47 protein-coding genes (2 of these 47 cut by a window edge) are annotated in these 57,671 nt (G+C 67.4%); 25 read left to right on the top strand and 22 right to left on the bottom strand.

Annotated elements, in window-relative coordinates; all coding sequences use genetic code 11:
• From FBZ90_RS24640 to FBZ90_RS24655, 4 genes are all read right to left on the bottom strand, one after another.
• Positions 1–1,444, bottom strand: partial view of an ABC transporter permease gene (locus FBZ90_RS24640; RefSeq protein ID WP_145735850.1) — the 5' portion only. The gene continues 944 nt to the left of window position 1, outside the view; only the first 1,444 of its 2,388 coding nucleotides appear in the window; the start codon lies at positions 1,442–1,444; the stop codon falls past the left edge of the window.
• On the bottom strand, positions 1,441–2,124 hold the full coding sequence (locus FBZ90_RS24645; RefSeq protein ID WP_211102300.1) for an ABC transporter ATP-binding protein: 684 nt from the start codon (positions 2,122–2,124) through the stop codon (positions 1,441–1,443). The genes FBZ90_RS24640 and FBZ90_RS24645 overlap by 4 nt, the downstream gene beginning before the upstream one ends.
• A gap of 68 nt (positions 2,125–2,192) precedes the next feature.
• Positions 2,193–3,503 (bottom strand): sensor histidine kinase, encoded by a 1,311-nt coding sequence (locus tag FBZ90_RS24650; RefSeq protein WP_145735852.1) that lies wholly within the window; start codon positions 3,501–3,503, stop codon positions 2,193–2,195.
• Positions 3,500–4,210, bottom strand: a complete 711-nt coding sequence (locus FBZ90_RS24655) for a response regulator (RefSeq protein ID WP_145735854.1) — start codon at positions 4,208–4,210, stop codon at positions 3,500–3,502. The genes FBZ90_RS24650 and FBZ90_RS24655 overlap by 4 nt, the downstream gene beginning before the upstream one ends.
• 203 nt (positions 4,211–4,413) lie before the next feature.
• Between FBZ90_RS24655 and sodC the strand changes: the two genes are divergently transcribed.
• On the top strand, positions 4,414–4,971 hold the full coding sequence (sodC, locus tag FBZ90_RS24660; RefSeq protein WP_276509116.1) for a superoxide dismutase [Cu-Zn] SodC: 558 nt from the start codon (positions 4,414–4,416) through the stop codon (positions 4,969–4,971).
• 205 nt (positions 4,972–5,176) lie between these two features.
• The gene (locus FBZ90_RS24665) at positions 5,177–6,421 is read left to right on the top strand and encodes an aspartyl/asparaginyl beta-hydroxylase domain-containing protein (RefSeq protein WP_145735857.1); all 1,245 of its coding nucleotides are present in this window, start codon (positions 5,177–5,179) and stop codon (positions 6,419–6,421) included.
• 16 nt (positions 6,422–6,437) lie between these two features.
• Here FBZ90_RS24665 and FBZ90_RS24670 read toward each other — a convergent pair whose 3' ends face one another.
• Positions 6,438–6,695 (bottom strand): DUF6356 family protein, encoded by a 258-nt coding sequence (locus tag FBZ90_RS24670; RefSeq protein WP_145735858.1) that lies wholly within the window; start codon positions 6,693–6,695, stop codon positions 6,438–6,440.
• Positions 6,696–6,837: 142 nt separating this feature from the next.
• On the opposite strand from FBZ90_RS24670, the gene FBZ90_RS24675 reads away from it, so the two are divergent.
• The 3 genes from FBZ90_RS24675 (at position 6,838) to FBZ90_RS24685 (ending at position 12,470) form a co-directional block, all read left to right on the top strand.
• Positions 6,838–7,311, top strand: a complete 474-nt coding sequence (locus FBZ90_RS24675; RefSeq protein WP_145735860.1) for an Lrp/AsnC family transcriptional regulator — start codon at positions 6,838–6,840, stop codon at positions 7,309–7,311.
• Positions 7,312–7,512: 201 nt separating this feature from the next.
• The gene (locus FBZ90_RS24680; RefSeq protein WP_246130859.1) at positions 7,513–8,772 is read left to right on the top strand and encodes a sensor histidine kinase; all 1,260 of its coding nucleotides are present in this window, start codon (positions 7,513–7,515) and stop codon (positions 8,770–8,772) included.
• Between the two features lie 146 nt (positions 8,773–8,918).
• Positions 8,919–12,470: a response regulator gene (locus FBZ90_RS24685; protein ID WP_145735864.1), complete on the top strand. Its 3,552-nt coding sequence runs from the start codon at positions 8,919–8,921 to the stop codon at positions 12,468–12,470.
• Positions 12,471–12,480: 10 nt separating this feature from the next.
• Here FBZ90_RS24685 and FBZ90_RS24690 read toward each other — a convergent pair whose 3' ends face one another.
• The 6 genes from FBZ90_RS24690 to FBZ90_RS24715 all read right to left on the bottom strand — a co-directional run bounded on the left by FBZ90_RS24690 (position 12,481) and on the right by FBZ90_RS24715 (position 19,619).
• Entirely contained in the window at positions 12,481–13,236 is a 756-nt protein-coding gene (locus FBZ90_RS24690) for a proteasome-type protease (protein WP_145735866.1), read from the bottom strand.
• Positions 13,237–13,467: 231 nt separating this feature from the next.
• Entirely contained in the window at positions 13,468–14,418 is a 951-nt protein-coding gene (locus FBZ90_RS24695) for an alpha-E domain-containing protein (RefSeq protein WP_145735868.1), read from the bottom strand.
• Between the two features lie 6 nt (positions 14,419–14,424).
• Complete coding sequence (locus FBZ90_RS24700) at positions 14,425–15,816, bottom strand: circularly permuted type 2 ATP-grasp protein (RefSeq protein ID WP_145735933.1); 1,392 nt, start codon at positions 15,814–15,816, stop codon at positions 14,425–14,427.
• A 418-nt stretch (positions 15,817–16,234) separates the two neighbouring features.
• Positions 16,235–17,206 carry a LysR family transcriptional regulator gene (locus FBZ90_RS24705; RefSeq protein WP_338121759.1) on the bottom strand — a complete coding sequence of 324 codons (972 nt, stop codon included), beginning with the start codon at positions 17,204–17,206 and terminating at the stop codon, positions 16,235–16,237.
• A 112-nt stretch (positions 17,207–17,318) separates the two neighbouring features.
• The gene (locus FBZ90_RS24710) at positions 17,319–18,344 is read right to left on the bottom strand and encodes a YeiH family protein (RefSeq protein ID WP_145735870.1); all 1,026 of its coding nucleotides are present in this window, start codon (positions 18,342–18,344) and stop codon (positions 17,319–17,321) included.
• Positions 18,345–18,467: 123 nt separating this feature from the next.
• Positions 18,468–19,619 carry a D-alanyl-D-alanine carboxypeptidase family protein gene (locus FBZ90_RS24715; protein WP_211102304.1) on the bottom strand — a complete coding sequence of 384 codons (1,152 nt, stop codon included), beginning with the start codon at positions 19,617–19,619 and terminating at the stop codon, positions 18,468–18,470.
• A gap of 300 nt (positions 19,620–19,919) precedes the next feature.
• On the opposite strand from FBZ90_RS24715, the gene FBZ90_RS24720 reads away from it, so the two are divergent.
• The 3 genes from FBZ90_RS24720 (at position 19,920) to FBZ90_RS24730 (ending at position 22,441) form a co-directional block, all read left to right on the top strand.
• Positions 19,920–20,528 carry an AraC family transcriptional regulator gene (locus tag FBZ90_RS24720; RefSeq protein WP_186456027.1) on the top strand — a complete coding sequence of 203 codons (609 nt, stop codon included), beginning with the start codon at positions 19,920–19,922 and terminating at the stop codon, positions 20,526–20,528.
• Between the two features lie 77 nt (positions 20,529–20,605).
• Positions 20,606–21,058 (top strand): DMT family transporter, encoded by a 453-nt coding sequence (locus FBZ90_RS24725; protein ID WP_145735874.1) that lies wholly within the window; start codon positions 20,606–20,608, stop codon positions 21,056–21,058.
• A gap of 180 nt (positions 21,059–21,238) precedes the next feature.
• Entirely contained in the window at positions 21,239–22,441 is a 1,203-nt protein-coding gene (locus tag FBZ90_RS24730) for an MFS transporter (RefSeq protein WP_145735876.1), read from the top strand.
• A gap of 57 nt (positions 22,442–22,498) precedes the next feature.
• Here FBZ90_RS24730 and FBZ90_RS24735 read toward each other — a convergent pair whose 3' ends face one another.
• Positions 22,499–23,647, bottom strand: coding sequence for an NAD(P)/FAD-dependent oxidoreductase (locus tag FBZ90_RS24735; protein WP_246130857.1), 1,149 nt, complete (start codon positions 23,645–23,647; stop codon positions 22,499–22,501).
• A 271-nt stretch (positions 23,648–23,918) separates the two neighbouring features.
• Between FBZ90_RS24735 and FBZ90_RS24740 the strand changes: the two genes are divergently transcribed.
• Complete coding sequence (locus FBZ90_RS24740) at positions 23,919–25,508, top strand: hypothetical protein (RefSeq protein WP_145735877.1); 1,590 nt, start codon at positions 23,919–23,921, stop codon at positions 25,506–25,508.
• Positions 25,509–25,544: 36 nt separating this feature from the next.
• On the opposite strand, the gene FBZ90_RS24745 is transcribed toward FBZ90_RS24740, so the two are convergent.
• From FBZ90_RS24745 to FBZ90_RS24760, 4 genes are all read right to left on the bottom strand, one after another.
• Positions 25,545–26,192: a substrate-binding periplasmic protein gene (locus FBZ90_RS24745; RefSeq protein WP_145735879.1), complete on the bottom strand. Its 648-nt coding sequence runs from the start codon at positions 26,190–26,192 to the stop codon at positions 25,545–25,547.
• Positions 26,193–26,497: 305 nt separating this feature from the next.
• The gene (locus FBZ90_RS24750) at positions 26,498–28,678 is read right to left on the bottom strand and encodes a formylglycine-generating enzyme family protein (RefSeq protein ID WP_145735881.1); all 2,181 of its coding nucleotides are present in this window, start codon (positions 28,676–28,678) and stop codon (positions 26,498–26,500) included.
• A 12-nt stretch (positions 28,679–28,690) separates the two neighbouring features.
• Positions 28,691–29,680, bottom strand: coding sequence for a nucleoside hydrolase (locus FBZ90_RS24755; RefSeq protein ID WP_145735882.1), 990 nt, complete (start codon positions 29,678–29,680; stop codon positions 28,691–28,693).
• A 153-nt stretch (positions 29,681–29,833) separates the two neighbouring features.
• Positions 29,834–32,041 (bottom strand): TonB-dependent receptor, encoded by a 2,208-nt coding sequence (locus tag FBZ90_RS24760; RefSeq protein WP_145735884.1) that lies wholly within the window; start codon positions 32,039–32,041, stop codon positions 29,834–29,836.
• 820 nt (positions 32,042–32,861) lie between these two features.
• On the opposite strand from FBZ90_RS24760, the gene FBZ90_RS24765 reads away from it, so the two are divergent.
• The 5 genes from FBZ90_RS24765 (at position 32,862) to FBZ90_RS24785 (ending at position 37,469) form a co-directional block, all read left to right on the top strand.
• A complete protein-coding gene (locus FBZ90_RS24765) occupies positions 32,862–33,716 on the top strand; it encodes an ABC transporter permease (protein WP_186456028.1) in 855 nt (284 codons plus the stop codon).
• Between the two features lie 3 nt (positions 33,717–33,719).
• A complete protein-coding gene (locus tag FBZ90_RS24770) occupies positions 33,720–34,475 on the top strand; it encodes an ABC transporter ATP-binding protein (protein WP_145735888.1) in 756 nt (251 codons plus the stop codon).
• 63 nt (positions 34,476–34,538) lie between these two features.
• Positions 34,539–35,423 carry a hypothetical protein gene (locus tag FBZ90_RS24775; protein ID WP_145735889.1) on the top strand — a complete coding sequence of 295 codons (885 nt, stop codon included), beginning with the start codon at positions 34,539–34,541 and terminating at the stop codon, positions 35,421–35,423.
• 19 nt (positions 35,424–35,442) lie between these two features.
• Positions 35,443–36,204, top strand: a complete 762-nt coding sequence (locus tag FBZ90_RS24780) for a hypothetical protein (protein ID WP_145735891.1) — start codon at positions 35,443–35,445, stop codon at positions 36,202–36,204.
• Between the two features lie 59 nt (positions 36,205–36,263).
• A complete protein-coding gene (locus FBZ90_RS24785; RefSeq protein WP_145735893.1) occupies positions 36,264–37,469 on the top strand; it encodes an AGE family epimerase/isomerase in 1,206 nt (401 codons plus the stop codon).
• On the opposite strand, the gene FBZ90_RS24790 is transcribed toward FBZ90_RS24785, so the two are convergent.
• The 3 genes from FBZ90_RS24790 to FBZ90_RS24800 form a co-directional block, all read right to left on the bottom strand.
• On the bottom strand, positions 37,450–39,258 hold the full coding sequence (locus tag FBZ90_RS24790) for an HAD family hydrolase (RefSeq protein ID WP_145735895.1): 1,809 nt from the start codon (positions 39,256–39,258) through the stop codon (positions 37,450–37,452). The genes FBZ90_RS24785 and FBZ90_RS24790 overlap by 20 nt on opposite strands.
• 8 nt (positions 39,259–39,266) lie before the next feature.
• Complete coding sequence (locus FBZ90_RS24795) at positions 39,267–41,405, bottom strand: glycosyltransferase family 2 protein (RefSeq protein ID WP_145735897.1); 2,139 nt, start codon at positions 41,403–41,405, stop codon at positions 39,267–39,269.
• A 137-nt stretch (positions 41,406–41,542) separates the two neighbouring features.
• Entirely contained in the window at positions 41,543–44,233 is a 2,691-nt protein-coding gene (locus tag FBZ90_RS24800) for a response regulator (protein ID WP_186456030.1), read from the bottom strand.
• Between the two features lie 270 nt (positions 44,234–44,503).
• On the opposite strand from FBZ90_RS24800, the gene FBZ90_RS24805 reads away from it, so the two are divergent.
• Entirely contained in the window at positions 44,504–46,567 is a 2,064-nt protein-coding gene (locus FBZ90_RS24805) for a methyl-accepting chemotaxis protein (RefSeq protein ID WP_145735901.1), read from the top strand.
• 57 nt (positions 46,568–46,624) lie between these two features.
• Positions 46,625–47,098, top strand: coding sequence for a GNAT family N-acetyltransferase (locus FBZ90_RS24810; RefSeq protein WP_145735903.1), 474 nt, complete (start codon positions 46,625–46,627; stop codon positions 47,096–47,098).
• On the opposite strand, the gene FBZ90_RS24815 is transcribed toward FBZ90_RS24810, so the two are convergent.
• Positions 47,095–47,517 carry a rhodanese-like domain-containing protein gene (locus FBZ90_RS24815; RefSeq protein ID WP_145735904.1) on the bottom strand — a complete coding sequence of 141 codons (423 nt, stop codon included), beginning with the start codon at positions 47,515–47,517 and terminating at the stop codon, positions 47,095–47,097. The genes FBZ90_RS24810 and FBZ90_RS24815 overlap by 4 nt on opposite strands.
• Positions 47,518–47,709: 192 nt before the next feature.
• Here FBZ90_RS24815 and FBZ90_RS24820 point away from each other — a divergent pair, with 192 nt between their 5' ends.
• The 4 genes from FBZ90_RS24820 (at position 47,710) to ftrA (ending at position 49,973) form a co-directional block, all read left to right on the top strand.
• Positions 47,710–48,057: a VOC family protein gene (locus tag FBZ90_RS24820; RefSeq protein WP_145735906.1), complete on the top strand. Its 348-nt coding sequence runs from the start codon at positions 47,710–47,712 to the stop codon at positions 48,055–48,057.
• 126 nt (positions 48,058–48,183) lie between these two features.
• A complete protein-coding gene (locus FBZ90_RS24825; protein WP_145735908.1) occupies positions 48,184–48,546 on the top strand; it encodes a hypothetical protein in 363 nt (120 codons plus the stop codon).
• Positions 48,543–48,896, top strand: a complete 354-nt coding sequence (locus FBZ90_RS24830) for a hypothetical protein (protein WP_145735909.1) — start codon at positions 48,543–48,545, stop codon at positions 48,894–48,896. The genes FBZ90_RS24825 and FBZ90_RS24830 overlap by 4 nt, the downstream gene beginning before the upstream one ends.
• 75 nt (positions 48,897–48,971) lie before the next feature.
• A complete protein-coding gene (ftrA, locus tag FBZ90_RS24835) occupies positions 48,972–49,973 on the top strand; it encodes a transcriptional regulator FtrA (RefSeq protein WP_338121760.1) in 1,002 nt (333 codons plus the stop codon).
• Between the two features lie 38 nt (positions 49,974–50,011).
• Here ftrA and FBZ90_RS24840 read toward each other — a convergent pair whose 3' ends face one another.
• A complete protein-coding gene (locus tag FBZ90_RS24840) occupies positions 50,012–50,383 on the bottom strand; it encodes a hypothetical protein (RefSeq protein ID WP_145735911.1) in 372 nt (123 codons plus the stop codon).
• Positions 50,384–50,611: 228 nt separating this feature from the next.
• Here FBZ90_RS24840 and FBZ90_RS24845 point away from each other — a divergent pair, with 228 nt between their 5' ends.
• Complete coding sequence (locus FBZ90_RS24845) at positions 50,612–52,918, top strand: beta-glucosidase family protein (protein ID WP_186456031.1); 2,307 nt, start codon at positions 50,612–50,614, stop codon at positions 52,916–52,918.
• Between the two features lie 110 nt (positions 52,919–53,028).
• The gene (locus tag FBZ90_RS24850) at positions 53,029–54,651 is read left to right on the top strand and encodes a GMC family oxidoreductase (protein ID WP_145735912.1); all 1,623 of its coding nucleotides are present in this window, start codon (positions 53,029–53,031) and stop codon (positions 54,649–54,651) included.
• A gap of 15 nt (positions 54,652–54,666) precedes the next feature.
• Here FBZ90_RS24850 and FBZ90_RS24855 read toward each other — a convergent pair whose 3' ends face one another.
• Positions 54,667–54,996 carry an ArsR/SmtB family transcription factor gene (locus tag FBZ90_RS24855; RefSeq protein WP_145735914.1) on the bottom strand — a complete coding sequence of 110 codons (330 nt, stop codon included), beginning with the start codon at positions 54,994–54,996 and terminating at the stop codon, positions 54,667–54,669.
• A gap of 123 nt (positions 54,997–55,119) precedes the next feature.
• Here FBZ90_RS24855 and FBZ90_RS24860 point away from each other — a divergent pair, with 123 nt between their 5' ends.
• The 3 genes from FBZ90_RS24860 to FBZ90_RS24870 all read left to right on the top strand — a co-directional run.
• Entirely contained in the window at positions 55,120–55,866 is a 747-nt protein-coding gene (locus FBZ90_RS24860; protein WP_145735916.1) for a glucose 1-dehydrogenase, read from the top strand.
• Positions 55,867–56,247: 381 nt separating this feature from the next.
• Complete coding sequence (locus tag FBZ90_RS24865) at positions 56,248–57,453, top strand: ABC-three component system protein (RefSeq protein ID WP_145735917.1); 1,206 nt, start codon at positions 56,248–56,250, stop codon at positions 57,451–57,453.
• Positions 57,450–57,671, top strand: the beginning of a protein-coding gene (locus tag FBZ90_RS24870) for an ABC-three component system middle component 5 (protein ID WP_145735919.1). Its footprint extends 279 nt past the window's final position; the window shows 222 of its 501 coding nt (coding positions 1–222); it begins with the start codon at positions 57,450–57,452; the stop codon falls past the right edge of the window. The genes FBZ90_RS24865 and FBZ90_RS24870 overlap by 4 nt, the downstream gene beginning before the upstream one ends.

Genomic DNA, 57,671 nt, shown 5'->3' on the forward strand with positions numbered 1-57,671 from the left:
GCAGGCGGTCCGCTGAATGAGGCTGGCGTAGCAACAATTGCACGTCATAAGGCTTGGTCCGGGCCACGGCCGCCGCCGTGCCTTGCATGGAGGCGCGGACGTTCAGCGCCGTCAGGAAAAAGGCCAGACCGATGGCCAAAACCAGGGCGCTGAGCACGGCGGGGCGGGGCCGGCGCAGCACCGCACCCACCGCCAGGCGGGGCAGCAGGGGCAGGATCGTGGCGCGACCCAACATCTCCACCCGCACGCCGCCACCCTGTCCACCGGATCGCATCAAGGCCAAGCGCACAGGCAGGCGCACCATCCGCCCCACCCGCCAGGCGGTCACCGTCAGGGGCGTGCCGGCGCCAAAGATCAGGATGATAGCCGCCACCCACAGGGGCGGCCGGGGCGTCACCAGGTCGAAATTGTTGCCGGCGGCCACAAAGCGGGCCGTGACCATCCCCATGGCGACGGCGGGCCAGAGGCTGGTCAAGGCCGCCGCCAGGCCCAAGGCGCCGGTGCCCAGCAGATAATCGCGCAGCACCTGCCCCGGCGCAGCACCCAGGGCCCGCATCACCCCCACCACCCGTCGTTCCCGGGTCATCATCCCGTCGATGAGGTTGACCACCAGCACCGTGCCCATGACCAGGGTGGTCAGGGCCAGGCCGGCCATCAGCACCAGCAGCGCGTCCAACTGGTTCTGGTGGCCATAGACCGGCACATCCTGGATATCCAGGCGGCGCACTGCCACACCCGCCGCCACCAACGTGGACTCCACTACCGGAGCCAGCGCGCTGGCGCTCTCCGGGCCACCGGAGGCGCGCGTGGTCAACAGCAGGCGGGTGCCGTCCAGCGCCTGGCCCCAGGCGGCCAGGGTGGCGCGGGTGACATAGCCGTACAGCACCATCTCCATGCGCGAGGGGTGCTGACCGGGATCAAAGACATAACCGCTGAAGGTGCCGCTGGCCGTTCCGCCATCGGCGAAGCGCAGGTGCAAGGCCGCACCGGGCCCGCCCTCCATGAAATAGCGCCCGTCGCGTTCCAACAGCAGGCCGCCGGTCGGCGGCGGCCAAGCCCCCTCAGGCAGGCCGGCATCGGGAGCGAACGTGGCCACCCGCAGGTCGCGGAAGTCGTCCACCACCGCGAGTTCCAGGGGCCACCAGTGGCCCGGCTCGGTCTGCACCCCCGCCCTCACCAGGGGGCGTTCCTCCAGCGCCGCCACACCGGGCAGGGCCGCCAACCGGCGCAGCACTTCCGGCGGCACGGCATCGGTACGCAGCACCAGGTTGGGGGGGGTGGTGCGGCGATAGCCAGCGTCCAGGTCCGTGCGCAGCAGGGAATAGGCGGCCACCACTGCGCCGGCGACGAACAGGCCGATGGTCAGGCCTGTGAAAGCCATCAGGGTGCGGCCCCAGCGCACGCCGAAGTCGCGCGCCACCTTCTTCAGCCGAACGGAGATCATCCCCTGCCCTCCGTTATCTGACCATCCTCGACCCGCAAAACGCGGTGATAGCGGTCCAACCCGCCGCGTTCGTGGGTGGCGACGATGACCGTGCGCCCATCGGCCACGCAGCGGTCGAACAGCGCGGCCACGCGTTCGCCATTGGCGCGGTCCAGATTGCCGGTGGGTTCATCCGCGACCAGGATGGGCGGGTCGTTGGCCAGGGCGCGGGCAATGGCCACGCGCTGCTGCTCCCCACCCGATAGGCGGCCAGGTGGGCGCAAGGCTTGGCCGTCCAGGCCCACGTCGCCCAGCAGGGCCAGGGCCCGCGCCCGGCGTGCCCTGGTCGGCACCACGCCCACCAAATCCATGGCCAGCACGACATTGTCCAGGGCGGTCAGGGTGGGGATCAGCTCGAAGAACTGGAAGACGATGCCGATATGGGTCCCCCGGAAGCGGGCCAAAGCCCCCTCCCCCAAAGTCTCCAGCGCCGTGCCTTTGACGCGGACGGAGCCCTGACTGGCCCGGTCCACCCCGGTGATGAGGTTCAGCAGCGTGGACTTGCCGGAGCCGGACGCCCCCGTCACCGCCACATACTGCCCCCGGTCGATGGTGACGGTGGCAGGCCGCAAGGCGGCGTACTCGTCCGGCCCCTGGCGGAACGTCCGCCCGGCGGCCAGCAATTGAATGACAGGCGACACCCGAACCCCCTTTCGGTTGAGAGACGGGCAGCATGGCGGATCGATGTCGGGCGTCGTTGGCGCGATTGTCAGGAAAGTGTGGGGAAAACCATGGTGGCCGTGGTGCCAACCCCCACCGTGCTGTCCAGGGTCAGCCGACCACCCTGGGCGGCCACCAGGGCGCGGGCGATACTGAGCCCAAGGCCGGCGCCGCCAATACCTCCGCCCCGGTGCTGGTCGACACGGTAGAAGCGATCGAAGACATGGGGCAGGTCGGCCGCCGGAATGCCTCGGCCATTGTCAGCCACCGCCACGCGCCAGCCGGTTTCGTCAGCCCGCAGGCTGAGGGCGATGCGGGCGTCCGGCCGGCCCTGGCTAGCGACCACGGCGTTATCCACCAGGTTGCCCAGGGCCTGGAACAGGCGTTCGGCGTCGATATCGACCGTGCGGTCCGCGTCCACGCTCACGTCCACCGCGACGCCGGCGCCCTGGACACGCGGTGAAATCCGGGCAAAGGCATCGCGCGCCCAATCGGCCAGGGGCACCGCCTGCCGCACCAGGGGCACGGCGCCCCCCTCAACCCGCGTCGTCTCAAGGATATCGCCGATCAAGCGGTCCATCAGGGCGATCTCGGCATCCATCTGCGCCAGATGGGGGGCCGCCCGCTCTGGCCTGCGGGCGATGGTCTCCCCCAGCGCCCGCAGGCGGCCAAGAGGGGAACGCAGGTCATGCGACACGTCGGCCAGCAGCCGTTGTTGCCGCAGCTCGGCATCGCGCAACGCCCGGGACATATCGTTGAAGGAACGAACCAAGCCCGCCAGTTCACGCTGGCGCGGCGGATCGAGCGTCTCCCCGAAATGCCCCCCGGCCACGCGGGCCGCCAAGGTGGACAGACGGCGAAAGGCCGCTGTCAGGTCACGTACTGGCGGCCAGACCAGCAGAGCGGCCAGTCCAACGAAGACCAGCACCACGGGCACGAATTCCACATGCAAAGGGATTGCCGGCTGGCCCGCGCGGCTCAGGACCAGGGTGCCGCCGCCGGGCAGCGGGGCGGCACCCACCAGCACCTCCATATCCTGGTGTGCCGCACCGATCAGTTCAGGACCCAAAGGGGGCCGGTCAGGACGGCTGTCGGCCACCACCTGACCATCAGCCGCCAGCCAAGTCAGGCGCACCCGGCCGTGCGCCGCCCCCCAGGCCTGGGCGACGGTGGCCGGGTTCTGGTCCATCGGCCAGTGACCGGCGTGCCAGCGCGCCTCGTCCTGCAGGTCGCGCTGCCAGTCACCGTAGAGAAAGCGCGCCTGGAAGTGGGTGGACAGCGTCACCAGGATTCCCAGGCAGACGGCCACCAGCAACAGCGCCCGCCAGAACATCAGACGGAACAGGCCCGGCCCTCTCATGACGGATGGAACCGGTAACCGATACCCCACACCGTGCGTATGAAGGTCGGGGTTTTGGGATCGTCGCCGATCTTGCGACGCAGGTTGCTGATATGGGTGTCGACGGCCCGGTCGAAAGCATCCGTCTCCCCACCCCGCACGCATTCCAGCAACATATCGCGGCTGAACACCCGGCCGGAATCGCCCGCCAACCGGGCCAGCAGGTCGAATTCCGTACGGGTCAGGTCCAGGGCCTGCCCGTGCAGGGTGGCGGTACGGCGGCTCGCATCAATCTGAAAGGGTCCGGCTTGCCGGATGGTAGGAGCGGGCTGCGCCGAGCCTGCGCGAACACAGCGCCTCAACACCGCCTTGGCCCGCGCCTCCAATTCCCACAAGCTATAGGGCTTGGGAAGGTAGTCGTCGGCCCCCAGGTCCAGGCCCCGGATGCGGTCGGCTTCCTGACCCCGGGCGGTGACCATGATGATGCCGATATCGTGGTCACGGCGGATACGGCGGCAGAGGGACAAGCCATCCTCCCCCGGCAGCATGATATCCAGCACCGCCAGATCCACAGCGTGCGCCCGCAAGTGCGCGTCCGCCGCCGCCGCGTCCGCCGCCCAGTCGACCTGAAAGCCGCTGTCGGCCAAGTGGCGCACCACCAGAGGCGCCAGACGGTCGTCATCTTCCACCAGCAGGATTCGGGCGGCGTCGGGCGGAGGCAGGGCCATGCCAAAACCTTGGATTTAAAGATCATGCACGCCTGACGATAGCGTGAAACACCCGCACCGCGACATAGTCGTGTCCGTACGGTCTACGCAGGGTGTCGCGCTGGTGGGGCCGGGTCGTCTGCCTTATCATTCGGCGCCTTAACAAGCTTGCCCATAAGCCCGTGGCCCGTCCTGGACCTCGCGGGCCCATCCGGAGGGAAACCATGACCAAGTCCATTTTGCGTGCCGCGCTGGTGTCGGCCGCGATGGTGACCGCCGTCGGCGCGCCGTTCGCGGCCCTGGCGGCGGCCGCCCCGGTCACCACCACCATTCACCTGATCACCGCCACCGGCGTGGGCCCGGCCATTGGCACCATCACGGCCACCGAGGGCAGCGGCGGTCTGGTGCTGACGCCCAAGCTGACGGGCCTGGCGCCGGGTGTGCACGGTTTCCACCTGCATGCCAACGCGTCCTGCCAGCCGGGGGAAAAGGATGGCAAACCCGGCGCCGGCCTGGCCGCCGGCGGCCATTTCGATCCCGCCAGCACCGGCAAGCACCTGGGCCCGACCGGGGACGGCCACAAGGGCGACCTGCCGCCGCTGACGGTGACGGCCGATGGCAGCACGGCACCCGATCCGCTGACCGCGCCGCACCTGACACTGGCCGACATCGCCGGCCACGCCTTCATCATCCACACGGGTGGCGACAACTTCTCCGACACGCCGGAGCCCCTGGGCGGCGGGGGTGGCCGCGTCGCCTGCGGTGTGGTGGGCGAGAAGTAGCCGGAGCCGGTTCCGGACTTGTAACAAATCCTGATACGGCTCTTGTTCCCCAGCACACGCCCTGCCTATAGTCATAGGCATAAAGGCGGGTCGGCAGCGATACCGCCCATGACAAAACCGGGAGGGTGCTGGCGGGGGGACAAGGGCCGACACGGCCGTCGCATCCCAGAATCCGTTCCGGCACCCCCAGGGAAAACGCGGGGGCATGATGGCGGAGCGGGCGGAGAGCGGGACAACCCGGACGGACGTGGAAGATCAGGCGCGCGGCCTGAACGCGGCGGCCGTCCGCGCCATGGCGGCGGGCCAGCCCGCGCGGGCGCTAGCCCTGCTGGAAGAGGCGCTGTCCTTCTCGCCGACCCAGGTGCCGCTATGGCTGAACCTGGCGGCGGCCCATCGCGCCCTGGGCGAACCCCTGGCCGCGCTGGCGGCGTTGGACCGGGCGCTGGCGCTGGAGCCCCGCGCCTTCATGGCCTTGCTGATGCGCGCGTCGCTGCTGGACGGCATGGGCCACGCCCGCCAGGCGGGGGCGGCGTATGGTACCGCCCTTCAACTGGCGCCGCCGGAAACGGCGCTGGACGCGCCCACCGCCCGCGCGGTGGCCCGCGCCCGCGAGCGGCACGCCCAGTACCTTTCCGAACTGGACGGTTTCCTGAAAGGGGAGATCGACGGTGACTTGCGCCGTTGCCAGAGCGGCGAGGCGCGGCGCATGGCCCGTTTCGTCGATATGGCGCTGGGCCGGGCCAAACCCTATCACCAACAGCCCGCGCAGTTCTTTTACCCCGGCCTGCCGGCCGCGATCGAGTTCTTCGACCGCGCGGAGTTCCCCTGGCTGGCGGAGTTGGAGGCCGGGACCGACGCCGTGCGGGCGGAGCTGTCCGCCGTCCTGCGGGACGAGGACGACCCGAGCCAGTTCGTGCCCTATATCGCCTATCCCGACGGGTTGCCGCTGGACCAGTGGGCGGAGCTGAACCATTCGCCGCGGTGGAGCGCCTTCCATTTCATGCATTACGGCCGGCCGCACGCCGAGAACCGCGCCCGCTGCCCCCGGACGGCAGCCTTGCTGGACGCCATGCCGCAGCCGCAGGTGCCGGGCAAATCCCCCGCCGCCATGTTTTCCGTGTTGAAGCCCCGCACGCGCATCCCGGCCCACACCGGCGTGTCCAACACGCGACTGGTGGTGCACCTGCCCCTGGTGGTGCCGTCCGGCTGCGGCTTCCGCGTGGGCAACGAGACGCGGGCATGGAAGGTGGGCGAGGCGTGGGTATTCGATGACACCATCGAGCATGAGGCCTGGAACGACAGTGACCAGACCCGCGTCATCCTGCTGTTCGATATCTGGCATCCCTGCCTGAGCGCAGCGGAACGCGAGATGATCACCCAGGTCATGACCGGAATCGACCGCTTCAACGGCGACCTGCCGCCGGAGGATGGGGCCGGCGGCGGCCTGTAACGAAGGCGCCGCCTTTTTAACCCACGGTGTCGGCGGCGGAGGCGCCGGTGGGGACCCGGGGCGCCTTGCGGTTGCGGTTCACCACCATCTCATCATGCAGCACGGTGATGATCCCGCTGCCGGTACGCACGAACAGGCCGGGCACGATGGCATGCACCAGGCACGCCATACCCCCCAGAAGCATCCGCACGCCAAAGGAGGTCGCCACCAGAGCGTGCTCACCATAGCTTTCCTGGACCGAACTCGGATGGTCGATGAACAGCTTGCGCAACATGGTCCCTGCTTCCCTCATCCAGTGCCGGCCGCTCACGGGCCGCCTGCCGCCAAGAATAACGCAGACTGGCTTGAGAAAAATCCCAAACTGTCCCACAGTACCCGGGCACTTTGTTGATTTTATCCCAATATGCCGGCGAATTATGGAACACCTTGATAAAACGGACATCCGCCTGCTGCAATTGCTGCAGGAGGACGCGTCGCTGTCCATCGCCCAGTTGGCGGAGACGGTGGCGCTTTCGACCAATGCCTGCTGGCGCCGGGTGAAACAGCTGGAGGAGGCGGGCATCATCCGCCGCCGCGTCGCCCTGCTGGACGCCGATCTGCTGGGCTGTGGCATCACCGTGTTCGTGGCCATCCGCACCAACCAGCATAATGAGGAATGGCTGGAGACCTTCGCCCGGGGCGTGGCCGAGATTCCCGAGATCGTGGAATTCTATCGCATGAGCGGCGACGTGGATTACATGCTGAAGGTGCTGGTGGCCGACATCCCCCATTATGACCGGGTCTACAAACGCCTGATCAAGGTGACACGCCTGACCGACGTCAGTTCCAGCTTCGCCATGGAACGCATCAAGTCCACCACCGCCATCCCCCTGCCCCCACCCAGGCCTTGAGCCCCGGCGGGCGTGCCCCCGCCTGTCGCTACCAGAGTGGGCATACGCCTAAGGCAAGATCGCCAAGGCGGCGTAACTGCGGCATGTTCCGCTTTTCACCAAGCCCGTCCGCGTGTGTAGCGCGGAGGGCTTTTTCATGAGCGGTCGGCGCGCCATTTTGGGTACAGGCGCGCATCGGGGTGAGGGGCGCGGGCCGTGGAAATGCTGCTGCGACAGCGGGTGCGACTGGCGGGGCTGGCGGCCCTGGGCGGGATCGTCGCCCTGCTGTTGATCATGCAATCCATCTTCGCGGAGGTGGTGAGCAGCGAAAAGTGGGTCAACCACAGCCACCAGGTCCGCACCACCGCGGTCCTGGCGTTGAACCACATCCTGTCGGCGGAATCGTCCCAGCGGCTGTACCTGCTGGTCCGGGGACCGGAGGCGCGGGACCACTTCCAGGGGTACCGCGACGATGCCACCAACCAGTTGCTGGCGTTGAGCACCCTGGTCAGCGACAACCCGGACCAGACCCGCCGGGTGTCGACGCTGACGGCGCTGGCCAATGCGCGGTTGGACGCCCTGCAGGTGCTGATGCAGACGCCGGCCGGAACCCCGCCCGACAGCATCACGGTGGAACGGGGCGAGTCCCTGATGGCCGAGGTGCGCGAACAGGTGGCCGTCATAGATGGGACGGAGCAGGCGCTGCTGGTGCAGCGGCAGGGCCGGGTCGCCACCCTGCGCCTGCTGTTCGTGGCCGGCAGCGTGGTCATCTGCCTGGTCGCCGGCGGGCTGGTATGGCGCCTGTCCAGCGGCGCCATGACCGAGGCCGACCGGGAAAGCCGCATGCGCCAGCAGCTGCAGGAGATGCTGGACGAGAAAGGCCGCCTGCTGCGAGAGATCAACCACCGGGTGGGCAACGGCCTGTCCATGATCGGCACCCTGCTGCAATTGCAGACGCACGACACCAAGGACCCCCAGGCGGAGCGCGCCCTGGCGGAGGCCCGCACCCGCGTGCTGGCCATCAACGAGGTCCACAAGCGCATGCTGCAGGCCGAAACGGTGGATGAGGTGGAGTTCGGCGCCCTGCTTCCCGCCTTCTGCCGGGAAGTGGCTGCGGAGTACGGCGCCTTGGACCGGGTTCAGGTCACCAGCACGCCCGTATTGCTGCCGGTGGAAACGGGGGTGGCGCTGGCCCTGATCCTGAATGAGATGCTGACGCCCACCCTGCGGCGGTCCGACCAGTTGTCCAGCCCGGTGACCCTGGGCCTGACGGTCGTGGACAACCGCCTGTCCTGCGTCATCGACGACCCCAGCGGCCAGTTGCCGGCCGACATGGGGGCCGCCCGCCTGGCCGGTATCGGCATGACCGTGGTGCAGGCGCTGTGCCGGCAGATCGGGGCGGAAATGGCCTTCGACAAGGCGGGCACACAATTCTACATTTCAGTCACCGTGCCCAAGGCCCGCAAGGTGCGGGCGGCCTGACGCGGCGCCGCGGCGACGGAGTTACCCCGCTAATCATTTGAGAAATCGGATCCGCAACGATCCGCTATACCTCTGCGCCTGTATTTTCCGGCGGCTTTCGCTATGATGGCGGCGCCCTGAGGACTGGCCGGGAAAGGTACGACGGCTTGCCACCCCACTACCTGAAGCTGCACGCCAGAGGCTTGCGGGCGCGGCTGCAAATCCTGTTGCTGGTGGTGGTGGCGCCCCTGACGGCCCTGTCCATCGCCGACTATGGCGCCCGACGGTCGGAGGCCGTGGCCGCCGCCCAGGCCCAGGCCCTGAGCCTGGCGCACGCCATCGCCGGGCAACAGGCCTTGCTGGTCACCCAGGCCCGGAACATCGCCGACACCCTGCTGAGCGAAAGCGCCCATCTGCCGTTGGACCAATGTATCCAGGATGCGCGGCTGATGAAGCAGGCGCATCCCTGGATCAACAACGTCAACCTGATGAGCCCGGACGGCCAGGTCTTCTGCTCGTCCGCCGAACGGCCCTTCCAGAATTTCGGCGACCGTGACTATTTCCAGGAACTGCTGGAAACCGGCCAGCCCACGATCAGCGACTTCCTGATCGGTCGAACCAACGGCAAGCCCATCATGGTGGTGACGCGGATACGGGCCACGCCCGGCGGTGGCGTCGCCCTGGTGGCCGGCACCGCCATCAATCTGCAATGGCTGGAGGATATGGGCCGCCAGATGGTGGCGCGGCGCCACGCCGTTTTCCTGGCCGTCGACCGCCATGGGCACATCCTGGCTCGCTATCCCGAGCAGGACACGGCCCTGGGCGCAGGCGGCGCGCGGCTGCCCCTGATCGGCACCATCCTGGCCACACCGGACGGCACGGCCGACATGGCCGACCTGCGGGGTGAGAAGCAGCTCTTCGGCTTCGCCAGCGTGGGCGACACGGGGGCCCGGGTGGCCGTGGGCCTGTCCAAGGCCGAGGTGCTGGCCAACGCCAACATCGACTTCCGCCGCAATCTGGTGGCGGTTCTGGCCATCACCCTGCTGGCCTTCGCGCTGGGGGTCGCGGGGCTGGAATTGTCGGTGCTGCGCTGGCTGCAGACCTTGGGCGACGCGGCCCAGCGCATCGCCGCCGGCGACCGTGCCATTCATCTCGACAGCCCCGGCAGCGGACCGGAACTGGAAGCGGTTGCCCAGGCCTTCAACGCCATGGCCGACGCCGTGGCCCGGCAAGAGCAGGAACTGATCGCGCGCGAGGAACGGTTCCGCGACCTGACGGAAGTGTCGACGGACTGGTACTGGGAAACGGACGAAACCCACCGCTTCACCTACATTTCGGACGGGATCCGGTTCGTCGGCATGGATATGGGCCAATTGCTGGGCCGTACCCGGCGTGAGCTGTCCGCCGATGCCGACGCCACCCATTGGGCGGTTTATGAGAGCTTCCTGAACAACCGCGTTCCCTTCCGCGACTTCAGCTATTCCGTGCGCGGTCCCGATGGCGGGGTGCTGCACCTGGAAATCTCGGGCCGGCCCTACTACGGGTCGGATGGGCAGTTCCGCGGCTTCCGCGGAATCGGCCGCAACATCACGCCGCTGGTGGAGGCGCGCCAGCGCCTGCAGGATCGCGACCGGCTGCTGACCGCCATCCTGGAATCCATAGACCAGGGCATCGTCGCCTTCGATGCGCAGTTGCGCCTGTCCATCCGCAACCACCAATTCCTGGACCTCATGGACATGAAGCCGCAGGACTGCCTACCGGGCATGCCCCTGACGGAGGTGGAGGCGCTGTTGACGGATCACGCCGCCGCTCCCCTGGTCGGCATGCATCCGCAGGGCCCCGTGGCCGCCAAAGAACCAACCCCTGATCCCGCGACGCCGGACGGCATGACGCCGGCAACCTACGAACTGACCCGACCCGACGGCAGCACCCTGGAGGCGCAGGCCATCCCCATGGCGGGCAGCGGCTTCGTTGTCAGCTACCGAGACATGACGGTGCAGCGGCGGCAGGTGAGCGACCTGATCGACGCCCGTGACCGGCTGGCGGCCCAGGCGCGGGAGCTGCGCACCCTGGCGGAGGAGCTGGACGCGGCCCGGCGGGCGGCGGAGGCGGCGAACGCGGCCAAGTCCGACTTCCTGGCCAATATGAGCCATGAGATCCGCACCCCCATGAACGGCGTGATGGGCATGGTGCAGTTGCTGCAGGAAAGCCCGCTGACCCCCGACCAGGCGGCCTACACCGCCGTCATCCGCGACAGCGCCGACGCCTTGCTGTCCATCATCAACGACATCCTGGACATCTCGAAGCTGGAAGCCGGCCGCGTGGAACTGGAGGAGGTGCCGTTCGCCCTGGCCGACGTCACCGCCGGGGTGATGGCCATCCTGGGCCCCCGCGCGAGGGACAAGGGCATCCGGCTGGAAACGGTGGCGACCGGGGCTTCCCCGGGCCACTATCGGGGGGATCCCCTGCGCCTGCGCCAGGTGCTGCTGAACCTTGTGGGCAACGCCGTGAAGTTCACGGAAAAGGGATCGGTCGTGCTGGAGGTCGAAGTGGGCATCGCCCAGGATGACAGGGCGCCGCTGCATTTCGCCGTGCGCGACACCGGCATCGGCATCAGCGCCACGGCCCAAGCGCAATTATTCCGCAAGTTCGGCCAGGCCGACACGTCCATCTCGCGCCGTTTCGGCGGGTCCGGCCTGGGCCTGGCCATTTCCCAGCGCCTGGTGGCACTGATGGGCGGCGCCATCCATCTGGAAAGCGCCCTGAACCAGGGCAGCACCTTTTCCTTCACCATCACGCTACCGCTCGTTCCGGCCAAGGACATGCCCAAAACCAGCCCGACCCCAGCCGCGCCCCAGGCCCCGCCACCCCGCGCCGGACGCAGCCCGAAAACCACGCGCCACGGCCTGCCCGGCGGGGATGGCGCCCACCTGCTGGTGGTGGACGACAACGGCATCAACCAGACCGTGGCCAAAACCATGCTGGAACGGCTGGGCTATCACGTCACCCTGGCCAGTGACGCGCGAACGGCGCTGGACCTGTATGAACGGAACACCTTCCAGGCCGTGCTGATGGACATCCAGATGCCGGAGATGGACGGCGTGCAGGCCACCCAGCGCATGCGCGCCATCCAGCAGGCGACGGGCGCCCCCCGCACCCCCGTCATCGCCATGACGGCCAACGCCATGGCCGGCATGCGGGAGGAGTATCTGGCCGCCGGCATGGACGACTACATCGCCAAGCCCTTCGCCCTTCCCACCCTGGCGAACACCGTGGCGCGTTGGGTGGGGGCGGCCACCCCTGTCGCCGCTCCGCCGGCGCCAGCAGCGCCAGCGCCCGTCCACGAACCGCCGGTGCTGGACCCGGCGCCGTTGCGACAGTTGGCGGAGCTGTTGGACACCGATACCCTGGCGGACCTGGTCATGTCCTCCGTGGCGGAGTGTGAGGCGCGGGTGGCCACGCTGGAGACGCTGGCCGCCACCAACGACACCGACGCCATGGCCAAGGCCGCCCATACCCTGATCGCCACCGCCGGCGATATCGGCCTGCGGCAGATGCAGGCCCAGGCCACGCGCATTCAAACGGCGGCGCGCGCCGGCAAGGCGGATGCGTGCCGCCCCGATATCGCCGCCCTGGCCAGCACCCTGCCCGCCGGAATGGCCGCCGTGGCCGCTGTGCTGAAACCGCTGCTGAAAAAGGGACGGGACGGAACGGCTTGACCGAAAGGGATCAGCCCCGCTGCTCCCCCGCCCACCATTCATCCGCCGTGGGCAGGGTGCCGTAGCTTTGGCGCAGCGCGTTGGACCAATGGTCCCGGACATGCTGGAAATAGCTGTCGGTTTCGGTGATGCGGCGATGGATGCGCAGCTGCAGGTCGTCGCGGTGGTAGACCGCGAGGTCGATGGGCATGCCCACCGACAGATTGCTGCGCAGGGTGCTGTCCATGGACACCAGCACCAGCTTCACCCCGTCCTGCACCGGCGTGTCGTAGGAGACGACACGGTCCAGGATGGGCTTGCCGTACTTGTGCTCCCCGATCTGCAGGTACGGCGTCTCGGGCGTGGCCTCGATGAAGTTGCCGGGGGAGTAGATCTGGAACAGGCGCATGCCGCGGCCCTTGATCTGCCCGCCCAAGAGGAAGGAGGCATCGAACCCCACGCCCTGGGCCTTCATGGCCAGGCCGTCGGTATCGTACACGGCGCGAATGGCGGCGCCCACCAGCTGGGCCGCGCGGAACATGGACGGGACGGTGGCCAGCGTTTCCGGCTCCGCGTCGCCGATGGAGACGCCTTCCTGCAAGCGGTTCACCACCGACTGGCTGATGGACAGGTTGCCCGCGGAGAGCAGGACCATGCAGCGGTCGCCCGGCGTTTCGAAGCGGTGCATCTTGCAGAAGGTGGAGATGTTATCGACACCGGCGTTGGTGCGCGTGTCCGACAGCATCACCAGCCCGGCCTTCAGGAACAGGGCGACACAATACGTCATCTCTTGGGCCTCGACATCGCGGTTGCCGGCCCTTGGGCTGGGCGGCGTTTTTCTTCAGATGAGGGACGGGCGGCCCCCCGGACAGGGGCCTATCCCGATGCCCCTCATACCCCGAAACCCCGGGCCGCGACCAGGGGGCGCGCACATTAAGTATTGGCGACGCCCCCGCCGGCGCAAGAAACGGCCGCGCCCCGACCCCTGAAAGGGGCGCGGGGCGGCGGGACGCGGCGATCAGCGGACGTTCAGGTAGAAGCCGCTGATCTCCTGGCCCAGGCGCAGCATGTCGTCGATGAACTGCGTCAGATACTCATGCAGGCCGAACTGGAAGATATCCTCCACCCGGCCATAGCGCAGGCGGGCGTGGATTTCGCCCGCCAGGCGATGGCATTCGCCCCGCTGGCCGCCGTAGCGCACGGCCATCGCCTCCAGCAGGTCCACCACATGCGCCAGGCAGGCGACCAGGGAACGGGGCATCTCCGGCTTCAGGATCAGCAGTTCCGCGATCAGCCAGGGCTTCAGCCGGTCATGGTAGACCCAATGATAGCTGCGCAGCGCCGACACGGCCCGCAGGATGCTTTGCCACTGGTAGTAATCCAGGACCCCGCCCACGCCCTCGTGGTCCGGCAGCAGGACGTGGTACTTGACGTCCAGGATGCGGGCGGTGTTATCCGCCCTCTCCAGCAGCGTGCCCAGATGGGTGAACAGGTAGCTGTCGTTGCGCAGCATGGTGTTGGCGTAGCTGCCGCAGAACAGCAGGGAGCGTTGCACCACCCAGTCCATGAGCCCGGGCAGGCTGTCCGCCGCCAGGCGATCGGCCTTCAGCGCGCGGGTCTGCTGCCACGTCTCGTTCAGCGCCTCCCATGTGTCTACGGTCAGCGCGGTGCGCACGGCGCGGCCGTTGCGGCGGGCGGTTTCGATGCAGGACACGATGCTGGACGGGTTTTCCGGGTCCAGCACCAGATAGTCCAGCACGAGCGAGGGCACGACCTCGCCATGCTTGGCGAGATAGCCGGGTTCCGTGCCCACGGCGATCAGGGTGGACCGCCATTCATTGCCGGGATTGTCCAGGGACAGCGACATGTTGGACATGCGGTTGCCCACCTGAACCAGGCGCGCGACACTGGCCGCCCGCTCCATATAGCGGGCCAGCCAGAACAGTCCGTCTGCGGTACGGCTCAGCATTTCTCGTCAGCGCTCCAGTACCCAGGTGTCTTTGGTGCCGCCGCCCTGGCTGGAATTCACCACCAGGGAGCCCTCGCGCAGGGCGACACGGGTGAGGCCGCCGGGCACCACCCGGATCTCCCGCCCGTTCAGCACGAAGGGTCGCAGGTCGACATGGCGGGGGGCGATGCCCTGCTCCACGAAGGTGGGGCAGGTGGACAGGGCCAGCGTCGGCTGGGCGATGTAGTCGGCCGGCCGCGCCTTGATGCGGTCGGCGAACACCGCCCGGTCGGCGGCGGTGGATTGCGGGCCGATCAGCATGCCGTAGCCGCCCGAGCCGCGCGTTTCCTTCACCACCAGTTCGTGCAGGTGCTCCAGCACATACTTGCGATCGTCATCGCGTTCGCAAAGGTAGGTGGGAACGTTCAGCAGGATGGGCTCTTCCCCAAGGTAGAAGCGGATCATTTCGGGGACGAAAGGATAAATCGCCTTGTCGTCGGCGATGCCGGTGCCCACCGCGTTGGCCAGGGTGACCCGGCCGGCGCGATAGGCCGCGAACAGACCGGGCACGCCCAGCGCGCTGTCGGGACGGAAGGTCAGCGGGTCCAGGTAATCATCGTCGATGCGGCGGTACAGCACGTCCACCCGCTTCGGTCCCTGGGTGGTGCGCATGTAGACGAAGCCCTCGTCCACGAACAGGTCACCGCCCTCCACCAGTTCCACGCCCATCTCATCGGCCAGGAAGGAGTGCTCGTAATAGGCGCTGTTGTAGGAACCCGGCGTCAGCACGGCCACGGTGGGCGCGTCCCGGCAGGCCGGCGGCGCCACCGACTTCAGCGTGTCCAGCAGGTCTTCCGGATAATGCGACACCGGCGCCAGCTTGTGCATGCCGCAGAGATCGGGCAGCAGGCGCAGCATGGCCTCGCGGTTCTCCAGCATGTAGGAGACGCCGGAGGGCGTGCGGCAGTTATCCTCCAGCACATAGAAATTGTCCGGGTCGAGGCGGACGATGTCGATGCCGGCGACATGGGTGTAGGCGCCCGCCGGCGGCAGGAAACCCTGCATCTCCGGCCGGAAGCTTTCATTCCCCAGCACCATGCGCTCCGGCACCTTGCCCGCCCGCAGGATGTGGCGTTCGCCATAGACGTCGGCCAGGAAGGCGTTCAGCGCCTTGACCCGCTGCTGCAACCCCAGCGACAGCCGGTCCCATTCGGCGCGTGCCAGCACCCGCGGAATGATGTCGAAGGGAATCAGCCGTTCGGGATCGCCGCCCTCGGTATACACCGCGAAGGTGATGCCCACGCGCCGGAACAATGTCTCCGCCTCGCGGCGCTTCAGTTCCAGTTTGTCGGACGGCATCTCGCGCAGCCATCGTTCGATGTCCGCATACGGGCCGCGCACCTCATCCGACATGCCCATTTCATTGAATGGACCGTCTGCTTTCGCCATAAAACCCTTCCCCATCGGTAGGCCCGACTGTGTGATTGAGCAAGAGCCACGCCAACTTGGCCTAGCCAAGGAATTGCCCAGGAAACGGGCGCGGGACCAGGGATCGCAACGCCCCGACGCCCAATCCGCAGGCAATGCCTGGCTCGTCATCGCCCATAAATTGTGCAGCAACCATATCGGACAGCCCATGGGCCGTCACTCGCGCCCCGGATGGCGGCATCTCCACGCGCACTCCCTCCTCAACGCGCGCCCGGCCGGTGGCACAAAGGCGCGCTTATCCTTGGCAGCCTTCAATCGGATAGGCCCTGCGCCAGGTCAAGCCCCTGGCGGGACAGTCAAAAGAAGTTCATTTCGCCCGCCCTGGTTTTCAAGCGGCGGATGCTATCGCTTAAGCGAGGTCGGGGCGGCCCATTTCGTCTAGAAACGCGCTAGCCGCGCGGCTTAGCCCCCGTCCCGCATGGCGGACGAGGGTGAAGGCGCGGGGCGCCAAGGCCAAGCGCACGGGGTGCAACAGCCCCACCTCGATGCTGCCGCTGGCGACGGACGCCGACAGGGCCGCCGCCCCGCCGCCCGCCTCAACCGCCGCGCGAACCGCCTCGTTGGAGGGCAGTTCCAAGGCGATGCGCAAGGCGCCGGTGTCGACGCCCAGGTCCGCCAGCGAGGCCAGGAAGGCGGAGCGCGTGCCCGACCCGGGCTCCCGCATGATCCAGGGCGTTTCATGCAGCGCCGCCGCCGGCACCGCCTCCCGGAAAGCCCAGGGATGATGGGGGGCGACCACCACGACCAACTGGTCCTGCGCCACCTGGTGGGCCGACAGGTCCGGGCTGTCCACAGCCCCCTCGACAAAGCCGAGGTCGGCGGTGCCGTCCAGCACCGCGGCGGCCACCTGGGCGGTGTTGCCGATGGCAAGATCCAGGTCCACGCCCGGATGCCGCTCGCGGAAGGCGACCAGGTGACGGGGCAGCCAATAGCTGGCGATGGTCTGGCTGGCCTGCACCCGCAATCGCCCCCGCTGCAGGCCCGACAGCTCGGCCAGCGCCCGTTCCGCCCTGTCGGCCTGCGCCAGCACGGCCTTGGCCTCCGCCAGGAACAGGCGCCCGGCCTCCGTCAGTGTGATACCGCGCCCGATGCGATGGAACAACGCCGTCTGGTAGCGATCCTCCAGCGCCGCGACCGCGGCACTGGCCGCCGACTGCGCCAGGTTCAGCGCTCGGGCCGCCTGGGTCACGTGCTGCCGTTCCGCCACGGCCACGAAGATGCGCAACTGTTCCAGCGTCAAGGATGAGGCCCCGTTGGTGAGGAAGCCGCCGGAAGCGGCGGCTTCAGCGCCACTGTAGCGCAGGCGCACCGGAGGCGGCACGATTGTCCGGAAGCGGGCAAGCTGCGGTGCCGGACACTCTTCTTCGCGAAGGTATGCAGATCGGTACGGGCGCTACGCTATGAGTCACGTCAGGTCGGGGTGACAGGGCGTGTCACGCCCACACCGTCACGATCAGCACCAGGCTGAGACCGGCGATGAACAGGCTGGCCAGGGCGCCCAGGGCCAGGGGGGCGAAGCCCTTGGCGGCCATGCGGCCGACGTGGGTGTGCAGGCCCATGGCGGCCAGGGCCAGGGTCAGCAGGCTGGTGGTGACGCCGGGGGCCCAGTCCTTCACCACGGCGGGCACGGCGTGCAGGCTGTTCAGGGCGACCAGGGCGACGAAGCCCAGGATGAACCACGGCATGGGCATGGGCTTGCCGCCCGTGCCTTCGCGGCGGCGGCGCAGGGCGCTCAGGGACAGCACCAGGGGGGCCAGCATGGCGACACGGGTCAGCTTGGCCACCGTGCCGAACTCGCCCGCCTGCTGGCCGGACTGGAAGGCGGCGGCGACCACCTGGGCGATCTCATGGATGGAGGCGCCGGCCCACAGGCCGATGGCCCGGGGCGCCAGGTGCAGGGCCGCTCCCAGGGCCGGATAGCTCAGCATGGCGATACTGCCGAAGACGGTGACGCAGGCGACGGCATAGGCCGCATCCTCATCATCCGCCTGGGTGACCGTGTTGGCCGCGACCACGGCCGAGGCGCCACAGATGGAGGTGCCGGCGGCGATCAGTTCCGCCAGGGGGGCTGGCACGCCCAGCCAGCGTCCCACCGTCTTGGTGAAGACAAAGGTCGCCACCAGGCTGAAGGCGATGATGGCCACGCCCGTGGGACCCACCGCCGCGACCTGGGCGGCCGTCAGCTGCAGGCCCAGCAGGGCCACGGCGATACGCAACAGGCGCTTCAGCACGAACGTCACGCCGGCCTGCGTCGCCCTCGGCAGGCCGACCGCGCTGCGCAGCGCCATGCCCACCACCACGGCCAGGATCATGGGGCTGAACAGCCCCAGGGCCGGCACGCGATGAAGGGCCAAGCCCGCCATCGCCGGGATGAGGCAATAGCCCAGGCCCGGTACCAGGCGGGTGGCGGAGGCCAGGGCGGGCCAGCGGGGGGCGGCGATGTCGGCGGTATGGGCCATGATGCGATGCCTTGATGAAGAAAGGGCGCGGGCCCTGTGACTGGACCCGCGCCCCCTGAACATCGCTATTTCACACAAACCATTCCAACAGATAGTTCCGCTGATATTAATCTGATTCTTAGATCATTCGGCAGCAACCTTGCGGTGGTGGTGACCCTTGGCCGCGACCTTGGACTTGCCGGCATGGCCCGCCACCTTGGCCGCCTTGCCGTGGGTATGGCCCTTGGCGGCCACATGCTTGCCGGCATGCTTGCCAGCATGGGCGGAGGCCACGCGACGGTGGGCGGCGGCATGGCCACGCCGCTGCACCGGCGCCACCGACGCATGGGCCACGCGGGCGCGGCCGGCATGGGCGACACGGCCGGTGCCGCGGGCGCGCGCCATCCGGGCCAGGGGACGGCCGGCGGCCAGCGCCACCAGCTTGGGATCGGTGTCACGGTTGGCGAAAGCGTTGTCCAGCAGGGTTTCCATCAGCTTGTCCCGAGCCTTGGCGCTGCTGCCGCCGAACACCACACCGAACAGGCGGCGCCCATCATGCACGGCCGACGACACGAGGTTGGAGCCGGAGGCGTTGGTGAAGCCCGTCTTCATGCCGTCCATGCCCGGGTAACGGTACATGAGGCGGTTATGGCCGGTGAGATGCCGGCCCTCGAAGTCGAACTCCCGCGTGGCGAAGTAGTGGTAGTCCTGGGGGAAATCGTGATGCAGGGCCATGGCCAGGCGCGACATGTCGCGCGCCGTCGTCACCTGCTCCCGATCCGGCAGGCCGGAGGCGTTGCGGAAGACGGTGTTGGTCATGCCCAGCTGACGGGCCTTGTCGGTCATCATGCGGGCGAACACCGACTCGCTGCCGCCGGCCAGCGCCTCGCCCACCACGGTGGCGCCATCGTTGGCGGAAATGACGATCATGCCCAGGACGCAATCCTTGACGCTGATGGTCTGACCCACCTCCAGCCCCAGCTTGGTCGGTTCCTTGTTGGCGGCGTTGCGCGACACCGGCAGCTCATCCTCCCAATGCAGGCGCCCCTGGTGGATGGCCTCGAAGGTCAGGTAGAGCGTCATCATCTTGGTCAGAGACGCGGGATGGTTCGGCTCATCCGGGTTGACGGCGTTCAGCACCGCCCCCGTGCCGCCATCCACCACCAGGGACGCGTAACCCGCCTGCGCCGGGTGCGGCACCGCCAACCCGGCGACAACCGCCCCGATCGTGGCGATGACAGCCCCCAGCCGGCCAAGAACACGCCGTGCCGCCCCTATCGCCCCCTCAAATGCCACCGTGCCGCTCCTCTCGCCCCTTAGGCGGACCTATGCCCCCTTAGCCCAGGGGAAAGCACGCGATCCGCTCGTCCACATCTCATCCAGATAGGGGCCGGGGCCACCCGCGGCCCCGGCTTTTCGAATACTGGCCTAGGGGTAGAAGATTCGGCGGAATCTGTCCAGGTATTGGGGAGGATAAAGATGACGCAACAAGATAAAGCGTGAATCACCGGGCATGGCGAGGCCACCGGTCCCCCACGCCCGCCATTGCGCATCCGGCCCCTTACGGCCATGGTCATGAGCAGGAGGCCCCGACCCATGGATCCGATTCCCATCCCGTCATCGTGCGACCCGTCCGGCCTCTGGCGCTATTGGCGGCCGGGAAGCGACGCCACGGTCCACCCGGCGATGGTCGAGCTGGGCACGGTGCGCGGGCGGGAGGTCGCCCTGGCCACCCATTTCCATGCGGAGGACCAGATAACCCGGGTCCATGCGGGCGTCCGCCGCTTCGTCATCGGGGGCGCGCTGGTGGAGGTCGCCGCCGGCCAGTCCCTACGCATTCCGGCCGGGACGCCGCACCGGTCGCTGCCCAGCCCCGCCGGGGTGGTCTGCACCAATTTCTACCTGATGCCGGGCAGTCCGCCGTTGGCGGAGATGCCGCCGGCCCCCTGGGAAACGATAACCCAGGCGGCCCATCGGACGGGAATGAGCCGCGAGGGGTATTCCCGCCGCTTCAAGAGGCTCCACGGCCTGCCGCCCCAGGAATTCCGCCTGCTGGAACGGCTGAACGCCGCCCGCGGCCTGCTGCGCCAGGGCGAGGCCATCGCCGCCGTGGCGGCGGAGGCGGGGTTCGCCGACCAGAGCCATCTGGGTCGCTGTTTCCGCCGGATGTTCGGCGTGACGCCAGGACGCTATCGCGCGGGCTGAGGTCACACCCGTTCTATAGGGCCACCCCCATCCCCTGCTATCGCTGCGGCATCGTCCCCGAAAGAAGGCCGCCGGCCATGCCCGCCCCCGCCATCCTGCTGTCCTGCCTGTTGGTTATCGCCGCCGGCGCCAGCCTTGCCGTGCAACAGGTGTTGAACGCCAACCTGCGGGCCGCCCTGGGATCGCCGTGGTGGGCGGGCTTCACCAGCTATCTCGTCGGCATGCTGGCCATGCTGACCGTGGCGCTGGCGGCCCCGGGTCCCCGGCCAAGCTTGGCCGCCCTGCGGGGTGCCGGCTGGCCGGCCTGGACCGGCGGGCTGTTCGGCGCCGCCTTCATCGCCACCGCCATCCTAATGATTCCCCGGCTGGGGGCGGCCACGGTGCTGGCCCTGATCGTCGTGGGGCAGATGCTGTGCGGGGTGGCTATCGATCACGTCGGCGCCCTGGGCATAACGCCGCACCCGGCCGGCCCCCTGCGCCTGCTGGGGGCCGGCCTGTTGGTGCTGGGCGTCCTGCTGGTGCGCCGATAAGGCCAGCCGTCGGCGCCGCCGATGCCGAGATATCGCAAAGCCCGATTTTACCGCCCGACCCGTCCCCCACTAGTTTAGGGGCGCCATGGTTCGGAGGCCGGCGGGAAAAGCCCACCCCGGACATGACAGGAGGATAACGGATGGGCGCCCGCGCCCGATCCCCAGGGAGGATGTTTTACCATGGCTTCCGAAAACCGGACGGCCGGCCTCGCGCAAGGGCTGGCGCTGCTGCTGCCCAGCACCATGTCGGTGATGGGTGTCGTCGTGCTGGCGCCGGTGCTGCCCCAGATGCTGGACCATTTCAAGGACATGCCCCAGGCCGACTACTGGGTGCCCATGATCCTGACCACGCCGGCGCTGTGCGTGGCCCTGTTCTCCGCCCCCGCCGGCTGGCTGGCCGACCGCTTCGGCCGGCGCGGGCCGCTGATGTTGTCCATGCTGCTGTACGCGATCTGCGGCGTCGCCCCCCTGGTGCTGGACAATTTCTGGGCCATCCTGGCCAGCCGCGTGGTGGTGGGCGTGACGGAGGCCGCCGTCATGACCCTGACCACCACCCTGATCGGCGACTATTTCAAGGGGCACCAGCGGGAGAAGTGGCTGGCGGCGCAAACCGCCGTGGCCTCCGTCGCCGCCGTGGCGCTGTTCGTCATCGGTGGCGCCCTTGGCAGCATCAGCTGGCGGGCGCCCTTCATCGTCTACGCCAGCAGCCTGCTGCTGCTGGCCGGGATCCGTTTCTTCACCTGGGAGCCGGAGGAGACGGAGGACGTCATCCTGCATCCGGAGGCGCACCGCAACGTGCCCTTCCCCTGGGCCCGCCTGGGCGGCATCTGCGCCATCACCATCTTCGCCGCCGTCCTGTTCTATACCGTGCAGGTGGACCTGTCCCTGGCGCTGACCGGCCGGGGCATCACCGACCCGGCCGCCATCGGCGGCATGACGGCGGCGGCCAGCCTGGCGGTGCCGGTCGGCACCATGGTCTTCCAGCGCCTGTCCGGCCTGCCGGTAGCCGTGCTGCTGTTGATGGCGTTCGCCCTGTGCGGCGCGGGCTTCACCGGCATGGGGCTGGTGACAGGCCATGGCTGGCTGCTGGGTTCCGTGGCCCTGGCGCAGTTCGGCTGCGGCCTGATCCTGCCGACCCTGCTGACCTGGGCCCTGCGCGGACTGGCGTTCGAAATCCGCGGCCGGGCCACGGGGCTGTGGCAGGCGTCGTTCTTCGTCGGCCAGTTCCTGAGCTCCTTCGTCGTCACCACGCTGACGCATCGCTTCGGCGACGTCTTCAGCGCCTTCCTGGGCCTGGCCATCGCCAGCGGCGTGGCGGCGGTCCTGGCGCTGGCCGGCGCGACCCTGGCCGCCGGCCGCACCCGCAAGGTGCTGACCGTCTGATCGTCGTGAAGGAAGGGGGGGCGGCCCTGCCGGTCGCCCCCTTCGGCCGCCGCTTTCTCAAACACCCAATATGTCGGCCACAGCCTCACCGATGGCCAGCGACGACGTCAGGCCGGGGCTTTCGATCCCGAACAGGGCCACCAGTCCGGGCAGGCCATGGACACCCGCCCCATCCAGGCGGAAATCGGGCTGCGCCTCGCCAGGACCATGGATCTTCGGCCGCACGCCGGCATAGTCCGGCACCAGGGCGCCATCGGGCAACCCGGGCCAGAAGCGGCGGATATAGCGGTAGAACCCATCCGCCCGGCCTGGATCGACGCTGTAGTCGGGCGCATCCACATATTCCAGGTCCGGCCCGAAGCGGCCCTGCCCGCCCAGGTCGCGGCGATAATGCACGCCCAGCGCCCCGGGAATGGGCGGTGGATAGACCAGACGCCGGAACGGCGCCCCGCCCTGAAGCGCGAAATAGCTGCCCTTGCCGTAATGTGCCTTGGGGATCAGGGTGGCGGGAAAGCCCTCGATGCTGGCGGCCACGTCCTGGGCCGAGAGACCGGGCGCCGTGACCAGCAGGCGGGTGGTGACGGCGTAGGGGTCACGCCCGCCGGTGCGCACGCTGAAGCCCCCGCCGTCCAGCGGCGTCACCCCCAGAACCGGCGTCCCGGTGACCACGGCGCCGCCCCCACCTTCGATCTCTCCCCGCAGGGCCACCATGTAGCCATGGCTGTCGAAGATGCCGCTTTCGGGGGAAAGAAGGGCGGCGACGGCGCGCAGCTCCGGTTCCAGCGCATGGACCTCCGCGGCGGACAGCCAGCGCATGCCCTCCACGTCGTTGGTCTGGGCCTGGCGCAGGATGCCCTCCAGCCGGGGCAGCTCCGCCGCCTCCGTCGCCACCACCAGCTTGCCGCACTTGTCGTAGGTGACGCCGTGGGCATCCAGGAAGGGATAGAGCAGGCGCCGCCCGGCGACGCAGAGCCGGGCCCGCAGCGAGCCCGTGGGATAATACAGGCCGCCGTGGACGACCTCCGAATTGCGGGAGGAGATGCCCTGGCCAATGGCCTCCTCCGCCTCCAGCACCGCCACGGTCAGGCCACGCGCGGCCAAGGCGCGGCCACAGGCCAGGCCAACGGCCCCCGCCCCCACCACGATCCCGTCGAAATCGGTGTCCGTCACCGCCATGCCAGGCTCCCCTTTTTCCGCGTCACGCATCAGAACCGCGTCCCGGCAAATCTGCCCGGCCGACGGGGCCGCGCGCAATGCCGCAGGAGCGGTCGGGTCTCCGGCGTCGCCAGGCCCGAACCTTTAAGATAATTGTCGGCCAACAACCCAGGGCGTATTACCTTGGGCCAGATTGGTTTACCTGCCGGAAATATCGCCGGTGGACGGGACGCGAGCGGCGCTCGCCGTGTGAGGTTGGGGGGTATGAGGTTGGAAGCATGGGGTTGAGCACGGCGCGCCACCGCGGCCATCGAGGCGGGGCATGAGCCCGGCGGAGGAAGAGCGCGCCCGCACCCTGAGCGACCTGGTGGACCGGCTGTCGCCCGAGGCCGCGCGCAAGCTGTTCGAGGAAGTCGACGCCAGTCCCGACCAGAGCCGGGCGGTGGTGCGGCGCGCCCTGATCCAGAAGCTGAACGCCCAGCGGCAGGCCCACGCGCGCCGACAGTTCACCCAGCTGTTCGAGCCCTTCCTGACCAGCGACCCGTGGCTGCTGCGGGAGGAGTTCCATTGCCCGGGCAGCATCCATCCCCTGGATGTGGGGGGACTGTGGTCGGCGTTGGCGGCCAAGCCCTTGGCGCCGCTGAGTCGCTCGGTTGATGAAACCCTGTCGGCCCTGGCCCAGGAACAGCCGCTGTTCGTGGTGCTGCGCACGCCCAAGGCCCTGGCCCTACGGGAAGAGCTGCGGGTGGCCGCCGCGGCACGCCTGAACCAGACCTTGCAGGATCGGGCGGCCACCAAGGATTTGCTGGAGGCGATGAACGCCTGGCGCCGGGCGGAGGCCACGCGCAAGGGCTTGGGCTTCGTCCCCCGGCCCCTGACGGCGGCCGATCTGTCGCTGCTGAATGTGCTGCTGGAGAATGGCAGTCATTACAGCCGCCTGGTCCTGGGCCTGAACAGCGACGACGATGGTGGCGGGGCCGAGGGCGCCGCCACCGTGCTGGCGTTCCAGCCACCATCGGTGCCACAGGCCCAGGCCGCCCAGTTGGCCTTGCTGATGCCCCTGGTGCTGCTGAACCGCCACCGCGCCTACCGGCAGATGAGCGGTTATCTGGTGCAGGGCCCCACCGACTGGCAACCCGTGCTGTTGTCGGCCCTGGTACGCCATCTGGCCCGCACCTGCCAAGTGCTGGCCGATGAGCTGGGCCAGTTGGCCGGCGCTGGCGAGGTCGCCCGCCGCCCCCTGGTGGTGGCGTCCGACCGGCGGGAGCTGCTGGAGCGCGAGCTGATCCACCTGGATGACCTGCTGACCCTGTTCGATGAATTCGACATGCTGCGGGATGGCCGGGAAGCCAGCCTGGCCCATGGCAACCTGGACACGATGATCAAGAAGGTGGAGGGCACCCTCTACCCCTATCTGTCCACCCGGGTGTCCGTCACGGCGCACGCCAAGGGCCGGGCGGCGCTGGACCATGCCGCACTGGCCTGGGCGCTGGGCTACACCATGCGGTGGCGCAACACCCTGACGCGCAGCCTGCATTGGGGCACCCGCTACAGTGATTTCCGCGACCGGCTGGTGGAGGATCTGACGGATGCCTACCGCGCGGCCTTTTCCCGCACCGAGGTGGGCGACAGCCGGGAACGGCTGGGCCAGGCGGTGCGCGCGGCGGAACTGTCGCAGGCCGTGGGTGCCGACTTGCGCGAAAGCATGACCCTGTTGGACCAGGGGCTGGTGCAAACCGCGACGGATCGCCTGCGCGACGCCACCCCCCTGACCGGCGCCGAGATCACCCTGATCAGCACCCTGCTGACGAAGGCGCAGAACGAACTGCGGCGAACCAAGCATTGGCGGGATGCCAACCTGGTGGCCTTCGTCACCCTGGCTGAGGAACGCCGGCTGGGGAACGCGGGCTGAAGGGCTGACGACGCCCTCCGTTCCCCCGGACGGGTGTCAAAGGCCCGGCGGGTGGCCCCCATGCTGGGACGCGATTTGCGCCAGCGTGCCGTCGGCGACCAGGCGGGCCAGGGCCGCCTCCAGCCGTTCCCGGACCTCCGGATCAAGGTGGGGGGAAAAGACCAGGTACTGGTCATCCACCGCCAGCGGCTGGGGCAGGATACGGACGCGGTCCTCCCACCCATTGTTCCGAAGGGTTTCCGTCAGGCCGGGGTTGCGGAAGATGTAGAAGCGGCCACGGCCGCTCATCAGCTTGCGCAGGTTGGTATCGCTGTGGGCACCCCAGGCGTCGATGTGGCGGTCGTCGATGCCGGCCTTGTGCAGACGGTCCAGAAAGGCGGAGCCGGCGTTGACCAGAACGGTGTCGTGCCCATCCACCAGGGCGGCGCGCAGTTCCGCGAAGGAGGTGATGGCGGCCGGGTCCCCGGCGCGCACCGCCAACACCGTTTCCAGCCTCAGGACGGGCTGGCGCGAATAGAGCACGCGCGTCTCGCGCGCCGCCGTCCGGTAATAGCCGCAGTCGAAATCGAGGCGCCCGGCGGCCAATTCCTGGACCGCCCGGTCGTGGGTCAGCCAGTCCGTGGACCATACCAGCCGCACGCCGGATGCCTGCCGAATCAAAGCCTGCAGGATTTCATCGCACATGCTGGGGGCCTTGGCGTCGAACGGGCCATGGCGCGGGACGTGCAATTCCTGGACGGGAACGGGTGGACCGGCGGGCGCTGGGTTCGCGCGCGCGCCGGACGCGGCGCAAAGCACCACGGCCAGCAGGAGGACAACGCAATGGCGACGCCGCAGCCGCGGTGATCCGCCTTGCCGATGTCGCCAACGCCGTTCCACACGGTCCCCCCGTCTTTTCCCAGAACCGCCACCCCCTGGGGCACTGGGCGGGGAAAAGGGTACACCTGGCGGAGCCGGCCGGTAAGCGCGCCTTAGGGTAGGATCGCCCCTCAGCCCGCGTCCCTGACGCAGCGGAACCCCACCAGCGCCGAACGGTCGCGCGACGGGGCCATCAGCAACAATTTGCCGTGCTGGTCGTTGCGATAGGCCTGGGGGAAATACCAGATGGAGCCCTGGGGCTGATACAGGCTGCCACCGCGCAGGATGGCGGCGCGGGTGTGGTCGTCCTGGTATTCGTCCGTCCATTGCCAGACGTTGCCCACCAGATCCTGCACGCCGAAGGGGCTGGCCCCCGCCGGATGGCTACCCACGGCGTCGGGCGGCCGCACCGCGCGGCCCCGTTCCGGCACCGGCGCGGCGTCATCCCGCCAGGCGTCGCCCCAAGGGTAGCGGCGGCCGTCCTGCCCTTGCGCGGCGTACTGCCATTCCCATTCATGGGGCAGACGCTTGCCCGCCCAGGCGGCGTAGGCGCGCGCATCCTCCTGCGACACCCAGGTGACGGGCCGGTCGTCCCAGCCGGCGGGATAGCTGCCGCCCGTCCAGTCCTTCAGGAAGTTGCGGTCGTCCTTGGGATGGTAGCCGCTGGCATCCAGGAAGCGCTTGAATTGCGCGTTGGTCACGGGGAAGCGGTCCATGAAAAAGCGCGGCAGCGACAGCCGATGTTCATGATAGCGCCGCGCCTCCCCCTCCCAGGGGTAGGCGACATCGACGCCGGCACTGGTCCCGCCCTCGATCTCCAAGCCCTGGACGCGGAAGGTGAAGTCGCCAGCGGGAATTTCCACCATGCCCTCGGGCGCCATGGCGGCGGGAGCGGTGGCCGGGATATCGACCAGGTGCTGAGGCAGCGGCGCCCAGGTGCGCGGCAGGCTGGCCAGATCAGTGGCCGTCATCGCCGTCATGGTCCGCATCAGGCCAAGGGTGGCGGCGTCCGGCGCGCCTGGCAGGGCCAGCACGGCGCCAAAGCCCTGGGCCTCCAACGGGAAGGATAGCAGCAGCCGATCGCCCTCCCGCCGCGGCGTCAGTTCCACGCCATGGTAAAGGTCGAAATACCGCAGCGCCGGTCCCCCCGCCGGCACGTCCAGCACTGTCTGGTCCAGGGCATGGTCATTGCGGTTGACGATGGTCCAGGCCACACGGCCGTCGGCGCCGGGCCAGCGGCTGGCGTACACGCCGGCGGCGCGGGTGGGGTAGAAGGGCTGCCAGTCCGGGCTGGACAGCAGAGGCGCCAAGCCCCGTTCCAGGGTGGCCACCCGGCGCATCGCCTCGCCATCGCGGGGGCTGATGCCGTTCCAGATGCCCCACACGTTCTCCCACGCTTCCCAGCCGACGCCGTTGAAGAAGGCGTAGTGCAGGTCGTCGGTCTTGTCCCGGGCCCAGCGGTCCGAGATGTTGACCATGTGCCGGGGCTCCAGCCATTTGTAGCGGTCGACCTTGGGCACGGGCGCGAAGGTGTACTGGCCCCAGGACATGAGGTCCCAGGCCACGGCCTCATCCGCCATCACCCCTTCTGGCTGGAAGGCCAGGGGACGGCCCGCCTTGTCCGCTGCCAGCGAAAAGGCCAGCGGCACGCCATCCTGGGTGTCGCCGTTGATACCGTCGATACCGATTTCCCGGGCCAACGCGGCGATGGCCTGCGGCCAGGGCTGGGCCGGCGCCCGCGTCCCCTGGTCCCACATCATCATGGGCAGCAGCACGCGCACGCCCCGGCGGTGAAAATCCGCCACCATGGCCTTCACCGCGGGCATCCCGCCCGGCAGGTTGGCCACCTGGTCCAGCTGGTTACGATCGTCGATCCCCATGTTGGGGTAATCGGGCCACAGCAGCACGGCGTCGATGCCGCCGAAGCGGGCCGTCAGATCATCCAGGTAGCGGTCGACGGTGTAGCGCCCGGCAACCGGATCATAGAAATAACGATCCTCCACCATCATCTGGGTCTGGACGAAGCTGGTGCGGGTCCAGGCCAGCCGGGGATCGTCATAGCGGGCGGGGTCGTAACCGATGCGGATGCGGCGTTCCTGGTGCCAGTGGCGAACATCGTCCAGCCAGGACTCGTAATCGGCCGCCGTGCAGTCCCGTGTCCCGCCCTCCCACGCTTCCCGCCAGGCAAGGCAGGCGGGACCGGTGATCATCGGCTGCTTCCAACTGCCGTACGGCACCGCCTGGGTGTCCTGCGCCCCGGCGGTGCCGGTCAACAGCGTGCCTAGAAAAGCGGCGGCCAGCAGGCGGCGCATGGGCTGTCCCCCCTAGTGCTGGGCCAGCAGGCCGTTCATCAGCAGGTCCAGGATGCCTTCCTTGTCTTCCTTCAGGCAGACCTGGGCGTTGGCGGGGCCCGCCGCCGGTGTCGTCTCGCCCTTGTCGCCCACCACCAGACGCAGCGGCGTGGTGGGGCACAGCTTGGGGTCCAGCACATAGGCCACGGGCACCAGGTCGAACAGGGTGGGGGTGATCTGGCCCCAGCCGTTCAGGTGGCGCCACTGGTGGTACATCAGGGCCAGGGCGTCGGTCATGGGCGTGCCGGCGGCGAACAGCAGGTCGCGCTTCACCTCGTCCAGTTTCAGCCGGGTGCTGTCAAGCGGCATCACCACCAGGGGCACGCCACTGGTGAACAGCTTTTTGGCCGAGGGAATGTCGGAAAAGATGTTGTACTCCGGCGTCGGGCCCTTCAGCGGGCCATAGCCGGTGTCGTCATAGCCGGCATAGACGGAGCCGCCCATCATCACCACCCGCTTCAGCTTGGCGAAGCCGGCGGGGTCACGGTCGATCAGGGCGCCCAGGGTGCTGGGCGGCGCCAGGGAAATGAGCGTCACTTGGCCGGGATGGCGGCGCGCCTGATCCAGGATGAAATCCACCGCGGATGGTGCGGGCGCGGCCGGAACCGGCTGTCCCTCCGCCCAACGCTTCTGCGTATAGGGCGTGGTGTTGGGCGTGGCAGGACCCTGCGCCACGGGAATGTCGGCCCGCTCGGCGATGCTGAGCAAGCGCTGCAGCTGGCGCACCCGCAAGCCGGTGTCGCCCCACGCCGCTGTAATCCCCAGGATGTCCAGGCGCGGATCGTTCAGCGCGGCGGCCAGGGCGAAGGCGTCATCAATGTCATCGCCGATGTCGGTGTCGATGATGACCTTCTCCGCCGCGGCGGGCGCCGCGATGCCGGGAGCGGCCGGCAGGACGGCGCAGGCGGCACCGGCGCAGAGCATCCGGAAAAGCAAGGCGATGCGAAGCATGGAGCGCGTCATGGGTCTTCCCCGACAGACGGGACGGGTCCCCGCCGCGACGGGGCACATAGGAACAAGGACCCGCCGCTGCCACGGCCGGGCCCTTGCCTGAACTGCATGTATCACGATCACCCGGCGGCGGACCCGCCGCCGCCGGGATTGCGCGACACCGTCTTAGAACGAGTACTTGGCCTGAACACCGATGATGCGGGGTTCGTTGACCATGCCCGTCAGGTTGTTGAAGTCGATGGCGCCGATGACGCGCACCTGGTCCAGCACGTTGCGGACGAAGGCGGCGACTTCATAGCCCGCATCGTTCTTGTAGCCGACGCGGATGCCACCATCCAGGAAAGCCTTTCCGGTGAACTCCTTGGCCGTGTACAGGAAGAAGTTGTCTTCACCGCGGTAGGCCCAGTCGGTGTAGAAGAACACCTCGCCATCCAGGCCCACGGGCACGCCATAGCGGAACGTGGCGTTCAGGATCCACTTGGGCGCCTCAGGCAGGGGGTTGCCGTTCAGCAGGGCGTTGCCCTGGGCGTTCAGCGCGTTCGTCACGGTGCAGCCGCCGCCGCAGGTGGCGACCGACACGTTCGGATCCTGGATTTCCGTGTGGTTGTAGCTGCCGCCGGCGGTGACCAGCATGTGCTCCACCGGCTTGGCCTCGATCTCCAGTTCCACGCCGTAGCCGATGGCATGGTCGGCGTTCAGCAGGCGGGCGGTGTTGCTGGCGCCGCCCACGGCGGTCAGCTGCATGTCGCTGGTATCGTAGTAATAGCCGGTCAGGTTCAAGCTGGCGCGCTTGTCGAACAGCGACGACTTGACGCCCGCCTCATACGAGATGGTGGTCTCGGCCTTGGCCGTCGAGGTGGCGTTGGCGAAGGTGATACGGTCCTGGATGGACGGGGCCAGGTAGCCGGTCGCCACGCGGACGAAGGCGTTGACATCGCTGTTGATGGCGTAGTCGGCCGACACGTCCCAGGAGGCGTTGCCGCCGTTGACGCTGGTGCGCAGGTAGATGGGACCCGTGTAGCCGAAGTCACGGATGGATTCGACCGACTTGTTGTCGTGCGAATAGCGCACGCCGCCGCCCAGGGTCAGGGCATCGGTGACCTTGTACTTCACCGAACCGAAGACGCCGTCGGTCTCGCTGCGGTCCTTGTGGCGGACCTGGTCGTCGATGGCGCCGGTGGCGGTGATGTAGTCGTAGTCCTTACCGGCCAGGTAGGAGTTGAAGTAGTACAGGCCGCCCTGCAGCAGCCACGGCCCCAGGTCGTTGGAGGCGAAGCGCACTTCCTGGCTCAGCTCACGCGGGGAGTTGTAGCCGCCGGTTTCCACCGAGAACGGCACGTCGGAGGGCACGCCGCCATCGATGTCGCCCCGGCTGAACACGTTGGCGCGCTCATAGCCGCTGACCGAGGTGACGGTGACGGGGCCGGCGTCGTAAACGATGTGCAGGTTGGAGCCGAAGGAGTTCAGCTTCTGCGGGTTGGCGCCATCCTGGTTGGCCTTCTCGATGTCGAAGCCCGGGACCAGGTCGTTGGTGCCCTTCTGGATGATGTTGGCGCGGAACAGGCGGGCGGAGCCGTCCAGCTGGCGGCCGTGGACGTTCAGCAGGACATCCAGGTTCTCATTCGGCGTGTATTCCAGCTGGAAACGGCCGGCCAGATCGCGGTAACCCTCGAAGTCCGTGTCGTTCTTCGTGGAGATATCCTCGTTCTGCACCCAGTCGTTACGGCGCTGCAGGTTGACCGAGGCGCGGTACTTCAGCACGTTCTTGACGATGGGGCCGCCCACGGCACCGGTGAAGTTCACCGTGTCATAGGTGCCGTAGGTCAGGTCGGCGAAACCACCGAAGGTGTCGCTGGGCTTGGCGCTGTCGATCTTGACGACACCGGCCGGGGTGTTCTTGCCGAACAGCGTGCCCTGGGGGCCGCGCAGCACTTCCACCGCACCCACGTCGAAGACCGGGAAGGCCTTCAGCATGGGGTTTTCCATGGCGACGTCGTCGTACACCACCGACACCGGCTGCGACGCGTTCGGGTCGAAGTCGGCGTTGCCCAGGCCGCGGATGTAGAAGCGCGGATAGGTACGGCCGAAGGACGACTCCGCCTGCAGGCTGGGGGTACGCGCCGCCAGGAAGCGGATGTCCATGCCGCTGGAGTTCAGCACGTCCAGCTTCTCACCGCTGATGGACGTGACGGCGATGGGCACCTCACGCTCCAGCGCCGGCCGGCGCTCGGCCGACACGATGATCTCGTCCAGCTTGTCGGAATTGTCGTCAGCTGCGGCGGCCTGCGCCACGGTGGCCAGCCCCAAGAGGCTCAATGCCGACATACCCAGCAGCGCGGACTTCAGCCCGCGGCTCTTCTCAACCCTCATCATGCTCAATCCCTTCACTTTTTCCAGGCCCTTGGCGAACCTGCTTTTGCGTTGCCCGTCGCGCCGGCCCCCGCGCCCTAAAGGCTAGGCTGTGGCCAGCCGGGGGAGGGTACATGGCAGATTTTGTTTGTGGCAGCCCCACTACTCCTGAAGGTCTTTCAAATCCAACAAGAAAGCGAAGACCAATCAGAATTTTGCGGGGATGCGCGTATTTGATGCGCGAGTGTTGCCGCAATGCGGCACCCACGCCCTTGCTTTGCCCTGCAACTAGCAAGAAAGGCGCCAGTTTCAAATTGCCGCAGATGCGCAAGGAAAATCGACTGGCAGGCAGGCACGGCAGGAAAAACGCTGCCCATGCCTTAGGCGCGGCACCCAACGTATGCGCAATTTATAGGCAGCCGACACAACCCCTGCCCACCCCGCAGCCACGCACCGGCGCTTCATCCCCCGGGCGCCCTACAATAGCCACACTATATGAGTGCAGTCGGCCACCATCCCGGCACGACGGGGCATTGGCCACTGTCGACGCCCGGCGTCCGCGTGTTTGGCCACGCGACCCGTGGCGAGGAGGCTTGAGGTTTTAAGATGGAACAGGGGGACGGGGTTATGGTACCCCCTCAGCGATAACAGTGCTCATGGTCACGCCTTCGGCTTCGGATGTTTCGGCAAGGCGTGCGGGATGCTCAAGGCGTGCCCGCCCTTTGGTCATCTTGCCCCAAGGCCGGCAGACGGACATCCCGCCGTGGCCGGGTGGCAGGAAGTCCGGTCAGCCCGTATCTGGGACCGAGAGCATGGTGAGATTAGTTTTGGAGCCGCGTTCCCCATGACAGTCGCCGGTAAGCCGCTTTCCGCCCAGGCGGGTCCCGTCCAGACCAACAGGCCCGCGACGCCCAACCGGGGACGCTTGGCCCTGCGCGACTTGGCCAATGGCATGAACCAGCATTGGCTTTGGCGCGCCATGGCCATGCAGGACATCGTCCTGCGTTATCGTGGCTCCGTGTTGGGCCCGCTGTGGCTGACGTTCAGCACCGCCATCATGATCGCGGCCATGGGCTTCGTGTATTCCCAGATCTTCCATCTGGATCCGGAACGCTATGTTCCCTTCCTGACCCTGGGCCTGCTGGTTTGGCAGTTCATTTCATCGGTAATCACGGATGGCTGCTCCGCCTTCATGTCGGTGCAGCACGCCATTCAGCAGGTTCGCCTGCCTTATACCGTGCATGTGCTGCGCAGCGTCTTCCGCAACCTGTTGATCCTGGGCCATAACGCCGTCCTGATCCCCATCGTCTTCCTGATGATGGGACACGGCATCGGCTGGGAAGCGCTGATGGTCATCCCGGGCCTGGTCCTTCTGTGCATCAACGGTTTCTGGATCAGCATCCTGCTGGGCATGCTCAGTGCCCGGTTCCGTGACGTCCCGCCAATCGTGGCGGCGCTGCTTCAGGTCATTTTCTTCGTGACGCCTGTGTTCTGGACCGTGGAAACACTGGGCAAGTATCGACATGTGGGCGACTTCAACCCCCTGTTCGCCGCCATCGACGTCGTCCGCGCACCATTGTTGGGCGAACCGTTCGCCCCTTACTCATGGCAGATCGTCGGCACCATGACCGTGGGTGGGTTGTTGGTGACCGCCGTTTTCTTCAGCCGCTTCCGGTCCCGGATCGCTTACTGGGTGTGATTTATGGCCTCCCTGCATTTGCAAGACCTCACGGTTGAATTCCCCATCTATCAGGCGAACGGTCGCTCCCTGAAGAAGGCGCTGTTTTCGGCGCCGATGGGCACCAACCTCGCTCGTGACGCCGCCAATCGTATCCTGGTCCGCGCCCTGAGCCATCTGACCCTGACGATCGACAAGGGCGACCGGGTGGGACTGATCGGCCCGAATGGGTCCGGCAAGACGACGCTGCTCAAGACTCTGGCCGGGATTTATGAGCCGACCAGCGGCGCCCTTCACACCCAGGGCCGCGTCTCCGCGCTGCTGGACGTGCAGATGGGCATGAACCCGGATGCCACCGGCCGTGAGAACATCATGCTGCGCGGCATGTACATGGGCATCCATCCCAAGGATATGCAGGTCCATGTCGAGGAGGTGGTCGAGTTCACCGAACTGGGGCCGTATATCGACATGCCGGTCCGCACCTATTCCGCCGGCATGATGTTGCGCCTGGCCTTCGCGGCGTCCACCTGCGTCGAGCCCGAAATCCTGCTGATGGATGAATGGCTGGCCGCAGGCGACAGCCATTTCCTGGCCAAAGCCCAGAAGCGCATGGAGGATTTCGTGCAGCGCTCCAGCCTGATGGTCCTGGCTTCGCATTCCCTGGAATTGCTGGAGAAGTGGTGCAACAAAGGGCTGTACTTGCGGAACGGCAACGTCATCGCTTACGGTCCCCTGGCCGAAGTGGCGGCGGTCTATCAACAGTCGTTGGCTGAGACCTGACGCCCGAGGGCGTCGGTCGCCCTGTCCACATCCCATTCGACATTCTGGAAAACGCCGCCGACCATGGTCAGAAAATACGTCTGGGCGGGCATCGCCGTCACCGTGGCCCTTATTGGGTTCAAGCTGGCCCAAGGCGGTGACGCATCGTCCTTCTTCCTGACGATCCGTGAACTGGCCAAGCCGGTGGCGGTGGTTTACCTAGCGCTGTTCGGCCAGCCCGAATTCGCCCTGGTGCTGGCGGCGGGCATGATGGTTGCCTGTTTCGCCCTTCTCGCTGGCTTCTGGGCCGGTCAGGTGCGGCGTACCTTGGAGACCCTGAAGTCGGTCACCGCGTCGGCCATGTTGATCATGGCGGAGCCCAATGACCGCCGGTCGGCGTCGATGAAGCGGCTGATGGAGTCCAGCCCGCTGCTGATGGATGAATGGCGGATGTTCGAGTCCACGCTGCTGGATGCCGGCCATGGCCCCCAGCGGCGCGCCTACTCCACCATCCGGCCCCAAGAATATTTTTCCATGGAAGCCATGGAAAGCCGCGGTCTGGATTTCCGGTTCTACGTGGCGCTGCCCAATTATTTCGTGGGCGTGGGCCTGATGTTCACCTTCCTGGGCCTAGTGGCCGGGTTGTACTTCGCCAGCAAGGGCCTGCAGATGGGCGACTTGGCGCAGGCGCGCCAGGCCCTGGGCCAACTGCTGGCCGCGTCCACCATGAAGTTCGTCAGCTCGGTAGTCGGCATCGGCGCCTCTCTGGTGACATCCGTCGTCGTCCGGCACTGGCAGCGCAAAGTGCAGGCGGCACTGGATGATCTGTGCCGTGCCGTCGAGCTGTGTTTCCCCTTGATCTCCGCCCACCGGCTGTTGGGCAACTGGGCGCAGGACGGGAGCGACGCGTCGGCGACCGCCCCCCAAGCCAACCCTCTGCCGGATACGGCGGCGGGGCAGGCGTCCTAGGTAAGGCGGGAACGCGGCCATGCGACGGGGAACCAGGGCACACGGGGACGACCAGGAGAGCTATTTCGCCTCCATGTCCGACCTGATGGCCGGCATCGTCTTCATCTTCCTGATCATGCTGATGGCCTTATCGATGTACAACATCGATGAAACGCCCCAGTCAAAGGATGAACAGTCTGAAAAGGCCTATCAGGAAACCATCGCCAAGCTGATGGAAGAGCGCGCGCGCATGATCGAGGCGCTGCTCAAGGATTTGCAGGCCCAGCGGATCGAGGCGTCGGCGGATGCCGCCAATGGCACCCTGACGCTGCCGGCCGCCCAGTTTTTCGCGTCCGACGCCACGGCGCTGAAGCCCGAGGGCCGTGAGAGAATGGCCATAGCGGCGACGATTCTGGCCCGCTATCTGACGTGCAAGGCCGATACGCCCGACGTGCCCGCCGGTGCATGCCCGACCATCGCCCCGGTTGAGCGTGTGGACGCCGCGGTCATCAAGGCCACGCCTCCGGCCAACGGCCTGGCCCCGCAAACCGTCGCCCGCATCCAGGCGCTGGAGGCGAGCGCCGCGCTGACCTCTGCCCAGCCGACACTATATGAGTTGGTGGGACGCGCCGGCCTGCCGGTGCTGACCGTGCATGGCCAAGCCACGGAGCAGCCAGCACCGTCCTCCAACGTGCCTGCGAACCAACATCACCACCGGCCCGCCCCCCCACCCGCTGCGGTTCCGCGGGACGCGGACAGAATGACCCTGAGTTTCACCATGGCGGTGCCACCGCGTAGCTAGGGCGTCGCGGCGGAAACCGATCGGGATGAACTTTCAACGAGATCGAGACAGGTCCCCCAATGCTGCCGACTGTCGCCTTGACCCGCTATGCCTTGGAGCGTTTGCTGCCCTTGTGTCGCGATAGGTTCGCCGACGCGGGCCAGGGCGGTTTCCATGAGCGCCTGGACGCGGCGGAACAGCCCTTGCCCATGGGCTACAAGCGGTCCATGGTGCAGGCACGGCAGTTGTACGTCCTGGCCCATGCGGCCCTGGCCGGCGAGCGGAGCGGCCAAACGGCTGCCGAGCGCGGATACGACTTCCTGGTTCGCCATTTCTGGGACGCGCGTCATGGCGGCTGGTTCTTCAAGGCGCAGCCAGATGGCCAGCCCCTGGACGGGTCTAAGGACTTTTACGGCCACGCTTTTGTCCTGTTCGGGCTCGCTTATGCGCACGCGGCCTTCGCGGCACCGAAGGCCATATCGCTGGCGCAGGAAACCTGGGGCCTGATGCGGGACCGGCTGGCGATGCCAGCCTTGGCAGATGGTGGATGGGGCGGCCTTGCGGAAGGGGCAGCCGCCGATTGGGCATTGAACGGCGCCCTGCGGCGGCAAAACCCACACATGCACCTGCTGGAAGCGCTGCTGGCCTTGCACGAGTTCACCGGCGACGAGACCTGGCTGACCGAAGCCGGCATCGTGGTCGGTCTGTTCCGTAGCCGTTTTTATGACGCGACGACCCGCACCCTGGGTGAATTCTTCACCCAGGACTGGCGCCCTGATCCCGCCACCGGCCACATCGTGGAGCCCGGGCATCATTTCGAATGGGCCTGGCTGCTGGACCGCTATGTGCGGCAGGGCGGCGACGCCACGGTGCTGCGGCTGGCTGACGCCTTGTTCGACAAGGCCGTCGCCCATGGCTTCCTGGCCGACGGTGGAATCATGGACCAGATGGATCCGCAGGGGGCGCCTCTGCTGCGGACCCGTCGGATCTGGCCGGTCGCCGAGGCGATCAAGGCCGCGCTGGCGCAAGCTCGGCGACACAGCGGAACGCCTGCCGGCGACGACGCCGCCGCCCTGGCGGAGCGTCTGGCCGGCCATCTGAATGCCGTTTTCCTGGATCCCGCGAACGGGCGCTGGATCGAAACCCAGGATGAAACCGGCGCACCGACCATGCGCGACCTACCCGGCAGTACACCCTATCACTTGTTCCTGGCGGCAATGGAAGCTGCAGGCGGCGTAGCCGGCCGTCTGCCCAGCAGCGGAGACCTCAGCATAATACGTCCTTGAGCAACGCGTCCTTGTTGCGAGTGGCCGCCCAATTGTCGAAATTCTTAAGGTCGGCAATGGTATCGGCCAAAGTCTTCTGCGGCCGATTCAGTTGGTCCACCAGCCGCCACGCGGTTTCCAGGGGCAGGGTCTTGTCGGTTGCGGCATCCGAACCCGCCGTGCGCGCCACCACCTGGTCACGGGCGTAGGCGAGCATGCCTTCGGCGACGGCCGCCGCAGCCGCGGACAGTTCCCCCTTGGTGTCGAAGCGCCCGTCCTCCAGCCAACGGACACCAGCAGGATCCGGCTCCAGCCCGATGATGGAATTATGCGGGGCGGTGAAGAACAGTTCGATCAGCACCCGGTTATCGTAAAGGCGCCGCACCACGCTGTCGGCAACGCTGTCTGTGGAAAACAGCCCCCTCATGGCATGCCGCTGTCGGCGTCGCGCGCTGTCCGCGCTATTAGCGAGGCAAAAATAATACCCCTGGACGTTCAGATCGACCATGGGCTGGATCGCCGTCTCGAACGCCTCCTGCGTGGTGCCGTGCCACCCCACATCAACGAGCGCGACGCGGGTACCCCGCCGGAACCCCAGTTCCTTCATATAGTTGAACAGGCCGCGCCGGTTGCGCCGACAAATCGCCAGAATCTCAAAGCGGTATTCGTGCAGGAAGGCATGCATGCGGGCATGCAGGGCCGGCGACAAGAGGACATCGTCACCCAGCCCGTACTGCCGCATCACCTCTGGCGCCGGCGCCGGCACACCGATGCGCTCGAGCACCTCGTAGGGCGACAAGCCATCGGATCCGGATAGGAAGAAGGGAAGATAAGTCGTGAAATTCTGGTCGGTGATGGCGGCCAAGGTATAGGTGGTGCGGGAACCACCAAAATAGCTGCACTGCGGCAGGTCCCAGGCCCCCGGGTTTTCGCGAACGATACGGTCCATGACATAGCCGTCACGGGCCAGGAACAACACATGGTCGATGCCGTCCTGGCGTACCTGTCTTTCCATCCAGTCCAGGAACGCCACGGCGCACGGCCCGCCCAGGCTATACCCCAGTCCCCGCAATCCCGTCGGCACCTCACTGCTGTCGGCCCGGACAGCCGCAGCCGCCACCGTTTCCCGCTGGTAGAGGAAGGTGGCCAGGCCCTTGGCACCGGCCTGTTCAATGTCGCCGCGAGGATTATCGCCAATGTGCAGAAGCCGGGCGCGAGGCACCTGAAGATAGTCGGCCACCAAGTCGAAAAGATCGCCGAAGTCGCGCTTGGTCGCATCACAGGTGCTGGAGATGAAGAGCGGCACGGACGGGACGCCGTAACGCTCCAGCGCCTCGCGGAAAAAGGGCTCCGTCAAATACATGTCGGAGGTGATGACCACGGGCTTACCCTGGTCCAGCGCATGGTGGAGTGCCGCCAATACCGTGGGGTCGGGGCGAATGACGTCCAGCTCAAGCGCGTACTCCGCCGCCTGCAGCGACCGCACAAGGGCCTGGTCCAGGGGCAGGCATTCGTAGATGCCGGCCAGTGAAATCTCCTTGCGCCCCGCTTTCAGCATGCGGGCGAACGCCTCGGTCTGGGCGGCCTTCCGCTGGGCCCGGAAATCAGACAGGCCGAAGCGACGACCAATGATGTCGAACACATCTTCCGGAGTGTCGACGACGCGGTAGAACAGCGTATCAAAGAAATCGAAGGAGACGGCGTCGGCGGCCGCCACGGCCTGACGCAACGCCAGGGCCACGCCTTCATCCCGGTCCCGCACGCCATCGGCCGGGACCATAGTGGCGGCAGCCGCAGCGGTAGCCTGCATCACAACAGTCATCGTGCGGCCTCGAAATGTATCCCGTTAGGATGCAGGTTGGGGTTATGGAACGGGTCGTGCTGATAGAAATTGGGGTGCATATCGTAAAGGCGCCGGCGATCTCGCACCAGCCGCTCCCGCTTTTCTTCGCTCATGTGGTCCACGCCACGACTGACGGATTCATGGTGGATCAGCCGCACGGCCTGACACATCACGTTATAATACCCCGCCTCGTGCAAACGCATGCAGATGTCGATGTCGTTATAGGCGATGGGCAGGCTCACATCGAAGCCACCGACAGCTTGGAACTTCCGCCGCTCGACCATCAGGCAGGCGCCGGTGACAGCTAGCCAATTGTATTCCAGAAGATTACGCAGGAAATAGCCGTGGGCGTCTGGATCCGCGCGCCAAAAGGCGTGGCCCGGCCCATCTTGCAGATTGAGCACGCCGGCATGTTGCGTCTCGCGCCCGCCGGGATACAGCAGCTTGGCCCCCACGGCGCCCACATGATCCAACTGGGCGTAGCCGGTCATACGCTCGATCCAGTCGGTCGTCACCACTTCGGTGTCGTCATTCAGGAACAACAACACATCACCCGTGGCGGATTCGGCACCCAGGTTGTTTAATTCCGAGTAGTTGAAGGGGAAGTCATGGCGGATGACCTTGACCCCCGGCCAGTTACGGATGCGGTTCAGATAGGCCAGCGACGGCGGTTCCTTCGTTCCATTGTCCAGGACAACGATCTCATATTTGTCGTAGCTGGATTTGGCGCGGATACTGTCGATGCACGCGGCCAGGACCCGCCAATTGTCGCGCGTGGGAATGATGATGGAAACGGTCGGCGTGCCCCTCACATTGTACCGCACGCGATAATACCCCGGCACCTGAGGCAGAGGTTCCAGGGTGCCATCCAGACCGCGACGGTGAAGGGCCTCAGCGCGCAGCCGCTCGGATGTGGCGATGACATAGGGCTTGGCGTTCAGGTCCGCGGCGACGGATTGCGGAATGATGCGCCAATGGTAAAGCACCTTGGGCACATGACGGATAAGGGGTGTCCTTTCCGCGATCCGCAACACCATGTCCCAGTCTTGGCAGCCATCATATTCCGACCTGAGCCCCCCCAGATCCTGCAGCAAAGACCGGCGCACGCAACTGACATGGCACGTGTACATGGTGCTCATTATTGTGTCGGGCGACCAATCGGGCTTGAAGAAAGGTTGGGTGAAACACCCATCTTCCGTAATCTTGTCCTCGTCGCTGTAGATGAAATCCGGATTGTCACGATCAATGCACAGCGCCAATTCGTAAAGGCAGTCGACCGTCAACTCATCGTCGTGGTCCAGGAAGACGATGAAATCGCCTGTTGCCGCTGCCAGGCCCGCATTGGTGGCTCCAGCGATGCCCCTGTTCTCCTTCAGACGCAGCACGGTGACACGCGGGTCACGCACACCATCCAGCACGGCCCCCGTGGCGGGATCGGTTCCCGCATCGTCGACCAAAACCAGCTGCCAATGGGGATACCACTGCGCTGAGACGGAGCGCAGTGCCGCGTCCAGGATAGCGGGCGGTGTGTTGTAGACGGGCACGACAATGGAAAAGGTGGGCGGCCTGGACAGGGCCGCGATCGATGCCGCCAAGTCGATGGGAGGACGGGGAGCGCGATAGACGTAACCGTCGGGCCCCCGCCCGGCGACCGGCATAACATCGACACCAGGCGGCGATATCGGTACCGAGAGCATGCCGGGGACAACGCCATTCATCAGCCAGAACTTGACGCCCCCCACGCCATGATCGCGGTGGATGCGCAGAGGATCCACAGCCATCGCCAGGACCCCATAATTGCGGGCGGTGCGCGCCAAGGTGCGCAACGCGACCTTGGCCTGACGGGCGCGACGGGACGCCCAACGCAAAGGAGATGTCAATCGCCAGCTGTGCGATTTATGGATCAGCGCCAACTCCTGGCGCAGGACACTCCTGTCTGCGTCGGATGCCTGCAATTGATATGTGCGCTCATCCACCAACTGATTGAGACGCTCAATGTTGAGATCACGATCCGCCAGCTCGCGGACAAGTTCCGCAATGCGCTCGTCCCGCTTATCCAATGTGAGCGCTTGGCCGCCCCCCTTCGGGGAGGCTGGCATTTCTGTCAAGGCCATCGTGACTACCAACAAATTATTCCAAATATATCTCAGCCGATCCGCCAAATCAGACAATTACTTCAATGAACCGGATAGACAAAGAAGCCCCAGTCAAAATATAGAGAACAGGCATTTCTGTCAATAAACCCCACCAGTTATTCAGCTTTCCCCATGACAGCGGAAAGAGGTTCGCCGCCAAAGCGCTCCGCTACCGCGGCCCAGCCTTGGCGCCCCGCCGTGACAGTATCATCCGCCAATGACAATATTCGGTCGGCCTGCCGGTCCGGATCGAGGCAGGCGGCGTGCAGCGCCTCGCCCAGGGCCTGCAGCCGCTTAAGACCCGCGCTGCCCGCCGTTGAAATCAGATCGTGGGCTTCAGCGCGTAACCCGTCCAGGTCGCCCCGTGCCCGTAAAGCCGCCACCCGGCCCAGCCGTTCATCGCCATGCGCCACCAGACTGGCAATCAGGCTGCGGAATTGATCACGGCCGGCGATCGCCTCCAGACGCCGCAGGACGCTCTCGTCCAGCACCGGGGTGGATGCCAGGGGATCAACCGCCGCCGGGGCGGGTTCGTGAGGCGAGGTGCTGGTCCAGCGCGCCACCGCCGCCAGGAATTTCCCCTGATCGAAGGGCTTGGCAACAACGTCGTCCATGCCCGCCTCAAGGTATTCTTCCCGCATGCCCGCCATGGCATTGGCTGTCAGGGCGATGATGGGCACCCGCTCCGCGTGTCTGGCCCGGATCAGGCGGGTGGCCTCCAGCCCATCCATACGCGGCATTTGCACATCCATCAGGATCAGGTCGAAGTCAGCGCCCGGCGCCGTGGCCACGCGCACGCCTTCTTCCCCATCCTCCGCCAGGGTGACGTCGTACCCTTCCTTGCGCAGCATCAGCAGGGCGACCTGCTGGTTGATTTGGTTGTCCTCGACCAACAGCACACGGCGGCCCGTGTTCCCCCCCACAGCGGCCGGCGCCATCTGGCCACCCTCCGCCCCCTCGCCGGGGCCGCCGCTCGCCACCTGGCTCAGGAACAGGCGGCTCAGGACGTCCAGCAAGGTCTGGCGCCGCACCGGCTTGGCCAGAACGGCGGCGAAGACGTCGACATCCGCGTCGCCCCGGTCGATCACCCCGAAGGAGGAGATAAGGACCAGCTTGGTCTCGGCAAAACGGCTGTCACTCCGGATGCGCTGACCCAGAATGTCACCCCGCCCGTCCGCCATGGCGAAATCCAGCAACACCAGGTCCGGCGGTTGGCCTTCGGCCCAGCTCCGCTCCAGCGCCTCAAGGGCGGATGTGGCCCCATCGGCCAAGCTGACCACCAGGCCCAGGTCACCCAGGGCACGTTTCAGGATTTTCTGGTGCAGGGGAATGTCGTCGACCACCAGCACCCGCAAGCCCTTGATGCCGCCCGCCAGGGTATGCCGGTCCACCAGCGTGGCGGCCACCGGGCGTAGGGGAACGATGAACCAGAAGGTGCTGCCCTTACCGGGATCACTGTCCACCCCGATGTCGCCCCCCATCAGTTCCACCAACTGGCGACAGATGGACAAGCCCAGGCCGGTGCCCCCGAAACGGCGGGTGATGGAGCTGTCCGCCTGGTTGAACTTCTGGAACAGGCGGTCGCGCTGCTCCGGCGGAATGCCGATGCCGGTATCGCTGACGGCGATGCGCAGACGGCATCGGCCATCGGCATCGGCGACCGCGCTGGGGACGGCCGCGCCGGGTTCCAGGCCGATCTCGATGGCGACGGAACCGCGACTGGTGAACTTGATGGCGTTGGCGACCAAATTTGTGAGGATCTGGCGCACGCGGGTGGGATCGCCACGATAGGCGCCGTGGGCCGCGTCCTCGACGTAGCAGACCAGGTCCAGCCCTTTTTCCGCCGCCTTGGGCGACAGCAGCATGGCGACGCCATCGGCCAGTTCATCCATGGAAAAGTCGATCTCTTCCAGCTCGACCTTGCCGGCCTCAAGCTTGGAGACGTCCAGGATGTCATTGAGGATGGACAGCAGCATCTCGCCACTGTCGTGAATGGCGGAAGCCAGCATCCGTTGCTCGCCATCCAGCTTGGTGTCCAGGATCAACTGCGCCATGCCCAGCACCCCGTTCATGGGCGTGCGGATCTCGTGGCTCATGTTGGCCAGGAATTCGGATTTGGCGCGGCTGGCCGCCTCGGCCGCCAGGCGGGCGTGGTCGCGCTGTTCCGCCAAGGTCGCCATTTCCAGCGCCTGGACCTGGAGCGCTGCCTCGGCGCGGCGGCGTTCCGCCACCTCGACCTCAAGCCTGGCGACGGTGGCCGTCCGTTCCTCCAGCAGGAGCTGCTTTTCATGGAAGCTGAGTTGCTTGCCCAGCGCCCCGCCCAGGGCCTTGGCCATCATCTGAAGCAGGGCCACGTCCTCGGACGAGAAGGCGTTGGGCTCCGTGCCCATGACCTTCAGCACCCCGACGGCGCGTCCCGCCTCGAACAACGGCGCGCACACCATGGAGCGGACACCCACGGTACGGCAGGCGGCCCGGTCCACGCGGTCATCGGTTTCACTGTCCGCGCACATCAGGACCCTGGCGGTCTCGACGCAATAGCCGGAGAGGCTGCCCTTGCGTTTCAGGCGCACACCGACGAACTGGGACACGGCACCGCTGGCGGCGCGATAGACCATGTCCTCGCCTTCTGCCAGCTCGACCACGGCGCCCTTGGCCCCCGTGAGGCGCTGCAGCCGGTCCACCACCGTCTGCATGAAGGCACCCAGGTCCAATTCGGAATCGGCCAGCAGGGACTGGGTCAGCACGACCTCGCCCAGGCGCTCCACCTGATGCTCCAGCGCGCGGATACGATCCGTCTCAGACACCGACCGGGTCACACCTGCCTCTTTCACGCTCAAGCCGTCGCACCTAGCCATATCCCAATGGCCACTATACGTAAGCCGCGATCGGTGGGCATCGTCGGAATTGGGACTTCAGGATTATCTTTGGCAGTAAACGTTGTACGATGTCGCCAATAAACCGGTGACAATGCAAGGCGCGCCAAGCCTCGTTCATGCATCCTTAACCTTGCCGCTATATCGCTACTTTCAGTGGAAACACCCTCTGTCCCGCAAAGGCTAGCCAGAAGGTACCCAATGAATATCAGCAAGACCGTCCTGTCCGGTATCGGCGGCGTCGCCGCCCTGGCCGTCGCCTTGTCCGGCATCATCGCCTTCGTGGCCGCCCGCGATCTCGCGGCCCAGGCCACCGCGGAACGCAGCCTGGCCGCGTATGGCCAAACCTTGAAGCTGGGCGCCCTGCTGGCATCGGAGCGCAGCGCCTGGAACGCCGCCTTCAGCGCCGAGGGGGCCGCCGACACCAACGCCACCAGCGCGCAAGGCAAGGCCATGGCGGCCACGGACGCCGCCCTGGCGGAGGCGCGCACCAGCACAGCGGCGGCGCACCTGGACCTTGCCAGCCTGGCGCAGGCGGAAAAACTGCTGGCCGACACGCGCTCGGGCGCCAAGGCCGCCACGGCCCAGGCCAAAGCCGACCGGCCCGCCGACGCGGCCGGCCGCATGCAGGATGGCATCGCCGCCACCGCCAGCGCCGTCGACCACGCCGCCGACCTGGCCTTCCGCCGCACCGCCGCGGCATCGGCCGACCTGACCGTCCCCTTGCAGATCGCCGCCATGGCGCAGGACCTGCGCGCCGCCGCCGGTACCCGTTCCGCCATTCTCAGCCTGTTCCAATCGGGGCAGGCGCTGGATGCGAAGCGCCTTCACACCGCCACGCAGCTGACCGGCCAGGTCGCCACCTTGTGGCGCCTGCAAAAGCAGGCCGTGGCCAACCTCGGCAGCCCCGCCAAGCTGGCCGAGGCGCTGACGACCGAGGAAAATACCCTGATGAAGGAGGGGGAGCCGCGCTACCAGGCCATCCTGGAGGCGGCACGCACCGGCGGTCCCAGCCCCATGGACAACGCCGCCTGGCGGGCCTGGACCAGCCCCATGCTGGACAACGCGCTGATCCTGCGCGACCGGGCGCTGGAAACCGCCCGGGACATGAATGAGGAGGCCTTGGGCGACGCGCGCCTGCAACTGTTGCTGGGCTGTCTGACGCTGGCCTTCGTGGCCGCCATCACCGCCCTGGTGGCCTGGGTGCTGCGCCGGCGCGTGACCCTGCCCATCAAGGACCTGACCCAGGCCATCACCCGCCTGGCGGAGGATGATCTGGATGTGCACATCGCCGCGCCCCGTGTGCAGGATGAGGTGGGCGCCATGGCCACCGCGTTGACCGTGCTGCGGGACAACGCCGCCAGGGCCCGCGCCACCGAGCGCGACGCCGCCGCTGCCCGGCAGGCGGCGCTGGATCGCGCCCTGGCGGTGGATGGCCTGTGCCGCACCTTCGACAGCCGCGCCAGCGCCGGCCTGAACGCCGTGGAGGAAGCGGCCGGCCACCTGGCCGCCACTTCCGCCGCCATGACGGAAACGGCGCAGCAATCCAGCCGGCAGGCGTCCACCGTCGCCAGCGCCGCCCAGACCGCCTCCAACGGCATCAACACCGTGGCCGCGGCGGCGGAGGAACTGTCCGCCTCCATCGCCGAGATCAGCCGCCAGATGGCGCAGTCCACCACCATCGCCAACGATGCCATGGCCAAGGCGGAGGAGACGGACCACGCCATCGCCGTGCTGGCCGCCGCCAGCGCCAAGATCGGGGAGATCGTGGGCCTGATCACCGCCATCGCCAGCCAGACCAACCTGCTGGCGCTGAACGCCACCATCGAGGCCGCGCGGGCCGGCGACGCGGGCAAGGGCTTCGCCGTGGTGGCGTCCGAGGTGAAGCATCTGGCCAACCAGACGGCGCAGGCGACCGAGGATATCACGCGTCAAATCAACGAGATCCAGACGGTGACGCGCAGCGCCGTGGACGGCGTCCGCGCCATTTCCGATGTCATCCACACCATGGGCGGCATCACCTCCGGCATCGCGGCGGCGGTGGAGGAGCAAGGGGCCGCCACGCGGGAAATCGCCCGCAACGTGCAGGAAGTGGCCGCATCCACCCACCAGATCACCGCCAGCATCGATGAGGTGCGCGAGGCGGTGGAGCAGTCGACCACCGTGGCCGGTGACCTGCGCCAGGCGGCCACGTCCATGACCGACAGGGCGGAGCGGCTGAAGAGCGACGTGGCTGGCTTCCTGGGCGGGGTGCGCGCCGCCTGATCTGGTCAAGCGGTGCGTCCGGCCTTACAAGGGTTTCCCGAAACGACGGGGAAGCCCATGGCGCTGACGCACCGCCCACTGACACCGGACGACCTGGACCTGGTGTGCCGGCACCGGTCCGCCATGTTCCGCGACTCCGGCCGGCCCGAAGCCGCCATCGCGGCCATGGAGGCACCCTTCCGCACGTGGCTGGCACCCCGCTTGGCCGATGGGCGTTACTTCGGGTTCGCCTTGACCGATGCCGATGGCGCGGTCGTTGCCGGAATCGGCCTGATGGAGGTCGACTGGCCGCCCCATCCGTCGCATGCCGAGGAGGCGCGGCGGGGCTATGTCCTGAACGTCTATGTCGAGCCCGGCCACCGGCGCCAAGGCTTGGCCCGCAGGCTGATGGCCTTGGCGGAGTCGGCGTTCCGTGAGCGCGGCATCGCCTACGCCGTCCTGCATGCGACAGCCGCCGGCCGGCCCTTGTATGAGCAGGCGGGATGGGCCCCGACCACGGAAATGGCCAAGGCCCTGACCGGACTTCCCTAACCGCGCGCCAGGCCCAGGCCTTCATCGATCCAGCCCGTCAGGCCGCCGATCATCTCCTTCACCGGGCGCCCCAGGCGCGCCAGCTTCAGCGCCGCCTTGGTGGAGCCGTTGCAGTGCGGGCCGGCGCAGTAGACGACGAACAGCGTGTCCGCCGGGTAGTCCGCCAACCGCGCCTCGGTCAACTGCCGGGTCGGGATGTTGACGGCACCCGGCACATGGCCCGCGGCGAACAGGGCCGGGGTGCGGACGTCCAGCAGTACGAAGTCCCTGGTCTCCTGGGTCGTGGCGTACCAGACGTCGGCGCAGTCGGTTTCAAACGCCAGTTTCGCGGCGAAATGCGCCACGGCGTCGTCCGGCGCGGCGGCGGGCGTCTTGGCGACAACGGAGGGGCCGGCGGAAGTGAGAGCGGGGTCGGCCATGGCGGGATCTCCTGTCAAACGGTGGCGATGGCCCTTTGTCCCCCATGCGGCGCCCGACCGCCAGGGGCCCCCCCGCCAAAAGGCGGGCGGTTCCGGCCAACGTCCTGCTGATATGTCCTGCTGACAGGGGCTGTCATCGACCCGCGCTAAGGTTCCCCCTCAACGACAACCGCCGACAGGAAGGCACATCCCATGGCCCGGCCCAATTACATCGAACTGCCCACCCGCGACCTGGCCGCGTCGCAGACCTTTTATGAAAAGGCCTTCGGCTGGTCCCTGACCGGCTTCGGTCCCAGCTACGCCTGCACCATGACCGGCGACGTGGACATCGGCCTGCAGGCCGATGCGGCGGAGGCGACCAAGGCGCCGCTGACGGTCATCCAGGTGGACGCGCTGGAGGAGGCACTGGCCGCCGTCACCGTCGCGGGCGGCACCATCGTCCGCCCCATCTTCAGCTTTCCCGGCGGCCGCCGCTTCCACTTCACCGACCCCTCGGGCAACGAGTTGGCGGTGATGCAGCCGGAAGCCCATCAGGACTGACCAACGCATCGTACGCAGGGCTGGGACGGCACAGTCCTGCGTCACACAGTGGCAGTCCTGCCTTAAAATGCCCTCATCGCGGGTGGGTCCTGGTCATCTTGGGGACCGCCCGGATGGGAGGTTTCCGTGGTTCATGCCCATTCCCTGCCCGGCTTGGCCCTGCTGTTGCTGATCCTGGGGGCCCTGTTCACCTTGGGCTTCGGCGTCGTGCTGTTTCATGTGCCGGGGGAGCCCGCCGTGCGGCGCGCCATCCTGCCCTATTACTGCGCGGTGCCTGTCGTCCTGTTCGGCGCCGCGCTGCTGCTGAACGTGGGCCTGGCCCAGGGCTGGCCCGGATTATTGTTGATGAGCGGCGTCGCGGCCGTAGCCCTGGCCACGTCCCGAGTCTGCAACCACTGCGGCATCGCCGCCCAGCCCCGCAGCCTGATCCCACCCAAACACTGCGCCCATTGCGGCCATGCGTACAGCGACGCGGGGGACGCCCGGTGAGTCCGGCCTGGACCGTCATCGGCGGCATCCTTCTGGGCCTGGCCGTGGCACCGCTGGCCGCCGCCATAGCCTGGTGCCATCTGGTTCCCGGCAACCCCGTGCGGCGCAACCGGACCTATCACTGGCTTTATGCCGGCATCGCGCTAGCCGTCTTTCTTTACGCCTGGGCGTGCTGGGGCTGGACGCAGGCTTGGCCTTTGGCCCTGGCCGCGCCCTTCATGATCGGCGGGGCCTTGACGGGATTCCGGTTGTGCCCCGCCTGCGGCATCGTCAGTGGCCGCGTCGTCCGGCATTGTCCGCAGTGCGACGCCGCTATAAGGGCACCGGGCGGTGAGGGCACGCCACCATAGCCATTCCGCCAATAGGCGGGCATTTCCGGCCAAGCCGCCACCAGCCCCTGGCGCCCCTGGGGCGCTGGTGTTTTCATGGCATCCATGACTCTGCACCGCCCCACCCCAGCCGCCCCGACACCCCCGCGCAATCGCGCCGTGGCCGTGCTGGCCTATGACGGGCTGTGCACCTTCGAGTTCGGGGTGGCGGTGGAGGTGTTCGGCCTGCCCCGGCCGGAGATGGCGGACTGGTATCAATTCCGCGTCTGCGCGGCCGAGCCCGGCCCCCTGCGCGCCGTGGGCGGCATCCAGGTGCTGGCGGACGGCGATGTGCGCGACCTGGCCGCCGCCGGCACCATCATCATTCCCGGCTGGCGCGGCAAGGACGCGCCGGTGCCGCCGGCCCTGCTGGATGCCCTGCGCCAGGCGCACGCGGGCGGGGCGCGGCTGGTGTCCATCTGCTCCGGCGTTTTCGTCCTGGCGGCGGCCGGCGTGCTGGCGGGCAAGCGCGCCACCACCCACTGGCGCTATGCCCAAACCCTGGCGGAGCGGTTCCCCGACATCCGCGTGGAACCCGACGTGCTGTACGTGGACGAGGGGTCGGTGCTGACCTCCGCCGGCAGCGCCGCCGGCCTGGACCTGTGTTTACACATCGTGCGCCGGGACCACGGCGCCCGCATCGCCAACCAGGTGGCCCGCCGCCTGGTCATCCCGCCCCACCGCGACGGCGGCCAGGCGCAGTTCGTGGAGGCACCCCTGGCCGATGAGGCCGCCCCCCTGTCCGCGCTGTTCGACTGGATCCGCCGCAACCTGGACCAGGATTTGACCCTGGCCCGCCTGGCGTCCCAGGCGCGCATGAGCGAGCGCAGCCTGGTGCGCCGCTTCCGCGAGGCCGCCGGCACCAGCCCCAAGGACTGGATCCTGACCGAGCGGCTGGGCCGCGCCCGCACCCTGCTGGAGGCCACCTCCCTGTCGCTGGAGCAAGTGGCGGCGGAGTGCGGGTTCGGCGGGGCCGATATCCTGCGCCACCATTTCCGCGCCCGCCTGCGCACCAGCCCCACGGCCTATCGCACCCGCTTCGCCGACGCCGCCGAATAGCCGCCTACCACGGGTCTGTCCACCCGCTGCGGAACGCCCTAAAGACTCCCGCCGTGGGCGTTGACGGCGCTCAGGACGGCAGCGACATCCTCCGCCACCGTCTGATGGCCACCGCCCACGACCAGCGTCGCCTTGGCCGTGCCGCCCGGCGGGATTTCCGTGGGCAGGGGCGGGCGCACCAGTGACACCGAGGACCCGCGCACCCAGAGGGGCGACCCGTCAGGCCGGGTCAGCCGCGCGAAATCCGCCCCCAGGCCCAGGCGGAGCAGCAGGGCGTCTGGCGCCTCCGCCGTCGTCACCGCCTCCCCCAGGCCGGCCAGCATGGTGCCGCCGGGTCCGCCCGTCAGCGTGCCGATATTCCCGGCGTCGATGTGGATGGTAATGCCTGCGGATGTCCTGATCTCGGCCATGGCCTGTCCTCCCCTCATGGTTTCCCCAGCCAAACCCGGCGCCGACGGGCGGCATAGACGCGCATTGGGAGGTCCCCCATTCGGCCCCATCCAGGCCCCATTCCACCTGCCCCACAAACCGGTTGCGCCCGCCAGAGGCGAACCCTTAGAGTGCCCGCCATATGACAAGGTTGTCATATGCCCCGCCGGGCCCGTCCGGCGGCAATAAAATCGAGGGAGTATCCGTCCATGCCCCGCGCCCCCCTTCGCCGCCTTGCCGCCGGCGCCGCCCTTTGCGCCCTTGCCGCCGGTGGCGCGCTGGTTTCCCCCGCGCATGCCCAGATCCCGCTGGAAGCCGAAATGTCGGCGCGGGCCACCGCCGCCGCCGTGCCCCCCACCCCGTCGGTGCCGGGCCCCTGGATGGATGCCAAGCTGTCGCCGGATGAGCGCGCGCGCCTGCTGGAAAGCCAACTGACGCTGGATGAGCGCATCGGCATGCTGCACGGCATCATGGCCCTGCCCTACAAGATCGACCACCTGCCGGACGGGGTGGTCTGGTCCGCCGGCTACATCCCCGGCGTGCCGCGCCTGGGCATCCCGGCCCTGCGCGAGACGGACGCCAGCCTGGGCGTCACCACCCCCCACCGCCTGCGCCCCGATGGCGCCACCGGGCTGCCCGCCGGCCTGGCCATCGCCGCGACATGGAGCCCGGAGCTGGCCTACCAGGGTGGCGCCATGGTGGGCGACGAGGCGGCGCGCAAGGGCTTCAACGTCCTGCTGGGCGGCGGCGTGAACCTGACGCGCGAGCCCCGCAACGGCCGCAACTTCGAATATCTGGGGGAGGACCCGCTGCTGGCCGGCACGCTGGCGGGCCAGGCCATCCGCGGCACCCAGGACCAGCACATCGTGGCGACGGTGAAGCACTTCGCCATCAACAGCCAGGAATCCAGCCGCCGCGCCGTGAACGCGGTGATCGACGAGGCGTCGCTGCGCGAAAGCGACCTGCTGGCCTTCCAGTTCGCCATCGAGGCGGGCAAGCCCGGCTCCGTCATGTGTTCCTACAACCGCGTCAACGGCCCCTGGGCCTGCGATAACGATTTCCTGCTGAACAAGGTGCTGAAGGGCGACTGGGCCTATCCGGGCTGGGTCATGTCCGATTGGGGCGCCACCCCGGCGCTGAGCGCCGCCATGAACGGCCTGGACCAGCAGTCGGGTGAGCAGATCGACAAGGAGGTGTTCTTCGACAAGCCGCTGAAGGCGGCGGTCGAGGCCGGGCAGATTCCGGCGGCCCGCGTATCGGACATGGTGCGGCGCATCCTGCGCTCCCTGTTCGCCACCGGGGTGTTCGACGTGAAGGCCCCCACCGGGCCCATCGACTTCCAGGGCCACGCCGACCTGACCCGCACGGTGGCGGAGCGCGGCATCGTGCTGCTGAAGAACAAGGGCGGCGTCCTGCCCCTCGCCAAAGGCAAGCGCATCGCCGTCATCGGCGGGCTGGCCGACGCCGGCGTGCTGTCGGGCGGCGGGTCGTCCCAGGTGCTGGCGGCCGACGGGCCCAACCATGATTACAAGAACGGCGCCTTCATCCACATCGGCGGCACCGGGGAACTGGTCCACATCTCCGACGCCGTCTACCAGCCCGACGCGCCCCTGAAGGCCATCGAGGACAAGGCCGGCAAGGACGCCGTGTTCTTCGCCGACGGCCGCTACGTCAGCGAAAGCGTGGCCGCCGCCAAGCAGGCGGACGTGGTCCTCGTCTTCGCCACGCAATGGAACATCGAGGGGCAGGACGTGCCGGACCTGACCCTGCCCCAGGGCCAGGACGCGGTGATCGCCGCCGTGGCCGCCGCCAACCCCAACACCATCGTCGTGCTGGAAACCGGTGGCCCCGTGGTCATGCCCTGGCTGGACAAGGTGGCCGGCGTGGTGGAGGCCTGGTACCCCGGCATCCGGGGCGGCCAGGCCATCGCCAACATCCTGTTCGGCGACGTCAACCCCTCGGGCCACCTGCCCATCACCTTCCCCCGGGATGAAAGCCAGTTGCCCAGCCCGGAGCTGGCCGGCTTTTACGAGCGCGACCGCACCAAGCTGATCGACGCCCATTATCCGGAGAAGGCGGACGTCGGCTACCGCTGGTACGCGGCCAAGGGCCTGACGCCCCTGTTCCCCTTCGGCTATGGCCTCAGCTACACCACCTTCGCGCAAGGTGGGCTGAAGGCCGCCGCCGGCGCCCATGCCGGGGAGGCGATGAAGATCAGCTTCACCGTCACCAACACCGGCGCCCGCCCCGGACAGGACGTGGGGCAGGTCTATCTGGTGTCGGGCCCGCAGGGGAAGCGCACCCGCCTGCTGGGCTTCGGCCGCGTGGACCTGAAACCGGGCGAGCGCAAGACGGTCAGCGTCACCGTCGACCCGCGCCTGCTGGCCGATTTCGACGCCCAGGCCCATGAGTGGAAGGTGGCGGCCGGCAGCTACACCGTGGCCCTGGGCAGCGACGCCCTGACCCTGGGCGAGACGCAGACCGTGACACTGAAGGCCCAAACCCTGAAGCCGTGATCCTGAAGCTGCTGTGACTCTTGGCCTGGCAAGCGCCCTCTCGGCGCTTGCCAGGGGGCTTGCGGACGGCCGACACTGGCGGGAAACAACCGCCTGGGAGGGCCGCCCGCATGATCACCGCCACCGCCGAAACCGACATCTTCGACTACATCGTCGTGGGCGCGGGCTCGGCCGGGTGCGTACTGGCCAACCGGCTGTCGGCCGATCCCACCGTGCGCGTGGCCCTGGTGGAGGCCGGGGGCAAGGACGACTGGCTCTGGTTCCACATCCCCGTCGGCTATCTCTTCGCCATCGGCAATCCCCGCGCCGACTGGATGTTCAAGACCGAGGCGGTGCCGGGCCTGAACGGCCGCAGCCTAGCCTATCCGCGCGGCAAGGTGCTGGGCGGCTGCTCGGCCATCAACGCCATGATCTACATGCGCGGCCAGGCCGCCGACTATGACGGCTGGCGCCAGATGGGGCTGCCGGGCTGGGGCTGGGACGATGTGCTGCCCACCTTCCTGGCGCAGGAGGACCATGTGGCGGGCGCCAGCCCTTTTCACGGCGCCGGGGGCGAATGGCATGTGGACCATCCCCGCATCCGCTGGGCCCTGCTGGACGCCTTTATCGACGCCGCCGGTCAGTGCGGCATCCCCCGCACCGAGGATTTCAACCAAGGCGACAACGAGGGCTGCGGCTATTTCCAGGTGAACCAGAAGGGTGGCCGGCGGTGGAGTGCCGCCCGCGCCTTCCTCGACCCCGTGCGCCACCGCCCCAACCTGACCGTCATCACCAGCACCCTGGCGGAGCGCCTGACCATCGATGGCACGCGCGTCCGCGGCGTGCGCCTGCGCATCCCGCACGGCCCCCGCACCCTGGCGGCGCGGCGGGAAGTGGTGGTGGCCACCGGCGCCGTGGCGACGCCGGCCCTGTTGGAACGCTCCGGCATCGGCGCCGGCGCGCGGGTGCGCGACCTGGGTGTCGCGGTCATCGCCGACCGGCCGGGGGTGGGGGAGAATTTGCAGGATCACCTGCAACTGCGCCCCATCTTCAAGGTGACGGGCGTGCCCACCCTGAACCTGCTGTACAAGTCCCTGCCCCGCCGGGCGTGGATGGCGCTGGACTATGCCCTGCGCCGGCGCGGGCCGCTGACCATGGCGCCGTCGCAACTGGGCGCCTTCACCCGCAGCGGGCCGGAATACGCCACCCCCAACCTGCAATTCCACATCCAGCCCCTGTCGCTGGACAAGTTCGGCGATACCCTGCACCCCTTCGGCGCCTTCACCGCCAGCGTCTGCAACCTGCGCCCCACCAGCCGGGGCAGCATTCACGCCCGTGGCCCCGACCCGGCCGACGCCCCGGTCATCCAGCCCAACTACCTGGCGACGGAGGAGGACAGGCGGGTGGCGGCGGACAGCCTGCGCCTGGCCCGCCGCATCGCCCAGGCCCCGGCGCTGGCCGCCTTCCAGCCGGAGGAATACAAGCCCGGCGCCCATCTGCGCAGCGACGCCGACATCGCGCAGGCCGCCGGCGACGTGGGCACCACCATCTTCCACCCCGTGGGCACCGCCCGCATGGGCACCGAAGACGACCCGCACGCCGTCACCGACGCCCGCCTGCGCGTCATCGGCGTGCAGGGCCTGCGCGTGGCCGACGCCTCCGTCATGCCGCGCATCACCTCGGGCAACACCGCCGCCCCCACCATGATGATCGCGGAGCGAGCGGCGGCGATGATGGTGGAGGACGCGCGGTAGCTTGGGCCGGTGTCCCTATGCCCCTGCCTTCGCGTAGGCGTTCAGGATCGCCGCGATGAGGCCCGGGAAGCGCTGATCCACCTCGGAACAGCGCGAATGGTTGCGCATCTCCACGCCATGCCGCTCACACCGGATCAGGCCGGCCTCGCGCAGCACCTTGATGTGGTGGGACAGCGATGATTTGGGGATGACCCGGTCACCCACCGCCGCGAACGCGGAGCATGCCTGCACACAGCCCATACCCGCGATCTGGGTGAAGATCGCCGCCCGCACCGGATCGGACAGGGCGTGGAGGATCGCTTCCGGTCGTACGTCGTCAAGCGCGGGGTGAAAAAGGGGCCTCATGACTTTTTTAATATGTGGGGGGTTGTTGGCCGGTTCAATAGTTCCGATATTCCGAACTATGGGACAAAGCCGGCATCCTGCGGCTGACCCCAGTTCGGCCCCCAATTCAAAGGAATGGAAAACATGGGAAAGCTTACCGATAAGGTCGCCGTGGTGACGGGCGCGTCCAAGGGCATCGGCGCCGGCATCGCCAAGGCGCTGGCGGCGGAAGGCGCCGCCGTGGTGGTCAATTATGCATCGAGCAAGGCCGGCGCGGACGCGGTGGTCCAGGCGATCACGGCGGCGGGCGGCAAGGCCATCGCCGTGCAGGGCGACGTCACCAAGGCGGACCAGGCGCAGGGCCTGATCGACGCGGCGGTCAAGGAATTCGGCCGCCTGGACATCCTGGTCAACAACTCCGGCGTTTATGAATTCGCCGCCATCGGGGAGGTGACCGAGGCCCACTACCGCCGCATCTTCGACGTGAACGTACTGGGCCTGCTGCTGACCACCCAGGCGGCCGCGAAGCACCTGGGCGAAGGGGGCAGCATCATCAACATCTCCTCCGCCGTCACCAGCCTGTTCGTGCCGAACTCGGCCGTCTATACCGGGACCAAGGGCGCGGTGGACGCCATCACCGGCGTGCTGGCCAATGAGTTGGGCCCGCGCAAGATCCGGGTCAACGCCATCAATCCGGGCATCGTCGAGACCGAGGGCACGCAAACCGCCGGGTTCGTCGGCTCCGACTTCGAGCAAGGCATCGTGGCGCAGACCCCGCTGGGCCGCACGGGCCAGCCGGACGACATCGCGGCCGTGGCCGTCTTCCTCGCCTCCGACGACGCCCGCTGGCTGACCGGCGAACGCCTGACCGCCAGCGGCGGCCTGCGCTGAACGGCATGCCCCGTCTCGTGCGCTCCCCTTCACGGGGGAGCGCATCAACAACACTGTGGGCTGACCCATAACCATAAAGCGAGAAAGGCGGGCGAGGCCGGCCGCCAAAGTTCGGGCAAGATTGCTGCATGTCCTGAACCAAGCCTCACCCAATTGATGCGAAAGCCGACTGTCCTGACGCCGTAGATCGAGAAAGCCGCGTCTGTCCGCTTTGCGCCCCATCTCCGTCATTAAGCGCGAGCGACGCCTATCGCCCGCCTGCCATACTTATTACGGTTGGGCCAGCGCCCGACGCGCGCGAATTTACTTTCTACATACCACCTAGTACGCGATATTGTGGGAGAGGTAGGCGGCTAGACAGTTCAAGGTTGCGTTGGCAGGATGTCATCTTTCACATTCGAACTGATTGCAGGAGGCACGGGGTCTTTCGATGTGATCTTCATCCATGGGCTCTCGGGGGATCCGAAGGGGACATGGACCTGCGCAACCGCAACCAATCACGCCGATGCGTATTGGCCCCAATGGATCGCGCAGGATGTGGGGATGGCGAACGTATACGCACTCGGATATCCGGCAGAGCTTTTCGCCAAATGGATCGAAGAGAGCATGTCGCTCTACGAACGCGCGAAAGCTGTACTTGAACATCTCGCCGGGCTGGATTTCGGGTCGCGCCCCATCGCTGTGATCGCGCATAGCCTCGGCGGTCTTCTGGCTAAGCAAATCATCCGCACTGGCTCGGAATCCGAAGACTCCGACTGGCAGAAAATTGCCAAAAGCATCAAATTCGTCGCGTTTTTGGCCACACCCCATTCCGGTTCGAGCCTCGCGTCGGCGCTTGGCTTCGTCGCGACCAAATTCATTTCGAAACACATCGAGACGTTGAAAGCGGGCAACCCGCAGCTAGACGAACTCAACCAATCCTACCGCATGTTAGCTGGCAAGCAGGGAATTGCGACTACCGCTTACTATGAAACGCTCAAGACTAAGGGCGCGCACGTCGTCACAAAAGAGAGCGCGGATCCCGGCGTTAGCGGTGTCAACCCAATACCCATCGACGCGGACCACGTGACGATATGTAAGCCTGTCGATCGCAACGCGCCGATTTATCGCAGCGTTCTTCGCCATATCAAGAAATTCGCAGGTGGCTGCCAGCAACCGGCCGGCTTGGCCGCAGGGAAGGAGCCCGGCGCTTTCTTTGCCGCCGAGGACTATAGTACCAAGTCCACGGATCGACGTGACCTGCTTGAGAAGCTTGCCGCTGCGAATCGCGAACACGAATATCGCATAGCCAATGAGGCGCAGAACAAGTTCGCACAATCCTATATGAAGCTTGGCCTACACGCGGCAGCCAGGGAAGCGAACGACAATCTTCTTAGTGAAGTGCAGCAGCGTTTCGAGACGCATGTCTACCTAGCACAGATATGCAAGGGCGCTTCGGACAAAGCGATATCAAACGCAATTCAGATGGAAGTAGTTGACGCTCTGGTTGCCAAATATGGGAGCAGTCATAAGCTGCGCGCCCGAACCGTCATTGAGGCCATGTATTTCCTCACCGAACAGTGCCATCTGCGATGGGACCCAGAATGAACCTGCGCCTATGGTACCCGCAACTTGACGTTTATGACACAGTCAGGCGTATGCTCGGCCTGCTGATAGCTTGGCCTGACCAGGATCTAACCTTGGAGCGGCTTTATATCTCGGACTTTTATTTAGCCAATCCGCCGCTACTGCATAAAACGCATATGCCATTGGAGATCCGCAAGGAATTCCATGCATTGTCAATCGTGAAACCTGAGAAGGGATTC

Origin of the sequence: Nitrospirillum pindoramense (assembly GCF_007827955.1) — a bacterium.
Lineage (GTDB): Bacteria > Pseudomonadota > Alphaproteobacteria > Azospirillales > Azospirillaceae > Nitrospirillum > Nitrospirillum amazonense_B.

Bases quoted from the DNA above. Each gene is read 5' to 3' on its own strand.
- FBZ90_RS24670 (WP_145735858.1), bottom strand. From the start codon at position 6,695: ATGTTGCGCAAGCTGTTCATCGACCATCCGAGTTCGGTCCAGGAAAGC.
- FBZ90_RS24775 (WP_145735889.1), top strand. From the start codon at position 34,539: ATGGTCAGAAAATACGTCTGGGCGGGCATCGCCGTCACCGTGGCCCTT.
- FBZ90_RS24700 (WP_145735933.1), bottom strand. From the start codon at position 15,816: ATGGGCATGTCGGATGAGGTGCGCGGCCCGTATGCGGACATCGAACGA.
- FBZ90_RS24760 (WP_145735884.1), bottom strand. From the start codon at position 32,041: ATGATGAGGGTTGAGAAGAGCCGCGGGCTGAAGTCCGCGCTGCTGGGT.
- FBZ90_RS24655 (WP_145735854.1), bottom strand. From the start codon at position 4,210: ATGGCCCTGCCTCCGCCCGACGCCGCCCGAATCCTGCTGGTGGAAGAT.
- FBZ90_RS24840 (WP_145735911.1), bottom strand. From the start codon at position 50,383: ATGGCCGAGATCAGGACATCCGCAGGCATTACCATCCACATCGACGCC.
- FBZ90_RS24750 (WP_145735881.1), bottom strand. From the start codon at position 28,678: ATGCGCCGCCTGCTGGCCGCCGCTTTTCTAGGCACGCTGTTGACCGGC.
- FBZ90_RS24720 (WP_186456027.1), top strand. From the start codon at position 19,920: ATGGATCCGATTCCCATCCCGTCATCGTGCGACCCGTCCGGCCTCTGG.
- FBZ90_RS24755 (WP_145735882.1), bottom strand. From the start codon at position 29,680: ATGACGCGCTCCATGCTTCGCATCGCCTTGCTTTTCCGGATGCTCTGC.
- FBZ90_RS24845 (WP_186456031.1), top strand. From the start codon at position 50,612: ATGCCCCGCGCCCCCCTTCGCCGCCTTGCCGCCGGCGCCGCCCTTTGC.
- FBZ90_RS24730 (WP_145735876.1), top strand. From the start codon at position 21,239: ATGGCTTCCGAAAACCGGACGGCCGGCCTCGCGCAAGGGCTGGCGCTG.
- ftrA (WP_338121760.1), top strand. From the start codon at position 48,972: ATGGCATCCATGACTCTGCACCGCCCCACCCCAGCCGCCCCGACACCC.
- FBZ90_RS24675 (WP_145735860.1), top strand. From the start codon at position 6,838: ATGGAACACCTTGATAAAACGGACATCCGCCTGCTGCAATTGCTGCAG.
- FBZ90_RS24765 (WP_186456028.1), top strand. From the start codon at position 32,862: ATGACAGTCGCCGGTAAGCCGCTTTCCGCCCAGGCGGGTCCCGTCCAG.
- FBZ90_RS24810 (WP_145735903.1), top strand. From the start codon at position 46,625: ATGGCGCTGACGCACCGCCCACTGACACCGGACGACCTGGACCTGGTG.
- FBZ90_RS24680 (WP_246130859.1), top strand. From the start codon at position 7,513: ATGCTGCTGCGACAGCGGGTGCGACTGGCGGGGCTGGCGGCCCTGGGC.
- FBZ90_RS24815 (WP_145735904.1), bottom strand. From the start codon at position 47,517: ATGGCCGACCCCGCTCTCACTTCCGCCGGCCCCTCCGTTGTCGCCAAG.
- FBZ90_RS24850 (WP_145735912.1), top strand. From the start codon at position 53,029: ATGATCACCGCCACCGCCGAAACCGACATCTTCGACTACATCGTCGTG.
- FBZ90_RS24665 (WP_145735857.1), top strand. From the start codon at position 5,177: ATGATGGCGGAGCGGGCGGAGAGCGGGACAACCCGGACGGACGTGGAA.
- FBZ90_RS24695 (WP_145735868.1), bottom strand. From the start codon at position 14,418: ATGCTGAGCCGTACCGCAGACGGACTGTTCTGGCTGGCCCGCTATATG.
- FBZ90_RS24855 (WP_145735914.1), bottom strand. From the start codon at position 54,996: ATGAGGCCCCTTTTTCACCCCGCGCTTGACGACGTACGACCGGAAGCG.
- FBZ90_RS24710 (WP_145735870.1), bottom strand. From the start codon at position 18,344: ATGGCCCATACCGCCGACATCGCCGCCCCCCGCTGGCCCGCCCTGGCC.
- FBZ90_RS24650 (WP_145735852.1), bottom strand. From the start codon at position 3,503: ATGAGAGGGCCGGGCCTGTTCCGTCTGATGTTCTGGCGGGCGCTGTTG.
- sodC (WP_276509116.1), top strand. From the start codon at position 4,414: ATGACCAAGTCCATTTTGCGTGCCGCGCTGGTGTCGGCCGCGATGGTG.
- FBZ90_RS24745 (WP_145735879.1), bottom strand. From the start codon at position 26,192: ATGTGCGATGAAATCCTGCAGGCTTTGATTCGGCAGGCATCCGGCGTG.
- FBZ90_RS24790 (WP_145735895.1), bottom strand. From the start codon at position 39,258: ATGCAGGCTACCGCTGCGGCTGCCGCCACTATGGTCCCGGCCGATGGC.
- FBZ90_RS24865 (WP_145735917.1), top strand. From the start codon at position 56,248: ATGTCATCTTTCACATTCGAACTGATTGCAGGAGGCACGGGGTCTTTC.
- FBZ90_RS24780 (WP_145735891.1), top strand. From the start codon at position 35,443: ATGCGACGGGGAACCAGGGCACACGGGGACGACCAGGAGAGCTATTTC.
- FBZ90_RS24690 (WP_145735866.1), bottom strand. From the start codon at position 13,236: ATGACGTATTGTGTCGCCCTGTTCCTGAAGGCCGGGCTGGTGATGCTG.
- FBZ90_RS24805 (WP_145735901.1), top strand. From the start codon at position 44,504: ATGAATATCAGCAAGACCGTCCTGTCCGGTATCGGCGGCGTCGCCGCC.
- FBZ90_RS24735 (WP_246130857.1), bottom strand. From the start codon at position 23,647: ATGCGTGACGCGGAAAAAGGGGAGCCTGGCATGGCGGTGACGGACACC.
- FBZ90_RS24740 (WP_145735877.1), top strand. From the start codon at position 23,919: ATGAGCCCGGCGGAGGAAGAGCGCGCCCGCACCCTGAGCGACCTGGTG.
- FBZ90_RS24725 (WP_145735874.1), top strand. From the start codon at position 20,606: ATGCCCGCCCCCGCCATCCTGCTGTCCTGCCTGTTGGTTATCGCCGCC.
- FBZ90_RS24795 (WP_145735897.1), bottom strand. From the start codon at position 41,405: ATGGCCTTGACAGAAATGCCAGCCTCCCCGAAGGGGGGCGGCCAAGCG.
- FBZ90_RS24860 (WP_145735916.1), top strand. From the start codon at position 55,120: ATGGGAAAGCTTACCGATAAGGTCGCCGTGGTGACGGGCGCGTCCAAG.
- FBZ90_RS24820 (WP_145735906.1), top strand. From the start codon at position 47,710: ATGGCCCGGCCCAATTACATCGAACTGCCCACCCGCGACCTGGCCGCG.
- FBZ90_RS24785 (WP_145735893.1), top strand. From the start codon at position 36,264: ATGCTGCCGACTGTCGCCTTGACCCGCTATGCCTTGGAGCGTTTGCTG.
- FBZ90_RS24770 (WP_145735888.1), top strand. From the start codon at position 33,720: ATGGCCTCCCTGCATTTGCAAGACCTCACGGTTGAATTCCCCATCTAT.